Origin of the sequence: Streptomyces sp. CAU 1734, from assembly GCF_039888735.1 — a bacterium.
Taxonomy (GTDB): domain Bacteria; phylum Actinomycetota; class Actinomycetes; order Streptomycetales; family Streptomycetaceae; genus Streptomyces.
Genome location: NZ_JBDQQP010000027.1, coordinates 1 through 50,573 on the forward strand (window position 1 = coordinate 1; position 50,573 = coordinate 50,573).

Here is a 50,573-nt window from a genome sequence, read left to right on the forward strand (position 1 = left end):
CCCGAACAACACAAGCAACGACACCTCACCGTCCACCCACCGACCCGCACCCGCGAACAAGGGCGCCAAAAATCAGCCCCGCCGGCGTTTGAGGCGCCGGGCCCGGGGCGGAGCCCCGGAAAGACATCCGCACCCGGGGCGAGGGCGCCCAAGATTCGGCTCCGCCGGAGGCAGCCGCGCCGGGTCCGGGGCGGAGCCCCGCAAAGGCACCAGCACCCGGGGCGAGGGCGCACAAACTCAGCCTCGCCGGCGATTGAGGCGCCGGGGACGGGGCAGCGCCCCGGAGAGGGCACGCGCCGCGCGGACCGGGTCAGGGCCGGGGCGGCGGCGCGTCCCAGAGCGCCGGCGGCTCCGGCTCCGGGTCGCGCGGCCCGAACGCCGCGGTCAGACCCAGGTGCACCGCCATCGCCGCCAGCGACCACCCCAGCAGCATCCCCTTCGCCGAAAGCTTCAGGGGCCCCTCGAAGGGCACCCCCGCCCCCACCGACTTCGCGTGGGCGACCAGGTCCTCCGGCGGGCCCAGCCAGATTCCGATGCGCCAGGCCAGCAGCGAGGCGACGACCCCGCCGAGGGCCAGCCCGGCCACCAGCGGAACGCCCCCTCGGCGGCGGAACCAGAACACCGCCGCGGCGCTCAGCACGCCGAAGCCCAGCGCCAGCAGGCCGAAGGTGCCGTCCGCGCCCACCGCCTGTTCGCCCTCGGTGTTGCGGACGAAGACGGCCTTGCCGTCGGAGATCAGCGAGACGCGCGGCGCCAGCCAGGACCAGAGCAGGGCGAAGAGTACGCCCGAGACCCCCACGGCCAGCGTCACCAGCGCGCCGTCCCGGAGATCGGCGCGCAGCTCCGGATCACCGGATCCCCGGTGCCGGGGCCCGGGTGCCGGGGCCGGCCACGGGGCGCCTTCGTCCGACGAGCCATGTGGCTGTTGCGGCTGGGCGGGAGGAGTCAGCGGTGCGGTCACCCCGCCATCGTGCCAGGCGCGCGCGGACCGCGCCTCATCGGACCGCGGCCCGCCGGTACGCCCAGGTCGCGGCGGCCAGCGCGAGGACGCCGACCACCGCGCAGACGGTGAGATCGAGGGCGACCGACGCCCAGTCGGGATGCCGGTCGAAGGTCTCGGCCAGCGCCTCCACACCGTAGGTGGACGGCAGCAGATCACGCGCCCAGGAGATCGGCTCCGGCATCCGCGAGGCCGGGAGCACGCCGAGGAGCAGCGCCGCCGACATGCCCAGCTGACCGAGGAGGGTGGCGAGTTCCTGGCGGGGTGCGAGCAGGCCGAGGGCCGCGCCGAGGCCGGCGAGCGCCGCCCCGGAGAGCGGGACCACCGCCACCAGCACCCAGAGATGGGTGAGCGGCAGCGAGAAGAGGACACTGCCCGCGACCGCCGTGATGACCGTGCCGGGCACGGTGAAGGAGGCGTACGCCCCCGCCGCGCCCAGGACCACGGCCGCGGGCGGCACGGGGAGGGTGGCGTAGTGGTCGAGTCCGCCGCTGGCCCGCAGCCCGCCGAAGTACTGGGCGAGCAGATTGAGCGCGACGAAGGCGACGACGAGCACGGTGGAGCCCGCGACGACGGCCCGCGCCTCCGCTCCCCCGTCCACGACCCCGCGCATCAGGACCATGATCCCGATCGACTGGAAGGTGGCGACGAAGAGCAGCGGGATCCGGGCGACCCGGGCGCGGGAGAGCTGTGCGCGGTAGACCGCGCCGAGCGCCGGCAGCAGCCGGGCGCGCGGCGCGAGCGGCGCGGGCTCGGTCGCGAGCCGTTCCCTCTCCTCGATGCGAGGCTGTCCGGAGACCACCTCCATGGGCACGATGCTCACGCTTTGACCAGCCCCTTCGTCGCGTTCCCCCCGAGCGCCAAGTACACGTCCTCCAGGCTGGGCGTCGTCAGCGTGAAGTCGTCGAGCGCCGCGAACGCCGCGCCGCCCGTCACCGCGGCGACCGCGGCGCGCGCCTCGTCCGGTGCGAGCCGGAGCACCCAGCGGCGCCCCGACTCCTGTGCCGACTCGCGCAGCGCGGCGACCTCCGGCACTTCCAGGGGCGCTCGTTCACGCCACAGCAGCTCCACACGCACCTCGCTCGCGATCCGTTCCTTCAGGCCGCCGGGGGTGTCACAGGCGATGACGCGGCCCTTCTCCAGCACGGCGACCCGGTCGAGGACCGTTTCGGCCTCGATCACATTGTGGGTGACCAGCAGGACGGTGGTGCCGTGCTCGGCCCGCCGCCGGTCGACCGCGCTCCACACCGCCCGGCGCGCGACCGGGTCCATCCCCGCCGTGGGTTCGTCCAGGACGAGCAGCGGGCGTTCGCCGACCAGGGTGGCGGCGAAGCAGGCGAGCCGGCGCTGGCCCCCGGAGAGCTTCTTCAGCGGGCGTCCGGCGAGCTCGGTCAGGCCCAGCTCCTCCAGTACGGCGTCCCGTTCGGCGCGGGCGTCGCGGGTGGTGAGGCCGCGGAGACGGCCGGTGGTCTCGGCGGCGAGGGCGACGGTGAGCTCGTCGAGCGCGGTGGATTCCTGGCCGAGATAGCCGATCAGCCGCGCGGCGCGCTCCGGGTGGCGCACGAGGTCGTGTCCGAGCACCTCGACGCTGCCCGAGTCGGGGCGCATCAGCCCGGTCAGCTGGCGGACGAGGGTGGACTTGCCGGCGCCGTTGGGGCCGAGCAGGCCGAAGATCTCGCCGCCCCGGACCTCCAGGCTGATGCCGTCCGTCGCCCGCACCTCGGGGGTCGCGGGCACCCCCCGGCGGGCACGCGCGGCCGGATACGTCTTGACCAGTCGCCGCACCACGCACACCGTACTCACGAGGTACGAGGGTACGGGGTCGTCCGTACTACTCCCCGGCCGGGGCGTGCTCCGCGGCCGCTCGTACATCGATCTCCCGCCAGAACCCGGCTCTGATCGCATAGCGGTCATGTTCGTCGATCTGGTCGTCCTTGTGTGCGAGAAGACCGAAACGTGCCGCGTAACGGAGCAATTCTCCATCAATTCGGTGAGGGATTCGTGGATACATTGTGGAGAGTTTCTGTACGTGCCCGGTCTCCGGGAGCCGTTCCATCCAGCGGCGGGCGAACACCTGGCCGACCTCGAAAGGGTCGCCGCCGACGGTGGTGATGTCCTCCTCCCGGTCCGCCCAGCGCTGTTCGGCGCTGGTGAGCTGGGCGAGGGTGGGCAGCGACGCGGTCTCCGCAGGCTCACCGAGCGCACCGGCGCCCGGCCGTTCGATCCAGCCCTTGTCCGACGACCAGCGCAGGGTGGCACTGGCCGGGTGCTGGGGGGCGTGCGGGCCGGGGGCGCGCAGGCCGGCCAAGTCCTTGGGCGTGGGCACGCCCTTGGGGGCGGAGGGCACGGAGACGGTCTCGACACCGCCGGCGGCGGCGGGCCGGCCGCCGTTGCGCGCCGGTTCGGGCGGGGAGTTCTGGGCGGCGGCGAGCGCCGACTCGGGGAGCGGGGCGGAGAGGATGGCGGCGATCTCGGGGCGCGGCACCGGGGGCGGCGCGCAGACCGCGCCGACCTCCTTGGCCCGTACGGCGGTGGTGATCCAGGCCCGGTCCAGCACCCGGCGCTCGTCGGCCTCGGCGACCAGATCCTCCGACTGGTTGTAGTCGCCGTCGGCGGCCTGGACGGCCCAGAGATGGACGGCGACACCGTGTTCCTTGGCGGACATCAGCCCGGGGAGCAGATCCCCGTCACCGGTCACCAGGACCACATCGGAGCAGGCGCGGTTTCTGGCCAGCTCGGTCAGTTCGGCATGCATGGCGGCGTCCACCCCCTTCTGCGCCCATCGCCCGTCGCTGCGGGTCAGCGCCCCGAGCCGGACGGTGACCCTGGGCATCACCCGCAGCCTCCGGTGCTCGGGCTGGGGTACGCGGTCGGGGGCGCCGTCGAACCAGTAGATGCGCAGCAGGGGGCGCTCGGTATCGGCCTCGGCCAGTTCGCGCAGGCCCTGGATGAGGGCGGCGTGGTCGACGGCGATCCGGGAACGCGCCGGTTCCCCGGCGAGCAGGCTCGCGGCGGCACCGAGCAGATAGCCGGCGTCCACCAGCACAACGCAGCGGTCCACGCGCTCCACCCTCTTTCCGATATTTCATCGTATGGATGTATTAGATCTTGAAAGGGTCTTGATAAAAGATCTTGAATTCCGGGACGAACTGGGAGAACTGGAGAATCCGAGAGGCCCGGAAGCACAGACGGGCGACGGGAAGGCTCCGGACCGGGGATTGTTCCGGGTTTCCTTCGAGTCTGCCCGACCGCGTGTGGCTTAACGGCCGGAACTCGATCATCGGCGTGGCGGAACCCCTGTCAACCCCTGCGACAAGGGCCGTTTACCCACGGCAATGATCCAAAATGCAACACATCGTCCCATATGTGAGTCTGGTCGCGGCCCTGGCCCCTAAAACCCGATGGAGGCACACCATGGCCAAGAACAAGAACCGCAAGGGCAGTAGTCATCAGCAGGACCGCTCGTCCCCGGCCGAGCGCGGCCGTCAGGACTCGAAGTCCACCTCTTTCGAGGACACGGCCCAGCCTCAGTCGCAGGCACAGGGCAGCCCGGCGGATGTTGCCCGTAAGCACCAGCGGCGCTTCGGCCACAACTGACCCGGCGGCACCCGCCGGTACACACAGAGCAGGAGGGGGCGCGCCCGTGACGACGGGCGCGCCCCCTCCTGCCGGGTGCGCTGGGGTCTCCCGCGGGCTCAGCCCGCCAGACAGGCCGGTCCGAGCAGCACCTTCAGATCGCCGAAGAGTGCCGGATCGGGGCGGACCCGGTGCCGGTCGAGCCGCAGGACCGTGGTGCTGCGGGGACCCTGGAGCTTGATCCGGACCTCGGTGTCCCCGGTGTGGTGACTGAGAATCTCGCCGAGCCGGGTGACCATCGGCGGCGTGACCTTGACGGTGGGGATGGTGACGACGACGGGGGCGTTGGTGCCCGCCGACGAGAGATCCGGAACCATCAGCTCCATGGCGACCAGCCGGGGCACGTCCTCGCGCTTGTCGAGCCGGCCCTTGACGAAGACCACGGTGTCCTCGACCAGCTGGGTGGAGACCAGCTGATAGGTGGCCGGGAAGAACATGCATTCGATGGAGCCGGCCAGGTCCTCGACCGTGGCGATGGCCCAGGCATTGCCCTGCTTGGTCATCTTCCGCTGGAGGCCGGAGATGATGCCGCCGATGGTGACGACCGCGCCGTCGCCGTGCTCACCGCCGGTGAGCTGGGCGATGGCCGCGTCCGCCTTGTCGGTGAGGACGTGCTCGATACCGAAGAGCGGATGGTCGGAGACATAGAGCCCGAGCATTTCCCGCTCCTGGGCGAGCAGATAGGACTTCTCCCACTCGATGTCGGAGAACTCCACATCGAGCCCGAAGCCCGGCTCGTCGGAGGCGCCCTCGTCGCCCATGCCGCCGAAGAGGTCGAACTGCCCCTCCGCCTCCTTGCGCTTGACCGCGACCACATTGTCGATCATCGGTTCGTGGTGGGCGACCAGGCCCTTGCGGGTGTGGCCCATCTCGTCGAAGGCGCCCGCCTTGATCAGCGACTCCACGGTCCGCTTGTTGCAGACCACCGCCTCGACCTTGTCCAGGAAGTCGGGGAAGGAGCTGTACTTCCCCTTGGCCTTGCGGCTCCGGATGATCGACTCGACGACATTGGTGCCGACATTGCGGATCGCGGAGAGGCCGAAGAGGATCACGTCGTCGCCCTGGGCGGCGAAGTTCGACTGCGACTCGTTCACATTGGGCGGGAGCACCTTGATGCCCATGCGGCGGCACTCGTTCAGATAGACGGCCGACTTGTCCTTGTCGTCCTTCACCGAGGTCAGCAGCGCCGCCATGTACTCGGCGGGGTGGTTCGCCTTGAGATAGGCGGTCCAGTAGGTGACCAGGCCGTACGCGGAGGAGTGGGCCTTGTTGAAGGCGTATCCGGCGAACGGCACCAGGACGTCCCAGAGGGCCTGGATCGCCTCGTCCGAGTATTTGTTCTTCCGGGCGCCCGCCTGGAAGATCGTGAAGTTGGCGGCCAGCTCCTCGGGCTTCTTCTTGCCCATCACGCGGCGGAGGATGTCGGCCTCGCCCAGGGAGTAACCCGCGATGATCTGCGCGGCCTTCTGCACCTGCTCCTGGTAGACGATCAGGCCGTGGGTGACATCCAGAACCTCCTTGAGCGGCTCCTCCAGCTCCGGATGGATCGGGGTGATCTCCTGCTGCTTGTTCTTTCGCAGCGCGTAGTTCGTGTGGGAGTTCATTCCCATCGGGCCCGGCCGGTACAGGGCCGACACGGCGGAAATGTCCTCGAAGTTGTCGGGCTTCATCAGCCGCAGCAGCGAGCGCATCGGGCCGCCGTCGAACTGGAAGACACCGAGCGTGTCACCCCGGCAGAGCAGCTCGTACGTCGTGGGATCGTCCAGCGGAAGCGCCAGCATCTCCAGATCGACGCCCTTGTTGGACTTCACCATCTTGATGGCGTCGTCCATGATCGTGAGGTTGCGCAGGCCGAGGAAGTCCATCTTCAGCAGACCGAGCGACTCGCACTGCGGGTAGTCCCACTGGGTGATGGTCACCCCGTCGGTGTGCCGGACCCAGACCGGGGCGTGGTCGGTGATGGTCTCGCTGGACATGATCACGCCGGCGGCGTGCACACCCATCTGCCGCACCAGGCCCTCGACGCCCTTGGCGGTGTCGATGACCTTCTTCACATCCGGTTCGTTCTCGTACATCCCCCGGATCTCGCCGGCCTCGCTGTAGCGCGGGTGCTTGGGATCGGTGATGCCGGAGAGGTCGATTCCCTTGCCGAGGACATCGGCGGGCATGGCCTTGGTGAGCCGGTCGCCCATCGCGTACGGGTAGCCGAGCACCCGGGCGGAGTCCTTGATGGCGTTCTTCGCCTTGATCTTTCCGTAGGTGCCGATCATGGCGACCTTGTCGGCGCCGTACTTCTCGGTCACATACCGGATCACCTCGACGCGCCTGCGCTCGTCGAAGTCGATGTCGACATCGGGCATGGAGACGCGCTCGGGGTTGAGGAACCGCTCGAAGATCAGTCCGTGCTCGATCGGGTCGAGGTCGGTGATGCCCATGGCGTACGAGACGATCGAGCCGGCCGCCGAGCCGCGGCCGGGGCCCACCGCGATGCCCTGGTTCTTCGCCCACATGATGAAGTCGGCGACCACCAGGAAGTAGCCCGGGAACCCCATCTTGATGATGACGTCCATCTCGTACTCCGCCTGGCGCTGGCGGTCCTCGGGCACACCGGCCGGGAACCGGCGCTCCATGCCCACCCGGACCTCCTCCTGGAACCAGGTGATCTCGGTGTAGCCCTCGGGGATCTCGAACTTCGGCATCAGATTCCGGGCCTGGAACATGCCGGCGGTGTCGATCTGCTGCGCGACCAGCAGGGTGTTGCGGCACCCCTCCTGCCAGGCGTCCGAGGAGTCCACCGCGTACATCTCGTCGGTGGACTTCAGGTAGTAGCCCGTGCCGTCGAACCGGAAGCGGTCCGGGTCGGAGATGTTCTTGCCCGTCTGGATGCAGAGCAGGGCGTCGTGGGCGGGCGCCTCATTGGGGTAGGTGTAGTGGGAGTCGTTGGTGACCAGCGGCGGGATGCCGAGCTTCTTGCCGACCTCCAGCAGCCCGTCCCGCACCCGGCGCTCGATCTCGATGCCGTGATCCATCAGCTCCAGGAAATACCGGTCCTTGCCGAAGATGTCCTGGTAATCCGAGGCGGCCTGGAGGGCCTCGTCGAACTGGCCGAGCCGCAGCCGGGTCTGGAGCTCGCCCGAGGGGCAGCCGGTGGAGGCGATCAGCCCCTCCGACCACTGCGAGATGGTCTCCTTGTCCATCCGCGGCCACTTCTGGAGCCACCCCTCCGCATACGCGTCCGAGGAGAGCCGGAAGAGGTTGTGCAGACCCGTTTTGTTCGCCGCCCAGATCGTCTTGTGGGTGTAACCACCCGAACCCGAGACATCGTCCCGCTTCTGGTGCGGCTGTCCCCACTTGATCTTCCGCTTGTTGCGCCGCGACTCCGGGGCCACATACGCCTCGATACCGATGATCGGGGTGACGCCCGCCTTCTTCGCCGTGTGGAAGAAGTCATACGCGCCGTGGAGATTGCCGTGGTCCGTCATCGCGATGTGCGACATGCCCATCTCATTGCACGCGGCGAACATGTCCTTCAGCCGCGCCGCACCGTCCAGCAGCGAGTACTGAGTGTGCACATGAAGATGCGTGAACGGGGGCTTGGTCACGGCGGTGGCCTCCAGGGGAACGGGTGACGCCGGGCGGGCGGAGTGTCTGGGGGGACAGCTCGGAAGTCTACGACTTGGGACCGACAGCGCGACGGCTTCCGCGGGGGCCGGCGGAAGCGGAACCGGACGGGGCGGCCGAGGGCGCGCGGGCATGGTAGAGAGAGCTCCGGACGCGCCCGCGCGTGTTCCCCGCAGGCACTCCCGGCGTCGGCCCGGCGGGCACTTCACGCTACCTTCGGGCGTTGGACGGGCTGAAGAGCCCGCACTTCCCGGCCGTCCGCCGGGACTCTTCCCGCCCTTGCACCAGGAGGCTCCCAGCGATGTCGCCAGCACACCCCGCCGAGGTCACGGCCGATGAGCGCGGCGAGCAGATCCTCGCCGTCTTCCAGGCCGCCTTCGGTGAGCTCCTGGCCGCCGATCCGGCCGCCTTCCGGGTCAAGTTCCGGAAGATGGCGGGCTCGGCGTTCGCCTTCTACCGGGGCACCGCCTGCCTCTTCTACCGGGATCTCGAAGAGGAGCACGCCGGGCGGGCGGACGGGGCGATACAGAGCGGTCCGTATCTGGACGAGCGCACCAGCCGGGTGTGGATCCACGGCGATCTCCACGCCGAGAATTTCGGCACCTACATGGATTCCAACGGCCGGCTGATCTTCAATGTCAACGATTTCGACGAGGCGTACGTCGGGCCCTTCACCTGGGATCTCAAGCGGCTGGCCGCGTCACTGGCCCTGATCGGCTACGCCAAGGCGTTCAGCGACGACCAGATCAGCGAGCTGGTGCGGATCTGTGCCGACGCCTACCGGGAGCGCATCCACGCCCTGGCCGCGGGGGCCAAGGAGGACGAGATTCCGTCCTTCACCCTGGACACCGCCGAGGGACCGCTGCTGGACGCCCTGCGGGCGGCCCGCGCGCGGACCCGGTTCGCGCTGCTGGACTCGATGACGGAGATCCGCGACTCCGAGCGCCGCTTCACCTCCGGCGGCAGCTCGATCGAGCTGGACGCGGCGGCCCGGTACAAGGTGCTGGCGGCCTTCGACGGCTATCTGGAGACCCTGCCGGAGTCGAGTCTGGCCAGGCCCGACTCCTACCGGGTCAAGGATGTGGTCGGCAGACGCGGCATCGGGATCGGCTCCGCCGGACTGCCCTCGTACAACATTCTCCTGGAGGGCAACAGCGACGCCCTGGAGAACGACGTCGTGATCTACATGAAGCAGGCGCAGACCCCGTCGGTCTCCCGGCACATCGGCGACCGGGCGGTCCGGGAGTACTTCCGGCACGAGGGCCACCGCACCGTGATCTCCCAGCGCGCGCTCCAGGACCACGCCGATCCCTGGCTGGGGTGGACGGAGCTGGACGGCGCCGGGCAGCTGGTCGCCGAGGTCTCCCCGTACGCGGTGGATCTCGACTGGTCGGACATCGACGACCTGGACCGGATCGCGGCGGTGGTCGCCGATCTCGGCCGGGCCGCGGCCACCATGCACGGCGCGGCGGACGATCAGAGCGGGCACTCGCTGGTGCCGTTCTCCACCGAGCGGGCCATCGACGCGGCGCTCGCGGCGGACGGCGACGACGGCGCCGGTTTCGCGGAGCTGCTGGTGGACTTCGCCCACGCCTACGGCGCCCGGGCCCGGGAGGACCACCGGATCTTCGTGGATCTCTTCCGCAACGGCCGGATACCGGGGCTCTGAGCGGGGTTCTTTAAGCCCGCTCTCACGCACGCATGGCACACTCGCAGGCAATGGACGTTTCGGGAATGCAGTTCCGCGCGGTGCGGGCGGCGATCTTCACGGCTCTGGTCGTGACGCTGTCCGCCGCCTCGCATGTGCTGCTCTCCCGGTCCCCGCTGCCCTGGACCACCGTCGCGGCCCTGACCGCGGGTGTCTTCGCCGTCGCGTACGCCCTCGGCGGCCGGGAGCGCGGCTTCTGGCGGATCGCGAGTCTTCTCGTGCCGCTGGAGCTGGCCGCCGACACCGTCTTCACGGCGGGCCAGGAGATCTGTTACGGCCCCGGCGGCGGACCGGTCACCGGTTCGCTGCGGGCGCTGGGGCTCGATGTGCTCTGCGGCGGCGTCGGCGGACAGCTCGCCGGGGTGCCCGCGGCCGAACAGACCCTGCTGCCGGCCGCCGGCGCCGATCCGGCGCTGCTGCCCTGGCTGCTGCTGGCCGGGCACATCGGCGTCGGGCTGCTGGCCTCCGCCTGGCTGTGGCAGGGCGAGTCCGCGCTGGCCGCACTCCTGCGCTCGGTGAGCTCGGCCGCGTTCCGGCCGCTGCTGCTGGCCTTCGCCGCGGTCTGCGCCGCTCCCCGGCCGCTCCGGCGCGCGGCGCGCACCGCCTGCCGGTACGCCGTCTCCCGCACCCGGCTGCTGGTCCACTCGATGGGCCGCCGCGGCCCGCCCGCGGGCTTCCCCCGCACCGCCGCCGCCCGCGCGATCTGAGCCGCGACACCTCCGTCCGCCTCAGCGGGAGCGTGTGAGCCGTACCGCCCCGGACAACCGGACCCGGCACCTCCACACCCGTACCCCGCCCGCGCGCCGGCCCCGGCGGCCCGCACCCCGGCTCCGGGCGCTGCCGCGCCCCGCCGCACCCGTGCTTTCCCCTCCCCCACCCTCCCGACCTGATATTTCCCGGAGTGAATCACCATGAGCGCACGCAACAACAAGGCGAACAAGGCGGCGGCCCGCGAGCGGCTGCGGATCGAGCGCGAGCGGCAGGCCAAGAAGGAGAAGACCCGCCGCCAGCTCGTCGTCATCGGCTCGACCGCCGCGGTGCTGGCCCTCGCCGGCGGCATCGCCTTCGCCGTGATGCAGGCGAACGAGCCCACCCACTGGGAAGAGGCGAAGAACGCCAAGAACATCACCACGCCGAAGAACACCGAGGGCACCGACGGCACCACCCTGGTGATCGGCAAGCCGGAGGCGAAGAAGACCCTGGAGGTCTACGAGGACCCGCGCTGCCCCAGCTGCGCGAGCTTCGAGCAGCAGCTCGGCGAGACCATCGAGAAGGATGTCGCGGCGGGCAAGTACAAGCTGCGGTTCGTCGGCGCGACCTTCCTGGACAACAACGGCGGCGAGGGCTCGAAGAACGCGCTCAGCGCCCTCGGCGCCGCGGCCGACGTCAGCCCCGAGGCGTTCACCGACTTCAAGGCGGCGCTCTACTCGAAGAAGTTCCACCCCCAGGAGGGCAAGGACAGCTTCGCGGACGACTCGTATCTGCTGAAGGTCGCCGACTCGGTCGAGGCCCTGAAGGACAACGCCGCGTTCGAGAAGAACGTCGAGAAGGGCACCTTCGACGCCTGGGCGATGAAGATGTCCGCGGCGTTCGACAAGAGCGGTGTCGGCGCCACACCCGCGCTCCGGATGGACGGCAAGACCATCACGGGTGCGGACTCGAAGTACGCCCCGGCCACCGTGGCCGAGTTCAATACGGCGATCGACAAGGCTCTGAAGGGCTGATCCGTACGGAAACGGGCGGGCGGGCCCCGGGAGGCCGCCCGCCCGCGCCCGGCAGGATCCGTAAGAGACGGCCTAAGCCTCCAGCGTCTCCAGGAAGCCGAGCGCCACCCGCCAGGCCGTCTCCGCGGAGTCCTTGTCGTAATCAGGCAGCTCCGGGTCGGTGAAGAGATGGCCGGCCCCGGGATAGCGGTAGACCTCCACATCGGCCCCCGTCCGTCCCATGCCCAGATACCAGGCGGTCAGCCAGTCGTGCGGCTCGAACGGATCCGGATCGGCGACATGCAGCTGTACGGGCAGCTCGTCCACGGCGGCGTTCTCCGCGATGTCCGAGGTGCCGTGCATCAGCAGCAGACCGCGGGCCCGCTCGTCACCGAGGGCCAGCGTCTGGGCGATGGAGGCGCCGAGCGAGAACCCCGCGTACACCAGCCCCCGCTCGGAGTAGGGGGCCACCGCCAGGACGGCCCGCTTCAGCAGCTCGTCCTTGCCGATCTCGTCCTTGTACGCCAGGCCCTCCTCGACGGTCTCAAATGTCCTGCCCTCGAACAGATCAGGTGTCCACACCTTGTGACCTGCGGTTTCGAGACGTTCGGCAGCGGCCCTCACAGCCGGGCGGAGACCAAAGGTCGAATGGAGAAGCATGATGTCCATGAAGCCAGGTTACGTTCGTAACCATGGAGAACGTGCTGCGCCCCTTGATCGTCATCGGCGGCTCGGTCGTCCTCACGCTGCTCGTGGGATGGCTCGTCGACCTGCTGCTCCGCCGTGCCGACAACCGGCACCCGGAGACCCCGCTGTGGAGAATGCTGCGGCGCTGCCGCCTCCCGCTGCAGGTGGTGCTGTTCACCGCGCTGCTGGAGGGCACCTACCGGCGGGCGGAGATCGCGGCCGTCGAGGAGCACCACTCGGGCGTCACCCGGACCCTGACCCTGGTGCTGATCGGAGCGTCCGCCTGGCTCGTCGTCAAGATCGCCACGGCCGTGGTGGAGTCGACCTACGCCCGCTACGCCGCCGCCACCCGTGACCCGGCCCGGGTCCGCCGGGTGCGCACCCAGGTCACCCTGATCCAGCGGGTGGTCATCGCCGTCGTCGGAGTGGTCGCGGTCTCCGCGATGCTGCTCACCTTCCCGGCCATGCGCACCGTCGGCACCTCGATGCTGGCCTCCGCCGGTGTGCTGGGCATCGTCGCCGGTGTCGCCGCCCAGTCGACCCTGGGCAACCTCTTCGCCGGATTCCAGATCGCCTTCGGCGACATGGTCCGGATCGGCGACACCGTGGTCGTGGACGGCGAATGGGGCACGGTCGAGGAGATCACCCTCACCTTCCTCGCCGTCCGGACCTGGGACGAACGCCGGATCACCATGCCGGTCTCCTACTTCACCAGCAAGCCGTTCGAGAACTGGTCGCGCGGCGGGGTGCAGATGACCGGAACCGTCTTCCTCCATCTGGACCACTCGGCCCCGGTGGCCGAACTGCGCGCCAAGCTCCACGACGTCGTACGGGAGTGCCCCGCCTGGGACGGCCGCGACTGGTCCCTCGCGGTGACCGACACCACCCCGTCCACCATCCTGGTCAGGGCCGTGGTCACGGCCAAGGACGCGGACGACATCTGGACGGTGCGGTGCGCGGTCCGCGAGCAGCTGATCGGCTGGCTGCACGAGCACCACCCGTACGCCCTGCCGAAGATCGCCACGGCTCCTGCGGCGGAACCGGCGGGTCCGCCGGCCAAACCCGCCCCCATCATCCGCACCGGCCGGGGCTGAATCTCAGATACCGCGCTCCGCCCCACCATTGACCTGCACAATCTGTGCGGTGATATGCCCGGCGGCCGATGACGCCAGCCAGCGCAGCGTCTGCGCCACATCCCCCGGCCGGCCGACGCGCCCGGTCGCGGTCTCCGCGATCCGGGCGCGCAGCCGGTCCTCGGGGAAGGGCTCACCACCGAAGAAACCGGTCTCCTCGACCAGACCGGGCGCCACCACATTCACGGTGATCCCGCGCGGCCCCAGCTCACGGGCGAGCCGGAAGGCGTACGGGTGGAGCGCGGCCTTCGACGCCGCGTAGGCCGCCACACCGGTGCCCCGCCGGGCCGCGATCGAGCTCAGAAAGAGCACCCGGCCGCCGGGGGTCGCCAGATGGTCCCGGAGCGCCTCGGTGAGCAGCACCGCCGTCAGCGTGTTCAGCCGGAAGTTCACCGTCCAGTCGTGGGCGACGGTCTCCAGCGGCTCACCGAAGTCGCCGCGCTCCTCCAGGGCGCCGTTGCCGCCCGCGCTGTGGACCAGCACATCGACGGTCCCGTACTCCCGCTCCAGAAAAACGGCGGCCCGCCGCACCGCGCGCGGCTCGCTCAGATCGACGGCGAGGAACCCGGCCCCGGGGATCCGCCCGGCGGCCCGCGCCAGGACCTCCTCCCGGCGCCCCAGCAGCACCACGCGCGCCCCCTCGGCGGCGAAGGTCTCCGCCGCCGCGAGTCCGATACCGGTTCCCCCGCCGCTGATCACCACGGTGCGCGCCATGCCCGGATCCTACGAGCGGTCCGCACGGGTCCCGGCGGTACGCGCCGCACCCCCCGGATCAGTGCAGGCTGCGTACGTCCAGATGCCGCAGCACCCGGTCCACCACCTCCGGGTCGGCCCCCGGCTCGCTGCGGGCCGACAGCACCTCGTGACGGGCGGCGGACATCATCTCCTTCTGGATCCGCCGCACCGTGCGCGCCCGCTCGGTCCGCCTGGCGTACCAGTCGCGCCGGTCCTCGTCGATGATGTCCGGGCTGATCCTCGCCCCCACCTCGTACGCCCCCCGCAGCAGCCGCTCGCTCACCTCCTCCGGCAGCTCCTCCACCTCCTCGATCTCCCGCAGCCGGTGCCGGGCCGCCCGCGCCGCCCGCAGCGCCAGACTGCGCTCCAGCTCCCGCTCGGCGTCGGTGTCCGCCGTCACCCCGAGCCGCCGGACCAGCCACGGCAGGGTGAGCCCCTGGAGCACCAGCGTGGTCAGAATCACCACAAAGGCGATGAAGACGATCTCGTCGCGCGCCGGGAAGGGCTCACCGCTCTCCGTCGTCAGCGGAATCGCCAGCGCCAGCGCGACGGAGGCTACCCCGCGCATCCCCGACCACCACATCACGACGGTCTCCCGCCAGCTCACCGGGATGTCCTCGTCGTAATCCCGCCGGGTGTGCAGCCGCTTCGCCAGCCAGGTGGCGGGCAGCAGCCACAGCAGCCGCACCCCCACGACCACACCCGTGATCGCGGCGCCCCACCCCAGCAGCTCGCCCAGCCGCCCGTCCTCGGTGCCGAAGACATTGTGGAGCTCCAGACCGATCAGCCCGAAGGCGACCCCGGTCACCAGGGTGTCGATGATCTCCCAGAAGGTGTTGCCGGCCAGCCGCCCCATCACATCGTCGGCGTCGGCGGTGTGCTCGGCGAGGAAGAGCGCGGTGGTGAGCACCGCGAGCACCCCCGAGCCGTGCAGCTCCTCCGCCAGGACGTAGCTCACGAACGGCACCATCAGCGAGAGGCCGACCTGGAGGGTGGCGTCCCCCAGAAACGCCATCAGCCGGTTGGAGAGCCAGCCCAGCGCCAAGCCCACCGCCACGGCGACCACGGCCGAGAGCACGAGCTGCCCGGCCGCGGCGGGCCAGGAGAAGGTGCCGCTCACGGCCGCGGCGATCGCCACGTGGTACAGCACGATCGCCGTGACATCGTTGAACAGCCCCTCCCCCTCCAGAATCGACACCAGCCGCCGGGGCAGCCCGAGCCGCCCGGCCACCGCGGTCGCCGCGACCGGATCGGGCGGGGCGACGAGCGCGCCGAGCGCGACGGCGGCGGCGAGCGGCAGCCCGGGGACGATCGAGTGGACGACGGCCGCGACCACGCCCGTGGTGACGAAGACCAGGGCGACGGCGAGCAGCAGGATCGGCCGCACATTGGCGGCGAACTGCCGCCAGGAGGTGCGCTGCACGGAGGCGTAGAGCAGCGGCGGCAGCACCAGCGGGAGGATGAACTCGGGCGGCACGTCGACGGTCGGCGCGAACGGCAGAAACGCGACGCCCGCGCCGGCGAGGGTCATCAGCACGGGGGCGGGCAGATCGAGCCGCTCTCCCAGCGGCACGGTGACAACGGCCCCGAGCAGGAGCGCGAGCAGCAGCACGACTTGGTCCACGGGGGCCTCCGGGGTCGCCGCGCGTGATCGTTCCCCTCACCCTGCCATGCCGCCGCGGTGCGGCTCCGTTGTGGCGCGTCCTCTTTTCCTCCCGGGGTGGGTGGGGCGCGTCGGGGCCGCTCCGGTGCGCCTCGTGCCCGGGCTCTCCGCAGGTGCGGGAGCGCCCGCCCAGCGGCACCCGCCCACTCTGACGCCCCTCACCCACTCACCCCTGGGTGACCTTCCGGACCCGGGTTCCTCACCGCGAATGCGCTTCATCAGAACGCGCGGACGGCGAAAGCACTGTCATCACGCACTGGGGTCACTCGCGGAAGGGGGGACGCGCAGGAGCGGTACTGGGGCGTCAAGCGTGATTTGCGGCGCAAACCCGGGTGATCGATACAAGACCGGGTCACAGCGCCGTAAATCATGCAGCCCCAGTACCGAACCGGAGCGGCACCCAACCCGCACCAACAAGCACCCGCTCGCGGATACGGGCAACCCGCACCAACAACAGCCCAGCCGGCGATTGAGGCGGCGCCCACCCCGCGCCAGGGTGACCAAACCCCGCCCCGGACAAGGGCGGCCCCGCGGAGAAGCCCTCCGTCACGCGCTCTCCGCCGCGATCCTCTCCAGCGCGCTCCGCAAATCGTCGGGGTACCCGCTCTCGTACTCGACCCAGCGCCCGTCCGAAGGGTGCTCGAACCCGAGCCGCACCGCGTGCAGCCACTGCCTGGTCAGCCCGAGACGCTTGGCCATGGTGGGATCGGCGCCGTAGGTCAGGTCGCCGACACAGGGGTGGCGGTGGGCGGACATGTGGACCCGGATCTGGTGGGTGCGGCCGGTCTCCAGCTTGATGTCCAGCAGGGAGGCGGCGCGGAACGCCTCCATCAGGTCGTAGTGGGTGACCGAGGGCTTGCCCTCGGCCACGACGGCCCACTTGTAGTCGTGGTTCGGGTGGCGCCCGATGGGGGCGTCGATGGTGCCGCTCATGGGGTCGGGGTGGCCCTGGACCAGCGCGTGGTAGCGCTTGTCCACGGTGCGCTCTCGGAACTGCTGCTTGAGCAGGGTGTACGCGCGCTCGGACTTGGCGACGACCATGAGTCCGGAGGTGCCGACGTCGAGCCGGTGCACGATGCCCTGGCGCTCGGCGGCTCCGGAGGTGGAGATGCGGTAGCCGGCGGCGGCGAGGCCGCCGATCACGGTGGTGCCGGTCCAGCCGGGGCTGGGGTGCGCGGCGACGCCGACCGGCTTGACGATGACGACGATGTCGTCGTCATCGTGGATGATCTCCATGCCCTCCACGGGCTCGGCCACGATCTGGACCGGGGCGGGGGCCTGCGGCATCTCGACCTCAAGCCAGGCACCGCCGTGGACCCGCTCGGACTTGCCCACGGCCGAGCCGTCGACCAGCACCTTCCCGGCGGCGGCCAGCTCGGCCGCCTTGGTGCGGGAGAACCCGAACATACGGGAGATGGCGGCGTCGACGCGCTCGCCCTCCAGGCCATCGGGTACGGGCAGGGTGCGGATCTCGGGAAGGGTACTCACCCGTCGAGTATGCCTTGTCGGAAAGGCGCCCGGGATCGGCGCCGGCCCCGGGGGCGGCGGATCAGTCCTTGTGGACGGTCCCGTCGGGGTCGAGCCCCTTGAAGGAGAGGATCACGATCAGGATGCCGCCGCAGACGATCGCGGTGTCGGCGAGGTTGAAGACGGCGAAGTGCGCGGGGGCGATGAAGTCGACGACGGCGCCCTTGAAGGCTCCGGGGGCGCGGAAGATCCGGTCGGTGAGATTGCCCAGCGCGCCGCCGAGCAGCAGTCCGAGCGCGATGGCCCACGGCAGGTTGTAGAGCTTGCGGGCCAGCCGGATGATCACCAGAACCACCGCGCAGGCGATCACGGTGAAGATCACGGTGTACGCGGCGCCGAATCCGAAGGCGGCGCCGCTGTTGCGGACCGCCTCGAACCTCAGCCATTCGCCGATGATCTCGACGGGCTGGTGGTGCTCCAGCCTGGCGACCACGAGCATCTTGGTGCCGAGATCGAACAGGTACGCGATGGCCGCGACACCGAGCAGTACGGCGATCCTGCGCCTGCCCCTGGGCTGCTCGGCCGGTGCCGCCGCCTCGTCGCCAACGTCCGGCGTATCGATGATGCGCTCCGACTCTGCCACGTGAGTGTGTCCCTCGACCTAGGTGCCTGACTGACCACGAGGGTACGGCACACACCTGAGGGCTCAGCCTCGGCGTTCCTGCTTCTGCTTGCACTCCACACAGAGCGTGGCCCGTGGAAATGCCTGCACACGGGCCTTGCCGATGGGCTTGCCGCAGTTCTCGCAGAGGCCGTAGGTGCCCGCGTCCAGCCGCTGGAGGGCCCGCTCGGTCTGTTCCAGCATCTCGCGCGCGTTGGCGGCGAGGGACAGTTCGTGTTCCCGGGTGATGTTCTTGGTGCCGGTGTCGGCGTCGTCGTCGCCCGCGCCGTCGCCGGAGTCCCGCATCAGGCCGGTGAGCGCGGTCTCGGACGCGGCCAGCTCCGCCTTGAGCCTGGCCACCTCGCCCTCCAGCCCGGTGCGGGCCTCCGCGACCTCCTCCGGGGTCCAGGGATCCTCACCGGGCCGTACCGCCAGCTCGCCGGGGGCGGGCGCGGCGGCCGTGCGGGCCGTGGGCACCGCGGCGCCGCCCGCACCGGCGGTCACGGTCTTCTTCGCTCGCACCGTCCTGACTCCTGTCTCTCCCTCGGCCCGGGCGGCGCCCGCCCCGGCCTTCCCGCCGGCGGTCTTCTTGGCGGCCGTCTTCTTCGCGGCCGTTTTCTTGGCCGCGGTCTTCCTCACCGCGGTCTTCCCCGCCGCGGTCCTCTTCGCGGCAGCGCTCTTCCCGTCGTGCGCCTCCGCGTCCCCGGTGGAGCTCGCGGACGCCGGCTGTCCCTCGGCGGACTTCTTCGCCACCATGACCGCGGCCCCTTTTCACCTGCTGTGATCTTGCACGCGCATCGTGCTGGGACGATAAATCGACATCAGCGCCGCGGCAATCGGGGCCCGCCGCCCGCGCGGCCCGTCCCGGCGGCGGTGAGACGGACCTGCATCCGTTGTGCCCAGCTCCCCGCCGGGTAATCCGCCCCCCGCCGGGTCCGCGGACTCCGCCGGAGCGCGTCTGGCCATTCGGGTCATTCCGGCGGCGCCGTGCGCGGCTTCCGCACCACCGGCGGGGAGGGCGGGAGCGCCCCCGGGAATATCCGGTCGGAAGGCCGCGCCGGGCCGCTTACACTGGGCGGAGCGAAAGGCTTGGATGGGGACGAGTAGCGTCGTACGCAGCCATGAGCGACCCGGGGACGGTGCGAGCCCGGGGGCGAGCGCGATGTGAGAGATCACCCCGGAGCCGCCGGAAGAAAGCCGCGAGGCGATTAGACCCGGCAGCGCGACCCCAATGAGGGGGCGGTGCGTCCTGCGCCGCCAAGGAGGGTGGTACCGCGGGAGCCCGTGCTCTCGTCCCTCCGACGGAGAAGCATCTGTCCGCCGGAGGAGTTCCCCGATGACACCGCCGCAGTACCGCCCGGTACCCGCCCAGGTCGACCTGCCCGCGCTCGAGCACGCCGTGCTCGATTTCTGGCGCGACAACAAGGTCTTCGCCAAGAGTCTCGCCCAGTCAGAGGGCCGCCCCGAGTGGGTGTTCTACGAGGGCCCGCCGACCGCCAACGGCATGCCCGGCGCCCACCACATCGAGGCCCGCGTCTTCAAGGACGTCTTCCCCCGGTTCCGCACGATGCGCGGCTACCACGTCGCCCGCAAGGCCGGCTGGGACTGCCACGGCCTGCCGGTCGAGCTGGCCGTGGAGAAGGAGCTGGGCTTCTCCGGTAAGCAGGACATCGAGGCTTTCGGCATCGCCGAGTTCAACGAGAAGTGCCGCGCGTCGGTCACCCGCCACACCGACGCCTTCGCCGAGCTGACCGACCGGATGGGCTACTGGGTCGATCTGGACGAGGCGTACTGGACGATGAAGCCCGAGTACATCGACTCGGTGTGGTGGTCCCTGAAGGAGATCTTCAACAAGGGCCTGCTCGTCCAGGACCACCGGGTCGCGCCCTGGTGTCCGCGCTGCGGCACCGGTCTCTCCGACCACGAGCTCGCGCAGGGGTACGAGACCGTCGTCGACCCCTCGGTCTTCGTCCGCTTCCCGCTGACCTCCGGCCCCCTCGCGGGCGAGGCGTCGCTGCTGGTGTGGACGACCACCCCGTGGACCCTGGTGTCGAACACCGCCGTCGCCGTCCACCCCGGAGTCACCTATGTGGTGGCCACGGACGGACAGGAGAGGCTGGTCGTCGCCGAGCCGCTGCTGGAGAAGGCGCTCGGCGAGGGCTGGGAGCGGGTCGGCGAGTCCTTCACCGGCGCCGAGATGGAGCGCTGGACGTACGAGCGCCCGTTCGAGCTGGTGGAGTTCCCGGCTCCGGCCCACTTCGTGGTCAACGCCGAGTACGTCACCACCGAGGACGGCACCGGTCTGGTGCACCAGTCCCCCGCCTTCGGCGAGGACGACCTCAAGGTCTGCAAGGCGTACGGTCTGCCGGTGGTCAACCCGGTCCGTCCCGACGGCACCTTCGAGGAGGGCCTCCCGCTGGTCGGCGGCGTCTTCTTCAAGAAGGCGGACGAGAGCCTGACGGCCGATCTCCAGGAGCGCGGCCGGCTCTTCCGGCACACCCCGTACGAGCACAGCTACCCGCACTGCTGGCGCTGCCACACCGCGCTGCTCTACTACGCGCAGCCGTCCTGGTACATCCGCACCACCGCGGTCAAGGACCGGCTGATCGAGGAGAACGAGAACACCAACTGGTTCCCGGACTCGGTCAAGCACGGCCGGTTCGGCGACTGGCTCAACAACAATGTCGACTGGGCGCTCTCCCGCAACCGCTACTGGGGTACGCCGCTGCCCATCTGGCGGTGCGAGGAGAACCACCTCACCTGTGTCGGTTCGCGCGCCGAGCTCACCGAGCTGACCGGCGAGGACCAGTCCTCGCTCGACCCGCACCGGCCCTTCATCGACGATGTCACCTTCGGCTGCCCGGCCGAGGGCTGCGGGCGGACGGCGACCCGGGTCCCCGAGGTCATCGACGCCTGGTACGACGCGGGCTCGATGCCGTTCGCGCAGTGGGGTTACCCGTACCGGAACAAGGAGCTCTTCGAGAAGCGCTATCCGGCGCAGTTCATCTCGGAGGCGATCGACCAGACGCGCGGGTGGTTCTACACCCTGATGGCGGTCGGCACCCTGGTCTTCGACAAGTCGTCGTACGAGAACGTCGTCTGCCTCGGGCACATCCTGGCCGAGGACGGCCGCAAGATGTCCAAGCACCTGGGGAACATCCTCCAGCCGATCCCCCTGATGGACCAGCACGGCGCGGACGCCGTCCGCTGGTTCATGGCGGCCGGCGGTTCGCCGTGGTCGGCGCGGCGGGTGGGTCACACCACGATCCAGGAAGTGGTCCGCAAGACACTGCTGACGTACTGGAACACGGTGGCCTTCCAGGCGCTGTACGCGCGTACATCGGGCTGGACACCCTCCGCCGCGGATCCGGCCCCGGCCGGCCGCACGGTGCTGGACCGCTGGCTGCTCAGTGAGCTGAACGCGCTGGTGGACCAGGTCACCCAGGCGATGGAGAGCTATGACACCCAGCGGGCCGGGAAGCTTCTCTCCGCCTTTGTGGACGATCTCTCCAATTGGTATGTGCGCCGTTCGCGCCGCCGGTTCTGGCAGGGTGACGCCGCCGCGCTGCGCACCCTGCACGAGGTGATCGAGACGGTCACCCGGCTGATGGCCCCGCTCACCCCGTTCATCACCGAGCGGGTCTGGCAGGACCTGGTGGCGCCCGTGACCCCGGACGCCCCGGAATCGGTGCATCTGTCCACCTGGCCGGCGGCCGACCTCAATGCCATCGATCCGGTGCTCTCGCAGCAGATGGCACTGGTCCGGCGGCTGGTGGAGCTGGGCCGGGCGACCCGGGCGGAGTCGGGTGTCAAGACCCGTCAGCCGCTGTCGCGCGCGCTGGTCGCGGCGGCCGGTTTCGAGGCCCTCTCCCCCGAGCTCCAGGCGCAGATCACCGAGGAGCTGAACGTCTCCTCGCTGGCGTCGCTCTCGGAGGTCGGCGGTTCGCTGGTCGACACCACCGCGAAGGCGAACTTCCGTGCTCTGGGCAAGCGGTTCGGCAAGGGCGTTCAGGCGGTCGCGAAGGCGGTCGCCGAGGCGGACGCCGCCGCGCTCTCCCTCGCCCTGCGCGCCGGCACGGCCTCGGTCGAGGTCGACGGCGAGACCGTCACCCTCGGCCCGGACGAGGTCATCATCACCGAGACTCCGCGCGAGGGCTGGTCGGTGGCCTCGGATTCGGGCGCCACGGTCGCCCTGGATCTGGAGATCACTCCCGAGCTGCGGCTCGCCGGTCTGGCCCGGGACGCGATCCGCCTGATCCAGGAGGCCCGCAAGAACAGCGGCCTGGACGTGGCGGACCGGATCGCGGTGGTCTGGTCGGCGGATGACCCGTCCACGACGGAGGCACTGACGGCGCACTCCTCGCTGATCTCGGACGAGGTCCTGGCGACCCGCTTCTCCGCCGCGGCCCCGGACGACTCCTTCGGCCCGGCCTTCACCGACGAGTCCCTGTCCCTGACCTTCCACCTGCGCAAGGTCTGACACCTCCGCCCGATCGCCCGATCGCCCGATCCCGAAGCCGGGGTGCCCGCCTCACAGGTGAGCACCCCGGCTTCGTCGTGTCCGAAGCGCGCGAGCGCCGAAGCCGCCGGGCGGGCACAATACGGCCTCGCCGGCGTTCGAGGCGCGGGGTCCGGGGCGGAGCCCCGGTTACGGGAAGAGGCGGGGAGGGGAAACGGCCCCCGGAGCCGGGGCGCAAAAAAGCCGGGCCCGGGAGTGATCTCCCGGGCCCGGCTCTTCGTCTGCCGACGGCTACGCGCTCATCGCGCGAAACCGCGTCAGTTGTCGTCCTCGTCGATCAGGAACCCGCGCATCGGCGCCGGCGCCTGCTGCATCGGCTGCGGCGCCTGCGGCCGGACCGGTGCCATCGGCTGGGTCATGGCCGGGGACATCTGCTGCTGACCGCCGTACGACGGACCGCCGTTCTGCCCCATCGAGGGACCGCCGCCCATGGACTGACCCATGGACTGGCCCATCGAGGGTCCGCCGCCCATGCCGTGTCCCAGTGCCGGGGCGCCCGCGGACGCCATCGACGGGGACGGCGGCAGCGAGGCGGCCGACGGGGACCGCGGCGGGGCGAGGGAGTCGTCCGCCTGGGTCTCCAGCTGACGCAGCTGGCTCTCCAGGTAGGACTTCAGCCGGGTGCGGTACTCGCGCTCGAAGCCGCGCAGGTCTTCGACCTTGCGCTCAAGCGTGGCGCGCGCGGACTCCAGCGAGCCCATCGCGACGCGGTGCTTCTCCTGAGCGTCCCGCTCCAGCGCGTCGGCCTTGGCGCGGGCGTCCCGCTCCAGGCCCTCGGCGCGGGAACGCGCCTCGCCGACAATCTTGTTGGCCTCGGAACGGGCCTCCGCGATCGCCTGGTCGGCGGTCTGCTGCGCCAGCGAGAGCACACGCGCGGCGCTGTCGCCACCGGGACCCTGACCGGGCTGGCCCATCTGCGGGTTGTGTCCGCCCATGGGACCGCCCTGCATCGGGTTGCCCATGGGGCCGCCCTGCATGGGGTTGCCCTGCATCTGGCCGCCCATGGGACCGCCCTGCATGCCGCCCTGCATCGGGTTGCCCTGCATCTGGCCGCCCATGGGGCCGCCCTGCATCTGGCCGTGGTTCGGGCCACCGTGGCCCTGGCCACCGTGGTTGGGTCCGCCGTGGCTCGGACCGGCCGGCAGCTGAGGAGCTCCACCGGGCAGCTGGGGGGGACCCATCTGCGGGGGCTGCTGCTGCTGGACCGGGGGTCCGGATATGGCGGCGGGCACGGGAGCCCCGGGTCCACCGCGGCCGTCCTGCGGCTCCGGGGGCTTGCGCATGCCCTGCTGTTGCTGATTCTGCGCCGCCGCACGGGTCGCCGCGGCCAGCTTGGCGCGCAGGTCCTCGTTCTCGCGGAGCAGGCGGGTCAGTTCGGACTCGACCTCGTCGAGGAAGGCATCGACCTCGTCCTCGTCATAGCCTTCTCGGAGGCGGACGGTCGTGAACTGTTTGTTCCGCACGTCCTCGGGGGTCAGCGGCATCTCTTCTTCACCTCTACGTAGTCGTCGGCAGTCGGCAAGACCTCGTCCACACGCACCTCACTCATCTCGCGAAACTCCCCACGATACTGAGCAGGATGTAGACGATGATCATCAGAACGAAGAAGGACAGGTCGAGTGCCACGCCCCCGAGACGCAACGGCGGAATGAACCGCCGAAGAAGCTTGAGCGGTGGATCGGTGACAGTGTAGGTGGCCTCAAGCACGACCACCATCGCCTTGCCGGGTTGCCATGAACGGGCGAACTGGAAGACGTAGTCCATGACCAATCGAAAGATCAGCACGATGAGGAAGCACATCAGCGCGATGTAGACCACCTGTAGTGCGACGCCCATCCCGCGGTTCCCTCTCCCCTGTGCTCTCTTGTCCGGCCGTCCGGCCGGGTCGTCCCGGTGTCGTGCTTCTCAGCTCTGGTTGAAGAATCCGCCCTCTGCGATACGGGCCTTGTCCTCCGCCGTGACATCGACGTTAGCAGGAGACAGCAGGAACACCTTCTGTGTCACGCGCTCAATGCTGCCATGCAGACCGAAGACAAGTCCCGCGGCAAAGTCGACAAGTCGCTTTGCGTCGGTGTCGTCCATCTCGGTGAGATTCATGATCACCGGAGTGCCCTCACGGAAGTGTTCCCCGATGGTACGGGCCTCGTTGTAGGTCCGCGGGTGCAACGTCGTGATGCGGTAAGGCTCCCGCTCGGACACAACCTTGGGCATGATCACCGGTGCGTTCTTCTCCAGGCTCGGGCGTTCGGGTGTGATGGACGCCACGGGGGCGATTCGCGCAGGACGTCCGTTTTCTGCGGGTAGCGAAGGAGCGAGCACCACCGGTTCGCGCTGCGGCGGGGGTTGGACCGCCCGCACCGGTTCCTCGCGCTCCACCTGATGGGGTGGCGGCTGGTGCCGCCGGTGCTCCCGCTCGGGCTCCGGCTCGGGTTCGAAGTCGTCGTCGGGATCGAAACCCCTGCCGTCGTACCCATCGTCCTCCACGAGGCCGAGGTAGACCGCCATCTTGCGCATCGCGCCGGCCATGCTCTGAGTCCTCCGCTCTGTGGTGGATCGGCCCTGTCGCCAAGTGCCCGCGATCCACGCGGTCTGCCCGATTTGCTACGGGAATGACCATATTTTCTGCTGTGGTCCGACTTCTTGGCGACGTTACCCGAGCCGGGGACGGACTCCGAGCACCGCAGTGCCGACGCGTACATGTGTCGCTCCGGCGGCAACGGCCTGTTCGAGGTCCGCACTCATCCCTGCTGACACCATGTTCGCAGCAGGATGCCCGGAGCGCAGGCCGGATGAGAATTCCATCAGCTGCCGGAAAGCCGCCTGTTCGCGCCCCGCGAAGGGTCCGGCCAGCGGGGCGACCGTCATCAGTCCGCCGAGTCGCAGCCCGGGCGCGGCGTCCACCGCCTCGGCCAGTTCGGCGATTCCGTCCGGCGCGACACCGCCCCGGTCGCCCCGGCCGCCCGCCTCCGCGTCGAGGGCGACCTGGATCAGACAGCCCAGTTCGCGCTCCGCCCGGACCGCGGCGGAGGAGAGCGCGGTGACAAGCTTCAAACGGTCAACGGATTGCACAACATCCGCATAACTCGCCACAGAACGGACTTTATTCGTCTGAAGCTGACCGACAAAGTGCCAGCGAAGGTCGAGATCCGCACATTCCGCAGCCTTGGGAGCGGCGTCCTGATCCCGGTTCTCGGCGACATTCCTCACACCGAGTTCATGGAGAAAACGGACATCGCTCGCGGGGTAGGTCTTGGTGACGACGATGAGCGTCACCTCCTCCCGCTTGCGGCCGGCGGCGGCACAGGCCGAGGCGATACGTTCCTCCACCACGGCCAGATTCGCCGCGAGTTCCGCCTTGCGGTCCTCGCCGGCGGCGGTCGGGCCGGGGCCGGACGAACCGGCCGGGCCGGAGTCCCGGTGCGTCATGCTGGGATCACTCCTGGGAGGGAAGCGCCGCCCGAATCACCGGAAAGAGGCGTCAGCCAGACATATCCGGCGAGTCGCCCGGTGGTGCGGTCACGGCGGTACGAGTAGTGGTCGTGCGACTCCAGTGTGCAGAAGTCCGACGCCCGGCGGTCCCGTACCCCCGCCGCTTCGAGCTGTGCGTGGACGGCGGCGATCACATCGACGGCCGGGGTGCCCCAGCTCGTCTCGGACCAGGCGGCCGGTTCGGCCGCGGCGACCTCGGCCCGCATGGCGGCCGGGACCTCGTAACAGCGTCCGCAGATCGCGGGCCCGGTACGGGCGATGATCCGTTCCGGGTCGGCGCCCAGCGCGGTCATCGCGCCGATCGTCGCGGGGACGATGCCCGCGACCATTCCCGGGCGGCCCGCGTGGGCGGCGGCCACCACACCCGCGACCGGATCGGCCAGCAGGACCGGGACACAGTCGGCGGTCAGCACGGCGAGCGCGAGTCCGCGCCGGGCGGTGACCACTCCGTCGGTCTCCGGCACCGGGGCGTCGCCCCAGGGGCCGTCGACCCGGACGACCTCACGGCCGTGGACCTGGTTCATCCAGACGACCGCGTCCGGGTCGAGTTCCAGTTCCTTCGCGGCCAGGGCCCGGTTGGCGCGTACCGCCTCCGGGTCGTCGCCGACCGCACCGCCGAGATTGAGCTGCTCGTACGGAACGGCGCTCACCCCGCCCCACCTGTCGGTGAAGGCGAAGTGCGCGCCGTTCGCGAGTATCGCGTCGTGCTGCACGATCACTTCCGGTTGTTCTCCGCCGGACCGGGGATCCGGCCGGCGGTACGGAGGGGGGCGGCCCGGCCGGCGGGCGCGGGGCCCGCCGTCCCGGCGCGGCCGTTCCGGTGGTGAGCTGCCGGACTCCGGTGGCTCACCGGCCCTCCGGCGCTCCGGCCGCGGGGCCGGAGCTCGGGGGGCGCGGCGGTCACTTGAGGAAGTCCGGTACGTCCAGTTCCTCGGCCGAGGTGTCCGGGTAGGGACGGGCCGGGGGGACCTGCGGTGCCGACTGCGGGAGGTCGTGCAGCTTCTGCACGGGCTCCGGCTTGCTCTCCTCGCGGACCGGGACGCTGCCGAGCCCGGAGGAGCGGGGCGAGTCGATGCGCGACGGCGGAGCCTGCGGCTCCTCGCGCTTCGAGGCCGAGCCGAGGATGTTCTCCCGGATGGTCGGCGGCTGGCCGCCGTCGAATCCGGCGGCGATCACGGTGACCCGGACCTCGTCGCCGAGGGCGTCGTCGATGACCGCGCCGAAGATGATGTTGGCCTCGGGGTGTGCCGCCTCGCTCACCAGCTGGGCGGCCTCGTTGATCTCGAAGAGACCGAGGTCGGAGCCGCCGGAGATGGAGAGCAGGACGCCCCGCGCCCCGTCGATGGACGCCTCCAGGAGCGGCGAGGAGATCGCCATCTCGGCGGCGGCCACCGCGCGGTCGTCGCCGCGTGCCGAGCCGATGCCCATGAGGGCCGAGCCCGCCTCGGACATCACGGACTTGACGTCCGCGAAGTCGAGGTTGATCAGACCCGGGGTGGTGATGAGGTCGGTGATGCCCTGAACGCCGGAGAGCAGGACCTGGTCGGCGGACTTGAACGCGTCCAGCACGCTGACCTGGCGGTCCGAGATGGAGAGCAGCCGGTCGTTCGGAATGACGATGAGGGTGTCGACCTCTTCGCGGAGTTCGGCGATGCCGTCCTCGGCCTGGTTGGCGCGACGGCGGCCCTCGAAGGTGAACGGCCGGGTGACCACACCGATCGTCAGGGCGCCGAGCGAACGCGCGATGTTGGCCACGACGGGGGCTCCGCCGGTGCCGGTGCCGCCCCCCTCGCCCGCGGTGACGAAGACCATGTCGGCCCCCTTGAGGACCTCCTCGATCTCCTCGCGGTGGTCCTCCGCCGCCTTCCGGCCGACGGCCGGGTTGGCGCCGGCGCCGAGGCCCCGGGTGAGTTCTCGGCCGACGTCGAGCTTGACGTCGGCATCGCTCATCAACAGAGCCTGTGCGTCGGTGTTGATGGCGATGAACTCGACGCCCTTGAGACCGACCTCGATCATTCGGTTGATGGCATTGACACCACCGCCGCCGACACCGATGACCTTGATGACTGCGAGGTAGTTCTGCGGTGCTGCCACGTCGAAGGCCTCTCGCCTCGATTTACGTGTCGCCGGCGCGCGGTTCACGCGCCTTGACGACGGATGCCGATGGGACGGTCCGAAACGCCGACCCGAACCCTAACGTTGAAGTTTAGGGTTACCAGTATGTCTGTTCCCTGGACTCTTCCGAACAGGACACTAAGTCGACAAGTGGCGCGCGTTCAATGAACACGCCGAACCTCCCGTTTTTCTTTTCACCCTATGTGATCAGCCGTTGCGCTGACCACCCAGGGCCGTCACGGGCGCGTTCTCCGGTCAACTGCCGGACGCGGCAGGGGCGATGGGAGCACTCACATCGTAGTGCCGGGCCCCGGGCGCCGCTTTCATCAGCGCGGTGAGGGCGCGCGCCTTCACCCCTCCGTCCTCGGGTCCGCCCCAGAGAACGGTCCGACCACCCGTCAACTCCAAGGAAATATCGTCATATGAGCGGACCACAAGGGTACGGGTATCGGCAGCGGCTTTCGCCGGGAGTTCACCGGTGACCCGTACCGCCTCCTCGATCAGCCGGGAGACCGGGAAGCGCCGCAGACTGGGCGAGCGGTCCACCGTCAATTCGAGCATCGGCACACCCCGGGGCGCTTTCCCGACCGTCGCGAACCGGACGCCGTGCCGATCGACTTCGACAAACCGCATGCCTTTTCTGAGCAGCAGCACCGGCCGGCGCTCGGAGACCTCCAGGACGATGCCGTCCGGCCAGGACCGGGAGACCTCCACCGACTCGATCCTGGGCAGCCGGCCGCGCAGCCGCGCCTCGATGGCATCGGTGTCCACCGAGACCAGCGGCTCCCCCAGCCGGACCCCGGCGGCGCCGGTCACCTGCCGCGACGTCAGCACGTCGGTGCCGGTGGCCCGGACCCGCTCCACCCGGGCCCAGGAGGACCCGTAGAGGACCCAGAGGACGCCGGCCGCCACCGCGGTGACGGCGAGCGCCGTCAGCAGGACCCGGCGGCCGGGCAGCCGGAAACGGCCGCGCGGCGGGCTCGGGGGCCCGCCCGGCCGCGGGCCGGAGGCCCCTTTCGGGGTTCTGCGCGCACCGCGTTCGGCGGTGGTGGATCCTCCGGCCACGCTTCCGGTCTCCTCGCTGCTGAGTCGCCTCTTGGGCCGGGGGTGACCCCGGCCGCGGCCTCACCCCTTGCGGCGGGCCGCGATCGCCTCGTACACCATGCCGACGAGCAGTTCATCGGCATCCCTGCGGCCGAACTCGGCCGCCGCACGGGACATCTCGTACAGACGGTGCGGATCGGCCAGTACCGGAAGGATGTTGCCCTGCACCCATTGCGGCGTCAGCTCGGCGTCGTCGACCAGCAGTCCGCCGCCCGCCTTGACCACCGGCTGGGCGTTGAGCCGCTGTTCGCCGTTGCCGATGGGCAGCGGGACATAGGCGGCGGGGAGCCCGACGGCGGAGAGTTCGGCGACGGTCATCGCGCCCGCGCGGCAGAGCATCATGTCGGCCGCGGCGTAGGCGAGATCCATCCGGTCCACATACGGTACCGGGATGTAAGGCGGCATTCCGGGCATGTTGTCGACACGCGGCAGTTCGTTCTTCGGGCCGACCGCGTGGAGGATCTGGATGCCGGAGCGCTGGAGCGCCGGAGCGGCCTGCTGGACGACCTCGTTGAGGCGGCGGGCGCCCTGGGATCCGCCGGATACCAGCAGCGTCGGCAGCTGGGGGTCGAGCCCGAAGGCGGCCCGCGCCTCCGGGCGGACCCGGGCCCGGTCCAGGGTGGCGATCGAGTAGCGCAGCGGGATGCCGATGTAGCGGGAGTTGCGCAGCTTGCTGTCGGGGGTGGCGACGGCGACCCCGGCGGCGTACCGGGAACCGATCTTGTTGGCCAGTCCGGGGCGGGCATTGGCCTCGTGGACGACGATGGGCACCCCGAGGCGTTTGGCCGCGAGATAGCCGGGCAGCGCCACATAGCCGCCGAAGCCGACGACACAGTCGGCCTTGGTGCGCTCCAGGATCTGCTCGGCCGCCTTGATGGTGCCGCGCAGCCGTCCGGGGACGGTGATCAGCTCCGGGGTGGGTTTGCGCGGCAGCGGGACGGCGGGAATGAGCGCCAGTTCATAGCCGCGTTCCGGTACGAGCCTGGTCTCCAGGCCGCGTTCCGTGCCGAGTGCCGTGATCCCCACGGTCGGGTCCTGCCTCCGCAGTGCGTCCGCGAGGGCGAGCGCCGGCTCGATGTGGCCGGCGGTCCCCCCACCGGCGAGTACGACATGCACCGAAATTCACCGCTCTCCGGACGGACGCCTTGTCACGCGCCGTCTCATCGTCTTCCATCTCACCCCTGGCCTCCGCATGGCCAGGGCCGCTTTCGCGGCTGGATCCTCTCGCGCGAAGGCAATCAGCAGCCCGATGGCGAACATGGACGGCAGCAGGGCGGACCCTCCGTAGGAGAACAGCGGGAGCGGGACCCCGGCGATCGGCAGCAGGCCGAGCACCGCACCGATGTTGACCACGGCCTGGGCCGTGATCCAGGTGGTCACACCTCCCGCGGCGTACCTCACGAAGGGGTCCTCCGTGCGTCCGGCCACGCGGATACCCGCATAGCCTAGAGCCGCGAAGAGCGCGAGGACGGACAGCGTCCCCGCGAGACCCAGTTCCTCACCGGCCACGGCGAAGATGAAATCGGTGTGCGGCTCGGGAAGTTGTCCCCATTTCTCCACACTTGCACCCAGGCCGGATCCGAACCAGCCGCCCGAGGCCAGGGCGTAGATTCCGTGCACCGCCTGCCAGCACTCGCCCTTGGGGCCGAGATCCACGGCGCCGATGCAGGAGAGCCGCGCCATCCGGTTCTCGCTGGTCCTGATCAGCATGAAGCCGACGAGAAGTGCGACGGAGAGCACTCCGGCGAAGAGCCGGGTGGGCGCGCCGGCCAGCCAGAGCAGGCCGAAGAGGATCGCGGCGAGGATGATCGAGGTGCCCATGTCGCCGCCGAGCATGATCAGCCCGAGCAGCAGAAAGGTCACCGGCACCAGCGGGACCAGCATGTGTTTCCACTGGTTCAGCAGCCGCCGGTCCTGTTTGCGGGCGAGCAGATCGGCGCCCCAGAGGATCAGCGCGAGCTTGCCGAACTCACTGGGCTGGAGCTGGAAGGGGCCGCCGAGGGAGAGCCAGTTCTGGTTGCCGCTGACCTCCTGGCCGATGCCCGGCACCTGGACCAGCACCATCAGGAAGACGGTGCCGACCAGCAGCGGGTAGGAGAGCGCCCGGTGCAGCCGGGAGGGGAGCCGGGAGGCGATCAGCAGCAGCACGGACCCTATGGCCACGGCGACGAGCTGCTTGCGGAAGAAGTAGGCGCTGGGCAGCGACCACTCCAGCGCCTTGATCATGGAGGCGGAGTAGACCATCACCAGGCCGAGCACGGTGATCAGGAGGCTGCTGCCGAGGATCAGGTAGTACGCGGTGAGCGGACGGTCCCAGGCGCTGCGGGCGCGCTCGTACATCCGCCGGGGGCCGCCGGTGCCGCGCGGCGGGCGGGGGGTGCGCGGTGTCCCCGCCCGGGGGCGCGGGGCGGCCGGGCCGCGGACGGGGCGGCTGGACTGGGTCATGACGGCTCCGGTGGGGCGGTGCGGCGCGCATGCGGCCGGACGGGCCCGGCGCCGGGCGGGCCGGACCGGCGGTGAACCGCGTCCCGGGGTGCACCGGGGGCGTCGGTGGGTGTCATGGGCGGTCCCCTTCCCTCCAGTGGTGGCGTACGCGTCTGTGCCGTGCGCCCCGGGAGCGGTCCCGGGGCGCACGGCACGGCGGCGGTCGCGGAGGGCCGGCCGTCAGGCGGACTCGGCCGCGAGAGCGCCCACCGCGTCCGCGAACGCCTCGCCCCGCTTGTTGTAGTTGACGAACATGTCCATCGAGGCACAGGCGGGTGCGAGCAGTACGGTGTCCCCCGGCCGGGCCAGCCGGGCCGCCTCCCGGACCGCCGCCGACATCGCCTCAGTGTCCGTCCGTTCGAGGTCCACGACCGGCACCTCGGGGGCGTGTCGCGCCAGGGCTTCGCGGATCAGCGCCCGGTCCGCCCCGATGAGGACGGCTCCGCGCAGCCGGGCGGCCGACTTGGTGACGAGCTCGTCGAAGGTCGCGCCCTTGGCCAGGCCGCCGGCGATCCAGACAATCGGGTCATAGGCGGCGAGTGACGCCTCGGCGGCATGGGTGTTGGTGGCCTTGGAGTCGTCCACATAGGTGACGCCCGCCACCTCGGCGACCTTCTCGATCCGGTGCGGATCGGGGCGGAAGGCCCGCAGTCCGTCGCGTACCGCCGCGGCCGGGACGCCGTAGGCGCGGGCCAGCGCCGCCGCCGCGAGGGCGTTGGCGATGTTGTGCGGGGCGGGCGGGTTCACATCGGCGACCTCGGCCAGCTCCTGTGCCTGCTTCTGCCGGTTCTCCACGAAGGCGCGGTCGACCAGGATGCCGTCGACCACCCCGAGCTGGGAGGGCCCGGGGGCGGCGAGGGTGAAGCCGATCGCCCGGCACCCCTCCTCGACATCGGCCTCGCGGACCAGGTCCTCGGTGGCGGGGTCGGCCGCGTTGTAGACGCAGGCGACCCTGTTGCCCTCGTAGACCCGGCCCTTGTCGGCCGCGTACGCCTCCATCGAGCCGTGCCAGTCGATGTGGTCCGGCGCCAGATTGAGCACGGCGGCGGAGTGGGCGCGGAGCGAGGGGGCCCAGTGGAGCTGGTAGCTGGAGAGCTCGACGGCGAGGACGTCGTACGGCTCGCCGGCGAGGACCGCGTCGAGCAGCGAGACGCCGATGTTGCCGACGGCCGCCGTGCGGAGCCCGGCCGCTTCGAGGATCGCGGCGAGCATCCGCACGGTCGTGGTCTTGCCGTTGGTGCCGGTGACCGCGAGCCAGGGGGCGGCGCCGGGGCCGCGCAGCCGCCAGGCGAGCTCCACATCGCCCCAGATCTCCACGCCCGCCTCGGCGGCGGCCAGGAAGAGGGGCTTGTCCGGCTGCCAGCCGGGGGCGGTGACGATGAGCTCGGTGTCCTCGGGGAGGGTCGCGCCGTCGCCGAGGCGGACGGTGACGCCCAGCGCCGTCAGTTCGGCGGCCTGGGCCCGGGAGCGCTCGTCGTCGCCGTCGTTGACCACGGTCACCACGGCGCCGAGGCCGTGCAGGGCACGGGCGGCGGGGATGCCGGAGACGCCGAGTCCGGCGACGGTGACCCGCTTGCCCTCCCACTCCCCCGCCGGGGTCCGCCGGTCGCTCACTTGTCGGCCGCCCAGCCCGCGTAGAAGAGGCCGAGGCCGACGATCACGCACATGCCCTGGATGATCCAGAACCGGACCACCACCAGGACCTCGGACCACCCCTTGAGTTCGAAGTGGTGCTGGAGCGGTGCCATCCGGAAGACCCGTTTGCCGGTCATCTTGAAGGAGCCGACCTGGATGACCACGGACATGGTGATCAGGACGAAGAGGCCGCCGAGGATGGCGAGCAGCAGCTCGGTGCGGGAGCAGATGGCCAGACCCGCCAGCGCGCCGCCGAGGGCGAGCGAGCCGGTGTCGCCCATGAAGATCTTGGCGGGTGAGGTGTTCCACCACAGGAAGCCGAAGCAGGAGCCCATCAGGGCGGAGGCGACCACGGCGAGGTCGAGTGGGTCGCGTACCTCGAAACAGGCGGCCGGGTTGGTCAGCGCGGCGGCGTTGGCGCAGGACTCCTGGAACTGCCAGAGGCCGATGAAGGTGTACGCGCCGAAGACCATCACCGAGGCGCCGGTGGCCAGTCCGTCCAGACCGTCGGTCAGGTTCACGCCGTTGGACATGGCGAGAATCATGAAGAGCGCCCACACCACGAACAGCACCGGGCCGATGTACCAGCCGAAGTCGTTGATGAACGACAGCTTGGTGGAGGCCGGGGTGAGACCGCGCTTGTCGGCGAACTGGAGTGCCAGCAGCGCGAAGGCGATGCCGACGATCAGCTGGCCGGCCATCTTCGCCTTGGCCCGCAGACCGAGCGAACGCTGCTTGACGATCTTGATGTAGTCGTCCAGGAAGCCGACCAGGCCCATGCCCGCCATCAGGAAGAGCACCAGGGCGCCGGAGACGGTCGGGTCCTCTCCGGTGATGACCTTGGCGAGGGCGTACGCGATCAGTGTGGCCAGGATGAAGGAGATGCCGCCCATGGTGGGCGTGCCCTTCTTGCTGCCGTGCGTGCGCGGGCCGTCGTCCCGGATGAACTGCCCGTACCCCTTGCGGGCGAGCAGCTTGATCAGCAGCGGAGTGCCGATGAGGGTCAGGAAGAGGCCGATGGCCCCCGCGAAGAGGATCTGCCTCATCGGGCGGCACCCCGTCCGTCGGAGGACCCCGCCCCGGTCTCCAGCAGCGCCTGGGCGACCTGTTCGAGGCCGACCGATCTGGACGCCTTCACCAGTACGACATCTCCCGGTCGCAGCTCACTGCGCAACAGGTCGATCGCCGCCCGTGCGTCGGACACGTGCACCGACTCCTCACCCCACGAACCCTCGTTATATGCGCCCAGTTGCAGCCAGGACGCCTCCCGGCCCCCGACTGCGACGAGCTTGCTGACGTTGAGCCGGACGGCGAGCCGTCCGACGGCGTCGTGCTCGGCGAGCGCTTCGTCACCGAGTTCGGCCATCAGGCCGAGCACCGCCCACGTTCTTCCCCCCCGGGCTTGTGCGTCCTGGCCCATGGCGGCCAGCGCGCGCAGCGCCGCCCTCATGGATTCGGGGTTCGCGTTGTAGGCGTCGTTGACGATCGTCACGCCGTCCGGACGCTCGGTGACCTCCATGCGCCAGCGGGAGAGGGTGCCGGCCTGTGAGAGCGCGAGGGCGATCTCATCGGCGGGCATGCCCAGCTCATGGGCGACGGCGGCGGCAGCGAGCGCGTTCGACACGTGGTGCTCACCGTACAGCCGCATGGTCACATCGCTGCACCCGGTGGGGGTGTGAAGCGTGAAGGCGGGGCGACCTTGCCGGGTGAGCCGGACATTCTCGGCACGCACATCGGCGGATTCGGACTCGCCGAAGTGGACAACCCGGGCGGTGGTCCGGGACGCCATGGCGCGTACGAGGGGGTCGTCGGCGTTGAGCACCGCGATGCCGCCCTCGGCGGCGGACGGCAGGGCCTCCACGATCTCGCCCTTGGCCAGGGCGATCCGGTCCCGGCCGCCGAACTCGCCGATGTGGGCGGTGCCGACATTGAGGACGACGGAGATCCGGGGCGGGACAAGGCTGGTGAGATAGCGGATGTCCCCGACATACCGGGCGCCCATTTCGAGGACCAGATGCCGGGTGGACTCATCGGCGCGGAGCGCGGTCAGCGGCAGGCCGATCTCGTTGTTGAGATTGCCCGCCGGGTAGACCGTGGGTCCCATGCGTTCGAGGAGCTGGGCGATCAGGTCCTTGGTGCTGGTCTTCCCCGCGGAGCCGGTGAGGGCGACGGTGGTGGTGCCGAGCCGTTCGACGACATGGCGGGCGAGGGCGCCGAGCGCGGCGGTGACATCGTCCACGACGATCGCGGGCACGCCGACGGGACGCGTGGCGAGTACGGCGACGGCGCCGTCGGCGACGGCCCGCGCGGCGAAGTCGTGCCCGTCGGCGCGTTCGCCGGCGAAGGCGGTGAAGAGGGCTCCTGGCCGGATCTCGCGGGAGTCGGTGACGACGGGTCCGGTGACCAGGAGGCCCGGATCCGGTATGTCGTACGTCTTCCCGCCGACGATGGCGGCGATCTCGGTGAGGGAGAGGGCGATCACTTGGTCATCCCCGGGGTTTCTGGTGAACGGCGGCATCGGCGGCGCGGGTGGCACCGGCGGCGCCGGCACTGCTCTCGGTCTCGGTCTCGGTGTTCGTGGCGTGCTCGGCGCGCGAGGCGCGGATGGCCTCGCGCAGGACCAGCCGGTCGTCGAAGGGGCGGACCACTCCGGCGATGTCCTGGCCCTGCTCATGGCCCTTTCCGGCGATGAGCACGGTGTCCCCGGCCCCGGCGCGGGCGACGGCCGCCGCGATGGCGGCGGCCCGGTCGGCCTCCACCAGGACGTCGGCGCGCTCGTGCGCGGGCACCTCGGCGGCTCCGGCGAGCATGGTGGCGAGGATGGCGAGCGGATCCTCGGAGCGGGGGTTGTCTGAGGTCAGTACGGCGGTGTCGGCGAGGCGGGCGGCGGCGGCGCCCATCGGGCCGCGCTTGGTGGTGTCGCGGTCGCCGCCGCAGCCGAGGACGATGTGCACCCGGCCCTCGGTGACCTTGCGCAGCGAGCGCAGCACCGATTCCACGGCGTCGGTCTTGTGGGCGTAGTCGACCACGGCGAGATACGGCTGGCCCTCGTCCACCCGCTCCAGCCGGCCCGGGACGCCGGGGACGGCGGCGATGCCGTCGGCGGCGGTCTGCGGGTCGATTCCGGCGGCGGCCAGGGTGACCACGGCCGCGAGGGTGTTGGCGACATTGAACGGACCCGGCAGCGGGGCGGACGCCCGGACGCGCTCGCCGGCCGGGCCGACCGCGGTGAAGGTGGAGCCCAGCGAGCCGAGCTCGACGTCCCGGGCCCGCCAGTCGGCGTCGGGGTGCCCCTCGGCCGAGAAGGTGGTGACCGGTACCGACGCCTCCTTGACGAGCCTGCGGCCGTACTCGTCGTCGAGGTTCACCACCGCGCAGCGGCTCCGCGCCGGGGTGAAGAGCTGCGCCTTCGCCTGGAAGTAGTCCTCCATGTCGGAGTGGAATTCCATGTGCTCGGGACTGAGGTTGTTGAAGACGGCGACATCGAAGACACAGCCGTCGACCCGGCCGAGGACCAGGGCGTGGCTGGAGACCTCCATGGCGACCGCGTCGACACCGCGTTCGGCCATCACCGCGAGGAGGGCCTGGAGGTCGGTGGCCTCGGGGGTGGTGCGCTCCGACTTGAGCGCGTCGTCGCCGATCCGGGTCTCCACCGTGCCGATCAGCCCGGTCCGGCGGCCGGCCGCGCGGAGCCCGCCCTCGACCAGATAGGCCGAGGTGGTCTTGCCGGAGGTGCCGGTGATGCCGATCTGGAGCAGCCCCTCGCCGGGGTGTCCGTAGATCTCGGCGGCGAGTTCGCCCATGCGGCCCCGGGGGTTCTCGGTGACCAGCACCGGCAGGCCGGTGGCGGCGGCGCGGCCGGCTCCGGAGGGGTCGGTGAGGACGGCGGCGGCGCCGAGGTCGGCGGCCTGGGCCACGAAGTCGGCGCCGTGCAGCCGGGCGCCGGGGAGGGCCGCGTACACATCACCGGGGCGCACCGCCCGCGAGTCGTGGGTGATGCCGGTGACCACGGCCCCGTCCGTCGCCGGGGGCGTCGCCCCCAGCCGGGCGGCCAGGTCTCCCAGGGAGGTGGGGTGGGGCCGCTCGGGGCGGGGTGCTCCCGGCTGCTTCACGGAGGCGTCCTGCCGGGCGGTTCGGTACTGATCAGCGTGTGGCACGGCGGTGAGCGTACCGGGCGCACCCTGTGCGGGGCGAAATGAGGGGGACTCGGGGGCTTGGTTCCCGGAGTCGGGGGTGATCGTGGTCACTGGCGGTTCCTCGGGGTGGTTCCTGGGGTGTTCCCGGGGCGGGCCCCGGCGCCGGGCGGGCCTCCGCGGCCCGGCCTCCGGCCGCCCCGGCGGTCATTCGCCGGGTTTGAATGTGACGGGGAGCCGGGCGGGTTCGTTCCCGGTCGGCGGCACCTGGAGGGTCTTCAGCGCGAACCGCATGACCTTCTGGTAGACGGGACCGCAGATCTGGCCGCCGAAGTAGCTGCCCTTGGTGGGGTTCTGGATGGCGCAGTAGACGGTGATCCGGGGCTCGTCGGAGGGGGCGAAGCCGGCGAAGGAGGCGGTGTAGCCGCGGTAGCGGCCGAGCTCGGGGTCGACCCGGTTGGCGGTGCCCGTCTTGCCGGCGACGCGGTATCCGTCGATCCGGGCCTTGCCGCCGGTCCCCTCCTGGTTGCCGACCACCGACTCCAGCATGGTCGCCAGCGTCTTCGCGGTCCGCTCGCTGACCACCCGGGACTTGCGGGGCGCGGGGGCCGGCGCGAACTTTCCGTCCGGGCCCCTGGTGCCGCGGACCAGGGTGGGCTCGATGCGCACCCCGCCGTTGGCGATGGTCTGGTAGACGGAGGCGGCCTGCATGGCGTTGATGGAGACACCCTGGCCGAAGGGGATCGTGTACTGCTGCGAGGTGGACCACTTCCGCGGCGGTGCCAGGATGCCGGGGGTCTCGCCCGGGTAGCCGAGCCCGCTGGGCCGGCCCATGCCGAATTTCCGCAGGTAGGAGTGGAGAACCTTATTGGCGGCCGGCTGGGTCCTGCCGAGCTGCCCGGTCGCCAGGATGGTGCCGATGTTGCTGGATTTGGCGAGGACGCCGTTGAGGGTCAGATACCAGGTGGGATGGTCGATGTCGTCCTTGAAGAGCCGGTCGCCCCGGTGGAGCCGGTTGGGGACCACGACATGGGTGTCGGGGGTCGCCACCTTCTCCTCCAGTACGGCGGCCATGGACATCACCTTGGCGGTGGAGCCGGGCTCGTACGCGTCCTGGAGTGCGGCGTTGCCCATGGCGGTGGCGTCCGCCCGGGAGATGTCATTGGGGTCGAAACCGGGCGAATTGGCCATGGCGAGCACCTCCCCGGTACGGGTGTCCTGGACGATCACATAGCCGCGGTCGGCCCTGGACTTGCTCACCTGTTCGCCGATGGCGCGCTGGGCGGCCCACTGGATGTCGCGGTCGATGGTCAGCTCGATGTCGGATCCGGGCACGGCGGGGGTCTCCCGGGTGCCGCCCGCGGTGGGGACCCGGCGTCCGCCGGACTGGGCGTAGGTGATCTCGCCGTCCCGGCCGGCGAGGGTGCGGTCCAGCATGGACTCGATCCCGCCGCCGCCGCGGCCCTCGGCGTTGACGTAACCCAGTATTCCGGCGGCGAGATCACCGTTGGGATAGACGCGCTTGCTGCTGGACTCCTGGAGGACCCCGGCGAGGACATTGGCGCCGGGGCCGCCCTTGATCCGGTCGGCCCTGGCCTTCTCGGCGAAGACGCTCTTGAGGTCCTTGATCTGGTTCCAGACCTGGGGGGTCTGGCGGCGGGCCAGCACGGTGTAGCGGGAGTTCGGTGTTCTGAGCTTCTCGACCAGTTCGGCGGTCTCGGCGCCGAGGATCGGCGCGAGGAGCGCGGCGGCCTGCTCCGGGGCGTCGGGGGCCCTGCTCTCCTCGGGGGTGAAGAGCTTGGGGTCGGCGGTGATGTCGTACGCGTCGACCGAGGTGGCCAGCGCGATCCCGGCGCGGTCGGTGATCTCGCCGCGCTCGGCCGCCAGCTCGACGCTCATGTAGCGGTGCTTCTCCGCCTTGGCGGTGTACGCGCCGGCGTCCACGGCCTGCACCTGGAGCAGGCGCACCACGAAGACCAGCATCACCAGGGTCAGGCCGAAGCTGACCAGCCGGAGCCGGGGGCGGGGACTGCCGAGCCGCAGCGGGCGGGCGGTGTTCCGGCCGCCGGGCGGGGCCGGGCGGCGGGCGGGGCCGGGTACCCGGCCCGGCGGTGGTGCCGGATGTCCCCCGGAGCGGGAGGAGCGTGCGGGGGGCGTCGGGGGCTGGGGCGGCACTGCGTCACCTGCCGGGGGACGTCGGGGACGGGGGCGGCGCGGGGATCCCGCCGGGGTCGGGGCCGGCGGGCTCGGGTGCGGCGGCGCTCGCCGAGGAGCTCGGGGCGGGGCCGGGCGCGGGCTCGGCGGTGGCCTCGCCGGGGACGCCGCGGACCTTGCCGTCGGGCTCGATGAAGACGGGATTGCCGCCGGGGACCATGCCGAGCTCACGGGCCCGGCGCTCCAGCGCGTCGGGCGCGGAGCGGCTGTCGACATCGCGCTGGAGGGCCTGCTGCTCGTCGGTGAGCTCGGTGGTCTTGCGCTTGAGTTCGCTCAGTTCGAAGGAGCCCTCGTTGAGCGAGGAGTTCAGCAGGAGCAGGGTGATCAGGCCGCCGGAGAGAAGGACGACGATCAGCAGGACGAAGGGGGTGCGGGCGGCGCTGCTGGGGCCCGCGGGCATCATGCGGGCGAGCCGGGCGGCCCGCCCCCTGAGCTGTTTGCCCCCGGCGCCGGTCTCCTCGCCGAGGGGGCCGGTTCCTCCGCCGGGGGCGGCGGTCGCTCTGCCGGCGGGGCCGGTCTGCCTGCCGGCGGCACCGGTCGCCTTGCCGGCGGGGCCGGTCGCCTTGCCCGCGGCGTTGGTCTCCTCGCCCGCGGCGTTCACCGGACGTCCTCCCGGATGCGCTGTGCTCCCCTCAGTCGTGCGGGGGCGGCACGGCGGTTCTCTGCGACCTCCTCCTCGGTGGGGAGTTCCGCGCCTCTGGTCAGCAGCTTCAGCCGGGGCTGGTACTGCTCCGGCACCACGGGCAGCCCGGCCGGCGCGGTGTTGGCCGCGCCCGCCGCGAAGACCTGCTTGACCAGCCGGTCCTCCAGCGAGTGATAGGAGAGCACCGCGATCCGGCCGCCGACGGAGAGAGCGCCGACCGCCGCCGGAATGGCCCGCTCCAGCACGCTCAGCTCACCGTTGACCTCGATGCGCAGGGCCTGGAAGGTGCGCTTGGCGGGGTTGCCGCCGGTCCGCTTGGCGGCCTGCGGCAGGGCGTCGCGGATCAGTTCGACCAGCCGGGCGCTGTTGGTGAACGGCTCCCGGGCCCGTTCCCGTACGACGGCCGAGACGATGCGCTTGGCCTGCTTCTCCTCGCCGTACATCCGCAGGATCCGGACCAGGTCGCCGGGCGGGTAGGTGTTGAGCACCTCGGCCGCGCCGATTCCCGTGGTCTGGTCCATCCGCATGTCGAGCGGGGCGTCCTGGGCGTAGGCGAATCCGCGGTCGGCCTCGTCGAGCTGCATGGAGGAGACGCCGAGGTCGAAGAGGATGCCCTGGACCCGGGGGACACCGAGCCGGCCGAGGACGTCGGGCAGCTCGTCGTAGACCGCGTGGACGAGGGTGGCGCGCTCCCCGAAGGGGGCGAGACGCTCGCCGGAGAGCCGCAGCGCCTCCTTGTCCCGGTCCAGGGCGATGAGCCGGGCCCGGGGGAAGCGGGTGAGCAGTGCCTCGCTGTGCCCGCCGAGGCCGAGGGTGCAGTCGACGACCACCGGTCCGCTGCCGCCGTCGCCCTGGGGCAGGCCCTCTTCCGAGGACTCCAGGGCCGGGGCCAACAGGTCCAGGCACCGCTGGAGCATCACCGGGACATGTCGGGTATGGCTCAAAGCGCCCTCTCAGGTCCGGCGCGGGCCGGCCCGGCCGCCGGACGGGAGCCGGGCCGCGGGTACGCCGCACACGCGGTGCGCACCGCCGCACGCGCGGGGAAAATCGTGGAAATATGCAGGATGGTTCCGTGAACTCCGCGCCACTTTAGTCCACCGGCCTTTGCGGTCAATCAACCGGCCGACGGCGTGGCGGACGGGTGGTGGACGGCCGGGGGAAACCGGCACTCCACTCGAACGGATGAGGCAAATTCATTCTTGTGGGTTACCTCACAACAACCGACATTGACGTTCTTTGTCCCATCTCACAGCAGGCCCCAACGGCCTGTGCCCATTACCGTCGTCAGCATGACGACTTCCGCGCACCAGCCCGCCGGCACACTGAGCACGGGCGGTACGGTGACCGACCGCCTCGTCGAGGCGAACAAGCGCTACGCCACCGACTTCCGGGACCCCGGGATGGATGCCCGCCCCGTGCTGCGGGTGGCCGTGGTGGCCTGCATGGACGCCCGGCTCGACCTGCACGACGCGCTCGGCCTGGCCCTGGGCGACTGCCACACCATCCGCAACGCGGGCGGGGCCGTGACCGACGATGTCATCCGCTCACTGACCATCAGCCAGCGGGCGCTGGGCACCCGCAGTGTGATTCTCATCCACCACACCGGGTGCGGACTGGAATCGCTGACCGAGGACTTCCGGCAGGAGCTGGAGGCGGAGGTCGGCCAGCGCCCGTCGTGGGCGGTGGAGGCGTTCCGCGACGTCGACCAGGACGTGCGGCAGTCGATGCAGCGGGTGCGCACCTCGCCGTTCCTGCTGCACACCGATGATGTGCGCGGGTTCGTCTTCGATGTGAAGCAGGGGCTGCTGCGGGAGATCGACCCGGCCTCCTGACGCATGTCGCGCGGTGGCGGGCGGGGGCGGGCGGGGTGCGGGGACCGCCACCGCCCGGCCCCGCCCGTCCGGTTCGGGCGCCGGTTCGGTTCGGGCGCCGGTTCGGTTCGGGCGCCGGTTCGGTTCGGGCGCCGGTTCGGGCTCGGCTTCGACTCGGGCTCCGGCTTCGGGCGCCGGCTCGGACTCCGGCTCCGGCATCGCGCGATCGGGCGAATCGGGACGGCTGTACGGGGGGCCGGACGGGCCGTTGAGGCGGGGCGGGCCACCGAACAATTCGCCAAAGGATGACGAATCCGGCAAATCACACAGAGTTATCCACAGGCAAGTGACACGACGCGGTAACGGCAACAAGAATGCCTGTGCGGCACCTTTCTCCCGGAACCTCCGGGGGCCGGTGTTCGTGTTTCGGGGTGGGCCGGGCCGTCTGTGCACTCGGCCCTGGAATGGGCCGAGGAGGGCCGGGTGACGACCTATGACAATCGAGCGAACCTCACCGATCTGACCACCACAGCGGATCGTGTCCGCAGATCGGTGGAGGGTGTGATCGAGGGCAAGCCCGAGGTCGTACGGCTTTCGCTGACCGTGCTGCTCGCCGAGGGACATCTGCTGATCGAGGATGTGCCGGGCGTCGGCAAGACGATGCTGGCCAAAGCGCTCGCGAGATCCATCGACTGCTCGGTGCGGCGCATCCAGTTCACACCGGATCTGCTGCCGTCCGACATCACCGGCGTGTCCATCTACGACCAGCAGCAGCGCGAGTTCGAGTTCAAACCGGGCGCCATCTTCGCCCAGATAGTGATCGGCGACGAGATCAACCGGGCGTCGCCCAAGACCCAGTCGGCGCTGCTGGAGTCGATGGAGGAACGCCAGGTCACCATCGACGGCAACTCCTATGAGCTGCCCAGTCCCTTCATGGTGGTGGCCACCCAGAATCCGGTGGAGATGGAGGGCACCTATCCGCTGCCGGAGGCACAGCGCGACCGGTTCATGGCCCGCGTCTCGATCGGCTACCCCAGCGCCGCCGCCGAGCTCAAGATGCTCGATGTGCACGGCTCGGCCTCCCCGCTCGACGATCTCGAACCGGTGGCGCATGCGCACGACATCGTGAAGCTGATCGAGGCGGTGCGCCATGTGCATGTCGCCGACTCCGTGCGTCGGTACGCGGTGGAACTGGTCGGCGCCACCCGCAGCCATCCGGATCTCCGGCTCGGCGCCTCACCGCGCGCCACCCTTCATCTGCTGCGCGCCGCCAAGGCCACCGCGGCGCTGGCCGGGCGGGACTACGCGCTCCCCGACGACGTCCAGGCGCTGGTGGTGCAGGTGCTGGCGCACCGGCTGCTGCCCACCGCGCAGGCGCAGTTGAACCGGCGCACCGCCGAGCAGGTCGTACTGGAGATCCTCCAGCGCACTCCGGTACCGACCGCCGGGGGCGCGGAGACGGCGTATGTCTCCGGCCATCCGCCCCAGGCGTTTCCCGGCGCGCAGCCGGGCGCGCGGCGGCTGTGATGTCCGCGGGGGGAACGGGGGCCGGCGGCGCGGAGGACGACGGCGGCCGGGACGCCGCCGGACTGCGGGCCGCCCTCGCGGGGCTGACCACACGCGGCCGGTCGTTCCTGGCGGCCGGGGTGGCGGCGGCGATCTGCGCCTATGTCCTCGGGCAGAGCGATCTGCTGCGGGTCGGACTGCTGCTGGCGGTGCTGCCGCTGGTCTGTGTCACGGTGCTGTACCGCACCCGCTACCGGGTCGCGGGCAGCAGACGTCTCACCCCCGCGCGGGTTCCGGCGGGCGGCGAGGCCCGGGTGCATCTGCGGATGGACAATGTCTCGCGGCTGCCCACCGGGCTGCTGATGCTCCAGGACCATGTGCCCTATGTCCTCGGGCCCCGGCCCCGGTTCGTGCTGGACCGGGTGGAGGCGGGCGGGCGGCGCGAGGTCTCCTACCGGGTCCGCTCGGATCTGCGCGGCAGCTATCCGCTCGGCCCGCTCCAGCTCCGGCTGAGCGACCCCTTCGGCATGTGTGAGCTGACCCGCTCCTTCAGCGCCTTCGACACGCTCACGGTGATACCGCGCACCGAACCACTGCCGCCGGTACGGCTGCTGGGCGATGCCTCGGGGTACGGAGAGGGCCGCCGCCGCTCCCTCGCGCTCTCCGGGGACGACGACGTGATCCCGCGGACCTACCGGCACGGCGATGATCTGCGCAGGGTGCACTGGCGCTCCACGGCCCGCCACGGCGAGCTGATGGTCCGGCGCGAGGAGCAGCCCCAGCGGGCGCACTGCACGGTCCTGCTCGACACCCGGGCCGTCGCGTACGCGGGGGTGGGCCCCGAATCGGCCTTCGAGTGGGCGGTGTCCGGCGCGGCCTCCTCGGTCGTGCACATTCTGGAGCGGGGGTTCGCGGTCCGGCTGCTCACGGACACCGGGAGTTCGGTGCCGGGCGAGGGGGCGGAGGGATTCGCCGGTTCGCCCCAGGAGTCCGCGGACACCGCCGGGCTGATGATGGACGCGCTCGCGGTCGTCGACCACTCGGACGGCGACGGTCTCTCCCGTGCCCAGGAAGCCCTGCGGGCCGCGGGTGAGGGGCTGCTGATCGCCTTCTTCGGCGATCTGGACGAGGAGCAGGCGGCGCTCGCGGCCCGGATGCCCCGGCGCGGCGGTGCCTCCGTGGCCTTCGTCCTGGACAGCGAGAGCTGGGTGAGCGGCGGCACGGCGTCCGGGCCGGTCGAGGACCGGCTGCGGCTGCTGCGGGAGTCGGGGTGGACCGCGCTCGCCGTCCCTCCGGGTGCCTCCTTCACCGAGCTCTGGCAGCAGGCAGACAGCCACCGCGGCGATTCCCCCGCCGGCGGCGGGAACGGCTTCCCCGGGGGCTGGTCATGAATCGGCACGGCCGGACACCGGCGGCACGGGGCGTACGGCGGATCCCGGACACCGGGCCCAGAACCCCGGAACGGACCGGGAAGCGAGGGCCGCGGCGGGCGGCCGTGAACGGCGGGGGTGGGTCATGAGTGGTCGCGGACGGCTGGCACTGTGCGCGTACGCCGCCACGCTGATGGCGGCGAGCGCGATCCTGCCGCTGCTCGAAACCGTCGGCTGGCTGGTGCTGGCGGCGTTTCTGCTGGGCATCCAGAGCGGTGCGGGGGCGCTGGCACGCCGGATACCCCTGGCCCGGCCGCTGACAGTGCTGGCACAGCTGGCCGTCGGGGTGCTGCTGCTCGCCCTGGTCTTCGCCCGGGACAAGGCGCTGTTCGGGCTGGTGCCGGGACCCGAGACCTTCCAGCGGCTCGCCGAGGTGATGTCCGAGGGCGGACACGACATCGGGCGGTACGCCATCCCGGCACCGGCCACCGACGGCATCCGGCTGCTGGTGGTCACCGGAGTGCTGGTGATCGGCCTTCTGGTGGACGTGCTCGCGGTGACCTACCGCAGCGCCGCCCCGGCGGGTCTTCCACTGCTCGCGCTGTACTCGGTCGCCGCCGGACTGGCGGGCGGCGGGACGAGCTGGCTCTGGTTCCTCCTCGCCGCCTGCGGCTATCTGATGCTCCTGCTGGCGGAGGGCCGGGACCGGCTCTCCCGGTGGGGCAGGGTCTTCGGCGCTCCCGCCGCGCGGGCGGGCGGTGCCGGAGCGTTCGAGCGCGCGGGCTCGGCCCCGCTGGCACCGGGGCGCAGCGGCAGGCGCATCGGCGCGCTGGCCCTGGGCGTGGCACTCGCGGTACCGGCGGCGCTGCCCGCGCTGGACGGCGGAGTGCTGGACGGAATGGGCGGCGGACAGGGCTCCGGCGGCGGGAACGGCAGCACCATCTCCGCCGTGAACCCGCTGGTCTCGCTCCAGGACAATCTGAATCAGCCCGACGACCGCGAGGTGCTGCGCTACCGCACCGATTCGGCGGAGGTCGAGGACCTCTATCTGCGGATCGTCGCGCTCGACCAGTTCGACGGGACGACCTGGAAGTCGTCGCCGCGCGATGTGCGCGATGTACCGGACAGGCTCCCCCCGCCGGAGGGGCTGGCACCCGGCGTCGACACAGCGGAGATCACCACCAAGATCTCGGCCGCCGACTACTACCGGCAGAGCTGGCTGCCGCTGCCGTATCCGGCGACCGCGGTGAAGATCGGCGGGCGCTGGCGCTTCGAACCCTCCGGACGGACCCTGGTCGGGGACGCGGGCGAGGACTCCAGGGGAGCGGAGTACGAGGTCACCAGCCTCCAGGTGAAGCCGACACCGGCCCAGCTGGCGGGCGCGCCACCCGCCCGTGCGGCTGTGCAGAGCGAGTACACCAAGGTGCCCGACGATCTTCCCGCGATGGTCGAGGACACGGCGCTTCAGGTCACGGCGGGCGCGCGGAACGACTACGAGCGGGCGGTGCGGCTCCAGGACTGGTTCGCCAGGGACGGCGGCTTCACCTATGACACCCGGGTGCGGTCGGGAACCGGGGTCAACGCGATCACCCGGTTCCTCCAGCGGAAGGAGGGCTTCTGTATCCACTTCTCCTTCTCGATGGCCGCCATGGCCCGCACCCTGGGGATACCGGCACGGGTGGCGGTGGGCTTCACCCCCGGCAGTCCGCTGCCCGACGGCACGATGTCGGTGGGGCTGAACGACGCGCACGCCTGGCCCGAGCTGTACTTCGAGGGCGTGGGGTGGACGCGCTTCGAGCCGACTCCGAGCCGGGGCAGCGCCCCGGAGTACACCGCGCCCGAAGCGGCCGCCGGCGGCCCGACCAGCCCGGCGGTGTCGGAGACCAATGAGGCCGCCGAACGGTCCGCGGCACCGGCTCCCAGCGACAGCTGCCCGGCGGAGCTGCGGCGGCTCAATGAGTGCGGGGCCGCGGCGCCCCAGGAGGTGGCCGAGGAGAGCGGCTCCGGCGGACCGGGCACGGGCCCGCTGCTGATCGGGCTGGGAGTCCTCGTCGCCTGGCTGACACCCCTGCTGCCGATGGTCTGGCGCAAGCGGGTCACCGCCCGCCGGCTGGGCTCCCGGGGCCGTACCGCCGAGGACTCGGGGGCACGGACCCTGGCCGCCTGGCGGGAGCTCTGCGACACCGCGTGGGATCACGGCATCACGCCCGACGAATCACGGACCGCGCGGCAGACGGCGGCGCGGATCGTGCTGCTGGGGAAGCTGGCGGACGAGCCGGCGGAGGCGGTGAACCGGGTCGCCGACGCGGTTGAGCAGGTGCTGTACTCCCCCGTGCCCACCCAGCTGCCCGGGGTCGCCGAGGACGTCCGGCGGGCCCGGGCCGGCCTGTCGGCCGGGGCCGGCCGCGGTGCGCGGCTGCGGGCACTGCTGCTGCCCCGCTCGGCCATTCGGGTGATCTGGGGAATCTCGGAGCGCTGGGCGGCCCTCAATGACCGGCGGCGCTCCTGGGGCCGGGCTCGGTGGGACGCCCTCATGATCCGCCGTCCGTTCAAGCAGCGGGGCTGACCGGCGGAGAAAGGGGTGGGGACCGGCGCTTCACGCCCCGGTCCCCACCCCTTTCCGTCGCGTATCCGCACGGGAAACGCGCCGAGCCCCCACCTGGAGGCGGTGGGGGCTCGGCGGGGCGGGTGACTCCACGCTGGTGCGGGCCGCTCGCGTACCGCCGGACGAGGGCCGGCGGTACGGCGTGCACGGGGCACCATGGAAAGCTATGGGCTGATTGCTCCGGCGGGAGGAAGAGCGGGCACACTGAAACGCCCTCCGGGCCACCTGCGACCGGTGCCGGCAAAGCCGGACCGGCGAGGTCGGATCAAGTCGCGCTCAGTGACCTTGCTCATCGCGGCGGCGCTGCCACCGCTGCTCGATCCGGTCCATCATCGACCTGCGCTGACGGGACTGACGGGACGAGCGACGAGCGCCTCCCGATGTGTCCCCCAGGGTCTGCTGCTCACCCGGCTTGGGCGCCTTGCGCCATCCGGTGACGGCCAGTACCGCACAGCCCAGCATGACGAGGAATCCCACCACGCTGATCCAGATCATCTGCGCGACCATTCCGGCCATGAGGAGCGCGATACCCACCAGGAAGCCAGCAACCGCTTGGTAGACCCGTCGCCGGGTGTACGTACGCAGCCCGCTTCCCTCAAGCGCTGTAGCGAATTTGGGATCTTCGGCGTACAGCGCTCGCTCCATCTGCTCGAGCATTCGCTGCTCGTGCTCCGAGAGCGGCACGGAGTCCTCCTAGTCGTCGGCCGCGGGGGCGACCGTTTGCGGCCCTTTCAGGATAGGCAGGGAATCGCCCCCGTGAAACCCGCCCTCTACGCCACATCGCCAGTTCGGGCCGCCACGGCGGCTTGGCTGTTGAGGCGTAGATTCCCCAACATCCGATCCGTCATGCCGGATGGTGTCCCTCGATCATACGGGGAGAACGACCCGATCGGGGGGTGCTGTGGCGTACTCCATCTGCGGCTGCGCCGCTGATCAGGTGCGGTGCTCACCCAGTACGTGCAGCTGAGTGGCGACGGAGTGGAAGGCGGGCAGCTCAGCGGCGGCGGCCTCCAGTGCGAGCAGCGCCTCCAGAGCACCCGGCTCGGTGTCCACGAGAGCCCCCGGGACCAGGTCACCGAAGATCCGGACACCGTGGACCGCGCCCACCTCGACCCCGGCCGCGGTGACCAGCCCGGTGAGCTGTTCCGCGGTGAAACGCCGGGGTACCGGATCACCCTCGCCCCAGCGGCCGGCCGGGTCCGTCAGGGCCTGCCGGGCCTCGTCGAAGTGACCCGCCAGGGCACGGGCGAGCACGGCCCCGCCGAGCCCGGCCGCGAGCAGGCTGAAGACACCGCCGGGCCGGAGCGCGCCCACCGCGTTGCGGACACCCTCGGCCGGGTCCTCGACGTACTCCAGAACGCCGTGGCAGAGCACCGCGTCATGGCCGCCGCGCTCGACCACGTCGAAGAGACCGTGGACATCGCCCTGGACCCCGCGGACCCGGTCGGCCACGGATGCCTCGGCGGCCCGGCGCTCAAGAGCGAAAAGGGCGTTCGGGCTGGGGTCGACCACGGTGACCCGGTGGCCGAGCTGGGCCAGGGGCACCGCGAAGTATCCGCTGCCGCCGCCGGTGTCGAGGACGTCCAGGGCGTCCCTGCCGGTGGCCTCGGCCCTGCGGTCGAGCGCGGCCTTCAGGACCTCCCACACCACGGAGGTGCGGAGGGAGGCGCGGGGCGGGCGCGGTGTGGTCTCCCCACGGGGCGACGGGTCCGGCACGGCAGTTGACTCCTCGAACGGGGCCGCGCCGCGCCGCGGGGGGCGCGGGCGGGACGGACTGTGAGCGATCGGCCCGGCGGGCGGGCCCGGCCGATCGGCTCGACGGGCTTCAGACACCACCCACCCTATTGCCTCCGTCTGCCCCGCTGACGTGCCGTCTCACCTCGCCCCCGAGCTTTTCCGCAGCCCGGCCCCGGGCGGGTCGGGTCCGGCGCCGCCGGGGGCGGGTGAGGGGCGGGTGGGGTGCTCGTCCGGGGCTCGGCCCCGGGGGTGGCGGGTGCCTTCTGGCGGGGCTTGGTTTTGGTCACCCTGGCGCGGGGTGGGCGCCGCCTCAATCGCCGGCGGGGCTGTTGTTGGTGCGGGTTGCCCGTATCCCCGGGCCGGGTGCTTGTTGGTGCGGGTTGGGTGCCGCTCCGGTTCGGCACTGGGGCTGCATGATTTACGGCGCGGTCACCCAGTCTTGTTCTGTTCACTCGGGTTTGCGCCACAAATCACGCTTGACGCCCCAGTACCGCTCCTGCGCGTCCCCCTTCCGCGAGTAAGCCCAGTGCGTGATGACAGTGACGAGGGTGCCCGTGTGTCCCGAGGCGGTTTCACAAGGCGGGGAACCCCGCTCCGGAACGTCACCCGGAGGCCGGATCGTGATGGGCGTCAGAGTGGGCGGGTGCCGCTGGGCGGGCGCTCCCGCACCAGAACAAGCCCGGGGGCGGTGGGGGGCCGCTTATCGGGCGACGCCCGTGGAGGGGGTGTGCAGGGTCGTCCCCGGAAGAGCCGGCGGCAATACCCGGGTACGCGATACAAGCGGGCCGGTTTCCGCCGGCTCTGAGAAGTCGAGCCCGGAGGACCCCCAGGCCGCCATGGAACAAGGCGCCCCGCTCCGTACCAACAGCACCAACCTCAGCCCCGCCGGCGTTTGAGGCGCCGGGGCCGGGGCGGAGCCCCGGAAAGACACCCGCACCCCGGGCGACCCGAACGACGCGGGCGAGGACGCGACACCGCCCGCACCAACAGACAGCAGCACCAAACTCAGCCTCGCCGGCGTTTGAGGCGCCGGGCCCGGGGCGGAGCCCCGGAAAAGGACCCGCACCCACGGGCTAGGTGTATTGACCACGAGCGTTGTTGACGCTGGTTGGGTCTTGATCATGACGAAGACCTCCGGTGTGGTGAAGGTGTCTAAGCTGCACTGCACACGGAGGTCTTCGTGTCCCACCGTAA

39 protein-coding genes are annotated in these 50,573 nt (G+C 71.1%); 10 read left to right on the forward strand and 29 right to left on the reverse strand.

Annotated elements, in window-relative coordinates:
- Positions 1 to 310: 310 nt before the first annotated feature.
- Genes AAFN69_RS33890 through AAFN69_RS33905 form a run of 4 tightly spaced genes read right to left on the reverse strand, consistent with a single transcriptional unit; the run spans position 311 to position 4,070 of the window.
- Positions 311 to 961, reverse strand: coding sequence for a DUF2567 domain-containing protein (locus AAFN69_RS33890; RefSeq protein ID WP_347732778.1), 651 nt, complete (start codon positions 959 to 961; stop codon positions 311 to 313).
- Positions 962 to 995: 34 nt separating this feature from the next.
- The gene (locus tag AAFN69_RS33895; RefSeq protein ID WP_347732814.1) at positions 996 to 1,808 is read right to left on the reverse strand and encodes an ABC transporter permease; all 813 of its coding nucleotides are present in this window, start codon (positions 1,806 to 1,808) and stop codon (positions 996 to 998) included.
- 11 nt (positions 1,809 to 1,819) lie between these two features.
- Positions 1,820 to 2,785, reverse strand: a complete 966-nt coding sequence (locus AAFN69_RS33900; protein ID WP_347732815.1) for an ABC transporter ATP-binding protein — start codon at positions 2,783 to 2,785, stop codon at positions 1,820 to 1,822.
- 46 nt (positions 2,786 to 2,831) lie between these two features.
- The gene (locus tag AAFN69_RS33905) at positions 2,832 to 4,070 is read right to left on the reverse strand and encodes an NYN domain-containing protein (RefSeq protein WP_347732779.1); all 1,239 of its coding nucleotides are present in this window, start codon (positions 4,068 to 4,070) and stop codon (positions 2,832 to 2,834) included.
- Between the two features lie 344 nt (positions 4,071 to 4,414).
- Between AAFN69_RS33905 and AAFN69_RS33910 the strand changes: the two genes are divergently transcribed.
- On the forward strand, positions 4,415 to 4,597 hold the full coding sequence (locus AAFN69_RS33910) for a hypothetical protein (protein ID WP_347732780.1): 183 nt from the start codon (positions 4,415 to 4,417) through the stop codon (positions 4,595 to 4,597).
- 98 nt (positions 4,598 to 4,695) lie between these two features.
- On the opposite strand, the gene dnaE is transcribed toward AAFN69_RS33910, so the two are convergent.
- Positions 4,696 to 8,238, reverse strand: a complete 3,543-nt coding sequence (gene dnaE, locus AAFN69_RS33915; RefSeq protein WP_347732781.1) for a DNA polymerase III subunit alpha — start codon at positions 8,236 to 8,238, stop codon at positions 4,696 to 4,698.
- A 320-nt stretch (positions 8,239 to 8,558) separates the two neighbouring features.
- Here dnaE and AAFN69_RS33920 point away from each other — a divergent pair, with 320 nt between their 5' ends.
- From AAFN69_RS33920 to AAFN69_RS33930, 3 genes are all read left to right on the forward strand, one after another.
- Positions 8,559 to 9,926, forward strand: coding sequence for a DUF2252 domain-containing protein (locus AAFN69_RS33920; protein WP_347732782.1), 1,368 nt, complete (start codon positions 8,559 to 8,561; stop codon positions 9,924 to 9,926).
- Between the two features lie 50 nt (positions 9,927 to 9,976).
- Positions 9,977 to 10,672 carry a hypothetical protein gene (locus AAFN69_RS33925; protein ID WP_347732783.1) on the forward strand — a complete coding sequence of 232 codons (696 nt, stop codon included), beginning with the start codon at positions 9,977 to 9,979 and terminating at the stop codon, positions 10,670 to 10,672.
- 204 nt (positions 10,673 to 10,876) lie between these two features.
- Positions 10,877 to 11,689, forward strand: coding sequence for a DsbA family protein (locus tag AAFN69_RS33930; RefSeq protein ID WP_347732784.1), 813 nt, complete (start codon positions 10,877 to 10,879; stop codon positions 11,687 to 11,689).
- Positions 11,690 to 11,761: 72 nt separating this feature from the next.
- Here the strand turns inward: AAFN69_RS33930 and AAFN69_RS33935 are convergent, their stop codons facing one another.
- Positions 11,762 to 12,337, reverse strand: coding sequence for a dienelactone hydrolase family protein (locus tag AAFN69_RS33935; protein ID WP_347732785.1), 576 nt, complete (start codon positions 12,335 to 12,337; stop codon positions 11,762 to 11,764).
- 23 nt (positions 12,338 to 12,360) lie between these two features.
- Between AAFN69_RS33935 and AAFN69_RS33940 the strand changes: the two genes are divergently transcribed.
- Positions 12,361 to 13,449, forward strand: a complete 1,089-nt coding sequence (locus AAFN69_RS33940) for a mechanosensitive ion channel domain-containing protein (protein ID WP_347732786.1) — start codon at positions 12,361 to 12,363, stop codon at positions 13,447 to 13,449.
- Positions 13,450 to 13,452: 3 nt separating this feature from the next.
- Here AAFN69_RS33940 and AAFN69_RS33945 read toward each other — a convergent pair whose 3' ends face one another.
- From AAFN69_RS33945 to AAFN69_RS33965, 5 genes are all read right to left on the reverse strand, one after another.
- Complete coding sequence (locus AAFN69_RS33945; protein ID WP_347732787.1) at positions 13,453 to 14,202, reverse strand: SDR family oxidoreductase; 750 nt, start codon at positions 14,200 to 14,202, stop codon at positions 13,453 to 13,455.
- Between the two features lie 58 nt (positions 14,203 to 14,260).
- Positions 14,261 to 15,847 carry a Na+/H+ antiporter gene (locus tag AAFN69_RS33950; protein ID WP_347732788.1) on the reverse strand — a complete coding sequence of 529 codons (1,587 nt, stop codon included), beginning with the start codon at positions 15,845 to 15,847 and terminating at the stop codon, positions 14,261 to 14,263.
- A gap of 585 nt (positions 15,848 to 16,432) precedes the next feature.
- Positions 16,433 to 17,374 carry an RluA family pseudouridine synthase gene (locus AAFN69_RS33955; protein ID WP_347732789.1) on the reverse strand — a complete coding sequence of 314 codons (942 nt, stop codon included), beginning with the start codon at positions 17,372 to 17,374 and terminating at the stop codon, positions 16,433 to 16,435.
- 61 nt (positions 17,375 to 17,435) lie between these two features.
- The gene (gene lspA, locus AAFN69_RS33960) at positions 17,436 to 17,996 is read right to left on the reverse strand and encodes a signal peptidase II (RefSeq protein WP_347732790.1); all 561 of its coding nucleotides are present in this window, start codon (positions 17,994 to 17,996) and stop codon (positions 17,436 to 17,438) included.
- A gap of 63 nt (positions 17,997 to 18,059) precedes the next feature.
- Entirely contained in the window at positions 18,060 to 18,770 is a 711-nt protein-coding gene (locus tag AAFN69_RS33965; RefSeq protein ID WP_347732791.1) for a TraR/DksA C4-type zinc finger protein, read from the reverse strand.
- 580 nt (positions 18,771 to 19,350) lie between these two features.
- On the opposite strand from AAFN69_RS33965, the gene ileS reads away from it, so the two are divergent.
- The gene (gene ileS / locus AAFN69_RS33970) at positions 19,351 to 22,494 is read left to right on the forward strand and encodes an isoleucine--tRNA ligase (protein ID WP_347732792.1); all 3,144 of its coding nucleotides are present in this window, start codon (positions 19,351 to 19,353) and stop codon (positions 22,492 to 22,494) included.
- A 296-nt stretch (positions 22,495 to 22,790) separates the two neighbouring features.
- Here ileS and AAFN69_RS33975 read toward each other — a convergent pair whose 3' ends face one another.
- The 16 genes from AAFN69_RS33975 to rsmH form a co-directional block, all read right to left on the reverse strand.
- On the reverse strand, positions 22,791 to 24,017 hold the full coding sequence (locus tag AAFN69_RS33975; protein WP_347732793.1) for a DivIVA domain-containing protein: 1,227 nt from the start codon (positions 24,015 to 24,017) through the stop codon (positions 22,791 to 22,793).
- Between the two features lie 61 nt (positions 24,018 to 24,078).
- Positions 24,079 to 24,369, reverse strand: a complete 291-nt coding sequence (locus tag AAFN69_RS33980; RefSeq protein ID WP_347732794.1) for a YggT family protein — start codon at positions 24,367 to 24,369, stop codon at positions 24,079 to 24,081.
- Between the two features lie 69 nt (positions 24,370 to 24,438).
- Positions 24,439 to 25,059, reverse strand: coding sequence for a cell division protein SepF (gene sepF / locus AAFN69_RS33985; RefSeq protein WP_347732796.1), 621 nt, complete (start codon positions 25,057 to 25,059; stop codon positions 24,439 to 24,441).
- A gap of 123 nt (positions 25,060 to 25,182) precedes the next feature.
- The gene (locus AAFN69_RS33990; protein WP_347732797.1) at positions 25,183 to 25,959 is read right to left on the reverse strand and encodes a YggS family pyridoxal phosphate-dependent enzyme; all 777 of its coding nucleotides are present in this window, start codon (positions 25,957 to 25,959) and stop codon (positions 25,183 to 25,185) included.
- Positions 25,956 to 26,741, reverse strand: a complete 786-nt coding sequence (pgeF, locus tag AAFN69_RS33995; protein WP_347732798.1) for a peptidoglycan editing factor PgeF — start codon at positions 26,739 to 26,741, stop codon at positions 25,956 to 25,958. The genes AAFN69_RS33990 and pgeF overlap by 4 nt, the downstream gene beginning before the upstream one ends.
- Before the next feature lie 181 nt (positions 26,742 to 26,922).
- Positions 26,923 to 28,116 carry a cell division protein FtsZ gene (gene ftsZ, locus AAFN69_RS34000; RefSeq protein WP_347732799.1) on the reverse strand — a complete coding sequence of 398 codons (1,194 nt, stop codon included), beginning with the start codon at positions 28,114 to 28,116 and terminating at the stop codon, positions 26,923 to 26,925.
- Between the two features lie 276 nt (positions 28,117 to 28,392).
- Positions 28,393 to 29,202 (reverse strand): FtsQ-type POTRA domain-containing protein, encoded by an 810-nt coding sequence (locus tag AAFN69_RS34005; RefSeq protein WP_347732800.1) that lies wholly within the window; start codon positions 29,200 to 29,202, stop codon positions 28,393 to 28,395.
- Positions 29,203 to 29,262: 60 nt separating this feature from the next.
- Positions 29,263 to 30,357: an undecaprenyldiphospho-muramoylpentapeptide beta-N-acetylglucosaminyltransferase gene (gene murG / locus AAFN69_RS34010; protein ID WP_347732801.1), complete on the reverse strand. Its 1,095-nt coding sequence runs from the start codon at positions 30,355 to 30,357 to the stop codon at positions 29,263 to 29,265.
- 6 nt (positions 30,358 to 30,363) lie between these two features.
- Complete coding sequence (ftsW, locus tag AAFN69_RS34015) at positions 30,364 to 31,686, reverse strand: putative lipid II flippase FtsW (protein ID WP_347732802.1); 1,323 nt, start codon at positions 31,684 to 31,686, stop codon at positions 30,364 to 30,366.
- Positions 31,687 to 31,905: 219 nt separating this feature from the next.
- Entirely contained in the window at positions 31,906 to 33,339 is a 1,434-nt protein-coding gene (murD, locus tag AAFN69_RS34020; RefSeq protein ID WP_347732803.1) for a UDP-N-acetylmuramoyl-L-alanine--D-glutamate ligase, read from the reverse strand.
- Positions 33,336 to 34,406: a phospho-N-acetylmuramoyl-pentapeptide-transferase gene (gene mraY / locus AAFN69_RS34025; protein WP_347732804.1), complete on the reverse strand. Its 1,071-nt coding sequence runs from the start codon at positions 34,404 to 34,406 to the stop codon at positions 33,336 to 33,338. The genes murD and mraY overlap by 4 nt, the downstream gene beginning before the upstream one ends.
- The gene (murF, locus tag AAFN69_RS34030; RefSeq protein WP_347732805.1) at positions 34,403 to 35,842 is read right to left on the reverse strand and encodes a UDP-N-acetylmuramoyl-tripeptide--D-alanyl-D-alanine ligase; all 1,440 of its coding nucleotides are present in this window, start codon (positions 35,840 to 35,842) and stop codon (positions 34,403 to 34,405) included. Before murF ends, mraY begins: the two co-directional genes overlap by 4 nt.
- Before the next feature lie 4 nt (positions 35,843 to 35,846).
- Positions 35,847 to 37,607, reverse strand: coding sequence for a UDP-N-acetylmuramoyl-L-alanyl-D-glutamate--2,6-diaminopimelate ligase (locus AAFN69_RS34035; RefSeq protein WP_347732806.1), 1,761 nt, complete (start codon positions 37,605 to 37,607; stop codon positions 35,847 to 35,849).
- Positions 37,608 to 37,700: 93 nt separating this feature from the next.
- A complete protein-coding gene (locus tag AAFN69_RS34040) occupies positions 37,701 to 39,476 on the reverse strand; it encodes a penicillin-binding protein 2 (RefSeq protein WP_347732816.1) in 1,776 nt (591 codons plus the stop codon).
- A gap of 196 nt (positions 39,477 to 39,672) precedes the next feature.
- Positions 39,673 to 40,110, reverse strand: coding sequence for a septum formation initiator family protein (locus AAFN69_RS34045; RefSeq protein WP_347732817.1), 438 nt, complete (start codon positions 40,108 to 40,110; stop codon positions 39,673 to 39,675).
- Between the two features lie 194 nt (positions 40,111 to 40,304).
- Positions 40,305 to 41,294 (reverse strand): 16S rRNA (cytosine(1402)-N(4))-methyltransferase RsmH, encoded by a 990-nt coding sequence (rsmH, locus tag AAFN69_RS34050; protein ID WP_347732807.1) that lies wholly within the window; start codon positions 41,292 to 41,294, stop codon positions 40,305 to 40,307.
- Positions 41,295 to 41,639: 345 nt separating this feature from the next.
- Here rsmH and AAFN69_RS34055 point away from each other — a divergent pair, with 345 nt between their 5' ends.
- The 4 genes from AAFN69_RS34055 (at position 41,640) to AAFN69_RS34070 (ending at position 47,603) form a co-directional block, all read left to right on the forward strand.
- On the forward strand, positions 41,640 to 42,182 hold the full coding sequence (locus AAFN69_RS34055) for a carbonic anhydrase (RefSeq protein ID WP_347732808.1): 543 nt from the start codon (positions 41,640 to 41,642) through the stop codon (positions 42,180 to 42,182).
- Between the two features lie 462 nt (positions 42,183 to 42,644).
- Positions 42,645 to 43,688, forward strand: coding sequence for a MoxR family ATPase (locus AAFN69_RS34060; RefSeq protein WP_347732809.1), 1,044 nt, complete (start codon positions 42,645 to 42,647; stop codon positions 43,686 to 43,688).
- Entirely contained in the window at positions 43,688 to 45,058 is a 1,371-nt protein-coding gene (locus AAFN69_RS34065; RefSeq protein WP_347732810.1) for a DUF58 domain-containing protein, read from the forward strand. The genes AAFN69_RS34060 and AAFN69_RS34065 overlap by 1 nt, the downstream gene beginning before the upstream one ends.
- 124 nt (positions 45,059 to 45,182) lie before the next feature.
- Positions 45,183 to 47,603: a DUF3488 and transglutaminase-like domain-containing protein gene (locus AAFN69_RS34070; protein WP_347732811.1), complete on the forward strand. Its 2,421-nt coding sequence runs from the start codon at positions 45,183 to 45,185 to the stop codon at positions 47,601 to 47,603.
- A gap of 315 nt (positions 47,604 to 47,918) precedes the next feature.
- On the opposite strand, the gene AAFN69_RS34075 is transcribed toward AAFN69_RS34070, so the two are convergent.
- Positions 47,919 to 48,326 carry a DUF3040 domain-containing protein gene (locus AAFN69_RS34075; RefSeq protein WP_347732812.1) on the reverse strand — a complete coding sequence of 136 codons (408 nt, stop codon included), beginning with the start codon at positions 48,324 to 48,326 and terminating at the stop codon, positions 47,919 to 47,921.
- 249 nt (positions 48,327 to 48,575) lie between these two features.
- Positions 48,576 to 49,358: a methyltransferase gene (locus AAFN69_RS34080; protein WP_347732813.1), complete on the reverse strand. Its 783-nt coding sequence runs from the start codon at positions 49,356 to 49,358 to the stop codon at positions 48,576 to 48,578.
- Positions 49,359 to 50,573: the final 1,215 nt, after the last annotated feature.

What these genes read in the sequence shown, in the direction of transcription:
- AAFN69_RS33895 (WP_347732814.1), bottom strand. Translation starts at nt 1,808, where the DNA reads ATGGAGGTGGTCTCCGGACAGCCTCGCATCGAGGAGAGGGAACGGCTC.
- AAFN69_RS33910 (WP_347732780.1), top strand. Translation starts at nt 4,415, where the DNA reads ATGGCCAAGAACAAGAACCGCAAGGGCAGTAGTCATCAGCAGGACCGC.
- AAFN69_RS33920 (WP_347732782.1), top strand. Translation starts at nt 8,559, where the DNA reads ATGTCGCCAGCACACCCCGCCGAGGTCACGGCCGATGAGCGCGGCGAG.
- AAFN69_RS33925 (WP_347732783.1), top strand. Translation starts at nt 9,977, where the DNA reads ATGGACGTTTCGGGAATGCAGTTCCGCGCGGTGCGGGCGGCGATCTTC.
- AAFN69_RS33930 (WP_347732784.1), top strand. Translation starts at nt 10,877, where the DNA reads ATGAGCGCACGCAACAACAAGGCGAACAAGGCGGCGGCCCGCGAGCGG.
- AAFN69_RS33935 (WP_347732785.1), bottom strand. Translation starts at nt 12,337, where the DNA reads ATGGACATCATGCTTCTCCATTCGACCTTTGGTCTCCGCCCGGCTGTG.
- AAFN69_RS33940 (WP_347732786.1), top strand. Translation starts at nt 12,361, where the DNA reads ATGGAGAACGTGCTGCGCCCCTTGATCGTCATCGGCGGCTCGGTCGTC.
- AAFN69_RS33945 (WP_347732787.1), bottom strand. Translation starts at nt 14,202, where the DNA reads ATGGCGCGCACCGTGGTGATCAGCGGCGGGGGAACCGGTATCGGACTC.
- AAFN69_RS33965 (WP_347732791.1), bottom strand. Translation starts at nt 18,770, where the DNA reads ATGGTGGCGAAGAAGTCCGCCGAGGGACAGCCGGCGTCCGCGAGCTCC.
- ileS (WP_347732792.1), top strand. Translation starts at nt 19,351, where the DNA reads ATGACACCGCCGCAGTACCGCCCGGTACCCGCCCAGGTCGACCTGCCC.
- AAFN69_RS33975 (WP_347732793.1), bottom strand. Translation starts at nt 24,017, where the DNA reads ATGCCGCTGACCCCCGAGGACGTGCGGAACAAACAGTTCACGACCGTC.
- AAFN69_RS33980 (WP_347732794.1), bottom strand. Translation starts at nt 24,369, where the DNA reads ATGGGCGTCGCACTACAGGTGGTCTACATCGCGCTGATGTGCTTCCTC.
- sepF (WP_347732796.1), bottom strand. Translation starts at nt 25,059, where the DNA reads ATGGCCGGCGCGATGCGCAAGATGGCGGTCTACCTCGGCCTCGTGGAG.
- AAFN69_RS33990 (WP_347732797.1), bottom strand. Translation starts at nt 25,959, where the DNA reads ATGACGCACCGGGACTCCGGCCCGGCCGGTTCGTCCGGCCCCGGCCCG.
- ftsW (WP_347732802.1), bottom strand. Translation starts at nt 31,686, where the DNA reads ATGACCCAGTCCAGCCGCCCCGTCCGCGGCCCGGCCGCCCCGCGCCCC.
- mraY (WP_347732804.1), bottom strand. Translation starts at nt 34,406, where the DNA reads ATGAGGCAGATCCTCTTCGCGGGGGCCATCGGCCTCTTCCTGACCCTC.
- AAFN69_RS34040 (WP_347732816.1), bottom strand. Translation starts at nt 39,476, where the DNA reads ATGCTGGTCTTCGTGGTGCGCCTGCTCCAGGTGCAGGCCGTGGACGCC.
- AAFN69_RS34045 (WP_347732817.1), bottom strand. Translation starts at nt 40,110, where the DNA reads ATGATGCCCGCGGGCCCCAGCAGCGCCGCCCGCACCCCCTTCGTCCTG.
- AAFN69_RS34055 (WP_347732808.1), top strand. Translation starts at nt 41,640, where the DNA reads ATGACGACTTCCGCGCACCAGCCCGCCGGCACACTGAGCACGGGCGGT.
- AAFN69_RS34065 (WP_347732810.1), top strand. Translation starts at nt 43,688, where the DNA reads ATGTCCGCGGGGGGAACGGGGGCCGGCGGCGCGGAGGACGACGGCGGC.
- AAFN69_RS34070 (WP_347732811.1), top strand. Translation starts at nt 45,183, where the DNA reads ATGAGTGGTCGCGGACGGCTGGCACTGTGCGCGTACGCCGCCACGCTG.